Source organism: Streptomyces sp. NPDC004435, from assembly GCF_042873895.1.
In the GTDB taxonomy this organism is placed as follows: Bacteria; Actinomycetota; Actinomycetes; order Streptomycetales; family Streptomycetaceae; genus Streptomyces.
This window is the reverse complement of record NZ_JBIAMB010000021.1, coordinates 112,806-154,456: the sequence shown is the minus strand read 5'-3', so window position 1 is coordinate 154,456 and position 41,651 is coordinate 112,806. Positions and strand designations below refer to the sequence as shown.

Annotated in this window: 34 protein-coding genes (1 of these 34 only partly in view); 24 read left to right on the top strand and 10 right to left on the bottom strand. The window is 73.9% G+C overall.

Features of this window, described 5'->3' with window-relative positions:
* The first annotated feature begins 161 nt into the window (after positions 1-161).
* The 3 genes from ACFYT9_RS31505 to ACFYT9_RS31495 all read left to right on the top strand — a co-directional run bounded on the left by ACFYT9_RS31505 (position 162) and on the right by ACFYT9_RS31495 (position 2,935).
* On the top strand, positions 162-1,025 hold the full coding sequence (locus tag ACFYT9_RS31505) for an NUDIX hydrolase (RefSeq protein ID WP_376605549.1): 864 nt from the start codon (positions 162-164) through the stop codon (positions 1,023-1,025).
* The gene (locus tag ACFYT9_RS31500; protein ID WP_389169164.1) at positions 1,022-1,852 is read left to right on the top strand and encodes an MBL fold metallo-hydrolase; all 831 of its coding nucleotides are present in this window, start codon (positions 1,022-1,024) and stop codon (positions 1,850-1,852) included. The genes ACFYT9_RS31505 and ACFYT9_RS31500 overlap by 4 nt, the downstream gene beginning before the upstream one ends.
* A gap of 195 nt (positions 1,853-2,047) precedes the next feature.
* Positions 2,048-2,935 carry a prohibitin family protein gene (locus tag ACFYT9_RS31495; RefSeq protein ID WP_387278274.1) on the top strand — a complete coding sequence of 296 codons (888 nt, stop codon included), beginning with the start codon at positions 2,048-2,050 and terminating at the stop codon, positions 2,933-2,935.
* A gap of 89 nt (positions 2,936-3,024) precedes the next feature.
* Here ACFYT9_RS31495 and ACFYT9_RS31490 read toward each other — a convergent pair whose 3' ends face one another.
* Positions 3,025-3,699: a Crp/Fnr family transcriptional regulator gene (locus tag ACFYT9_RS31490; protein ID WP_376603019.1), complete on the bottom strand. Its 675-nt coding sequence runs from the start codon at positions 3,697-3,699 to the stop codon at positions 3,025-3,027.
* 185 nt (positions 3,700-3,884) lie between these two features.
* On the opposite strand from ACFYT9_RS31490, the gene nth reads away from it, so the two are divergent.
* The 3 genes from nth (at position 3,885) to ACFYT9_RS31475 (ending at position 7,069) form a co-directional block, all read left to right on the top strand.
* Positions 3,885-5,015, top strand: coding sequence for an endonuclease III (gene nth / locus ACFYT9_RS31485; RefSeq protein ID WP_389169161.1), 1,131 nt, complete (start codon positions 3,885-3,887; stop codon positions 5,013-5,015).
* A gap of 82 nt (positions 5,016-5,097) precedes the next feature.
* Positions 5,098-5,802 carry an NUDIX hydrolase gene (locus tag ACFYT9_RS31480; RefSeq protein WP_376603018.1) on the top strand — a complete coding sequence of 235 codons (705 nt, stop codon included), beginning with the start codon at positions 5,098-5,100 and terminating at the stop codon, positions 5,800-5,802.
* Between the two features lie 67 nt (positions 5,803-5,869).
* Complete coding sequence (locus ACFYT9_RS31475; protein ID WP_376603017.1) at positions 5,870-7,069, top strand: MarP family serine protease; 1,200 nt, start codon at positions 5,870-5,872, stop codon at positions 7,067-7,069.
* A 12-nt stretch (positions 7,070-7,081) separates the two neighbouring features.
* On the opposite strand, the gene ACFYT9_RS31470 is transcribed toward ACFYT9_RS31475, so the two are convergent.
* From ACFYT9_RS31470 to ACFYT9_RS31445, 6 genes are all read right to left on the bottom strand, one after another.
* Complete coding sequence (locus ACFYT9_RS31470; RefSeq protein ID WP_376603016.1) at positions 7,082-7,273, bottom strand: hypothetical protein; 192 nt, start codon at positions 7,271-7,273, stop codon at positions 7,082-7,084.
* Positions 7,274-7,414: 141 nt separating this feature from the next.
* Positions 7,415-8,350 (bottom strand): alpha/beta fold hydrolase, encoded by a 936-nt coding sequence (locus ACFYT9_RS31465; protein ID WP_376603015.1) that lies wholly within the window; start codon positions 8,348-8,350, stop codon positions 7,415-7,417.
* On the bottom strand, positions 8,347-8,844 hold the full coding sequence (locus ACFYT9_RS31460; RefSeq protein ID WP_389169158.1) for a phage holin family protein: 498 nt from the start codon (positions 8,842-8,844) through the stop codon (positions 8,347-8,349). Before ACFYT9_RS31460 ends, ACFYT9_RS31465 begins: the two co-directional genes overlap by 4 nt.
* Positions 8,845-8,897: 53 nt before the next feature.
* On the bottom strand, positions 8,898-10,280 hold the full coding sequence (nhaA, locus tag ACFYT9_RS31455; protein WP_389169157.1) for a Na+/H+ antiporter NhaA: 1,383 nt from the start codon (positions 10,278-10,280) through the stop codon (positions 8,898-8,900).
* Positions 10,281-10,524: 244 nt separating this feature from the next.
* On the bottom strand, positions 10,525-12,537 hold the full coding sequence (gene acs / locus ACFYT9_RS31450) for an acetate--CoA ligase (protein WP_389169155.1): 2,013 nt from the start codon (positions 12,535-12,537) through the stop codon (positions 10,525-10,527).
* 286 nt (positions 12,538-12,823) lie between these two features.
* The gene (locus ACFYT9_RS31445) at positions 12,824-15,307 is read right to left on the bottom strand and encodes a SulP family inorganic anion transporter (RefSeq protein WP_389169153.1); all 2,484 of its coding nucleotides are present in this window, start codon (positions 15,305-15,307) and stop codon (positions 12,824-12,826) included.
* A 218-nt stretch (positions 15,308-15,525) separates the two neighbouring features.
* Here ACFYT9_RS31445 and ACFYT9_RS31440 point away from each other — a divergent pair, with 218 nt between their 5' ends.
* Positions 15,526-16,824 (top strand): hypothetical protein, encoded by a 1,299-nt coding sequence (locus tag ACFYT9_RS31440; RefSeq protein WP_389169151.1) that lies wholly within the window; start codon positions 15,526-15,528, stop codon positions 16,822-16,824.
* A 120-nt stretch (positions 16,825-16,944) separates the two neighbouring features.
* Here the strand turns inward: ACFYT9_RS31440 and ACFYT9_RS31435 are convergent, their stop codons facing one another.
* Positions 16,945-17,925, bottom strand: a complete 981-nt coding sequence (locus ACFYT9_RS31435; RefSeq protein WP_387278285.1) for an ATP-binding protein — start codon at positions 17,923-17,925, stop codon at positions 16,945-16,947.
* A gap of 102 nt (positions 17,926-18,027) precedes the next feature.
* Between ACFYT9_RS31435 and ACFYT9_RS31430 the strand changes: the two genes are divergently transcribed.
* Positions 18,028-18,846 (top strand): oxidoreductase, encoded by an 819-nt coding sequence (locus ACFYT9_RS31430; RefSeq protein ID WP_389169149.1) that lies wholly within the window; start codon positions 18,028-18,030, stop codon positions 18,844-18,846.
* A gap of 331 nt (positions 18,847-19,177) precedes the next feature.
* Here ACFYT9_RS31430 and ACFYT9_RS31425 read toward each other — a convergent pair whose 3' ends face one another.
* Positions 19,178-20,029, bottom strand: coding sequence for an HAD family hydrolase (locus tag ACFYT9_RS31425; RefSeq protein WP_387278288.1), 852 nt, complete (start codon positions 20,027-20,029; stop codon positions 19,178-19,180).
* 539 nt (positions 20,030-20,568) lie between these two features.
* Between ACFYT9_RS31425 and ssd the strand changes: the two genes are divergently transcribed.
* The 7 genes from ssd to ACFYT9_RS31390 are packed head-to-tail and all read left to right on the top strand — an operon-like array spanning position 20,569 to position 25,526.
* Positions 20,569-21,630, top strand: a complete 1,062-nt coding sequence (ssd, locus tag ACFYT9_RS31420; RefSeq protein ID WP_389169147.1) for a septum site-determining protein Ssd — start codon at positions 20,569-20,571, stop codon at positions 21,628-21,630.
* The gene (locus ACFYT9_RS31415; RefSeq protein WP_389169146.1) at positions 21,627-22,847 is read left to right on the top strand and encodes a TadA family conjugal transfer-associated ATPase; all 1,221 of its coding nucleotides are present in this window, start codon (positions 21,627-21,629) and stop codon (positions 22,845-22,847) included. The genes ssd and ACFYT9_RS31415 overlap by 4 nt, the downstream gene beginning before the upstream one ends.
* Complete coding sequence (locus ACFYT9_RS31410) at positions 22,844-23,713, top strand: type II secretion system F family protein (protein ID WP_389169144.1); 870 nt, start codon at positions 22,844-22,846, stop codon at positions 23,711-23,713. The genes ACFYT9_RS31415 and ACFYT9_RS31410 overlap by 4 nt, the downstream gene beginning before the upstream one ends.
* On the top strand, positions 23,703-24,497 hold the full coding sequence (locus tag ACFYT9_RS31405; protein WP_389169143.1) for a type II secretion system F family protein: 795 nt from the start codon (positions 23,703-23,705) through the stop codon (positions 24,495-24,497). The genes ACFYT9_RS31410 and ACFYT9_RS31405 overlap by 11 nt, the downstream gene beginning before the upstream one ends.
* Before the next feature lie 21 nt (positions 24,498-24,518).
* Positions 24,519-24,782: a DUF4244 domain-containing protein gene (locus ACFYT9_RS31400; protein WP_389169142.1), complete on the top strand. Its 264-nt coding sequence runs from the start codon at positions 24,519-24,521 to the stop codon at positions 24,780-24,782.
* A complete protein-coding gene (locus ACFYT9_RS31395; protein WP_389169140.1) occupies positions 24,769-25,158 on the top strand; it encodes a TadE family type IV pilus minor pilin in 390 nt (129 codons plus the stop codon). Before ACFYT9_RS31400 ends, ACFYT9_RS31395 begins: the two co-directional genes overlap by 14 nt.
* On the top strand, positions 25,155-25,526 hold the full coding sequence (locus ACFYT9_RS31390; RefSeq protein WP_389169138.1) for an Rv3654c family TadE-like protein: 372 nt from the start codon (positions 25,155-25,157) through the stop codon (positions 25,524-25,526). Before ACFYT9_RS31395 ends, ACFYT9_RS31390 begins: the two co-directional genes overlap by 4 nt.
* 51 nt (positions 25,527-25,577) lie before the next feature.
* Here the strand turns inward: ACFYT9_RS31390 and ACFYT9_RS31385 are convergent, their stop codons facing one another.
* Positions 25,578-28,181 (bottom strand): DEAD/DEAH box helicase, encoded by a 2,604-nt coding sequence (locus ACFYT9_RS31385; RefSeq protein ID WP_389169137.1) that lies wholly within the window; start codon positions 28,179-28,181, stop codon positions 25,578-25,580.
* Between the two features lie 80 nt (positions 28,182-28,261).
* On the opposite strand from ACFYT9_RS31385, the gene ACFYT9_RS31380 reads away from it, so the two are divergent.
* From ACFYT9_RS31380 to ACFYT9_RS31340, 9 genes are all read left to right on the top strand, one after another.
* Positions 28,262-28,615: an STAS domain-containing protein gene (locus ACFYT9_RS31380; protein ID WP_030749286.1), complete on the top strand. Its 354-nt coding sequence runs from the start codon at positions 28,262-28,264 to the stop codon at positions 28,613-28,615.
* Between the two features lie 12 nt (positions 28,616-28,627).
* Complete coding sequence (locus ACFYT9_RS31375; protein ID WP_389169135.1) at positions 28,628-29,089, top strand: ATP-binding protein; 462 nt, start codon at positions 28,628-28,630, stop codon at positions 29,087-29,089.
* 203 nt (positions 29,090-29,292) lie between these two features.
* Entirely contained in the window at positions 29,293-31,626 is a 2,334-nt protein-coding gene (locus ACFYT9_RS31370) for a sodium-translocating pyrophosphatase (protein WP_389169133.1), read from the top strand.
* A 162-nt stretch (positions 31,627-31,788) separates the two neighbouring features.
* Positions 31,789-32,436 (top strand): small secreted protein, encoded by a 648-nt coding sequence (locus tag ACFYT9_RS31365; RefSeq protein WP_389169131.1) that lies wholly within the window; start codon positions 31,789-31,791, stop codon positions 32,434-32,436.
* Between the two features lie 389 nt (positions 32,437-32,825).
* Entirely contained in the window at positions 32,826-34,388 is a 1,563-nt protein-coding gene (locus ACFYT9_RS31360) for a methyltransferase (protein ID WP_376604276.1), read from the top strand.
* A gap of 163 nt (positions 34,389-34,551) precedes the next feature.
* Complete coding sequence (locus tag ACFYT9_RS31355) at positions 34,552-34,749, top strand: hypothetical protein (protein ID WP_376604274.1); 198 nt, start codon at positions 34,552-34,554, stop codon at positions 34,747-34,749.
* A 237-nt stretch (positions 34,750-34,986) separates the two neighbouring features.
* Positions 34,987-37,809 carry a type I DNA topoisomerase gene (gene topA / locus ACFYT9_RS31350; RefSeq protein ID WP_389169128.1) on the top strand — a complete coding sequence of 941 codons (2,823 nt, stop codon included), beginning with the start codon at positions 34,987-34,989 and terminating at the stop codon, positions 37,807-37,809.
* Between the two features lie 108 nt (positions 37,810-37,917).
* Entirely contained in the window at positions 37,918-41,385 is a 3,468-nt protein-coding gene (gene tmk / locus ACFYT9_RS31345; RefSeq protein ID WP_389169126.1) for a dTMP kinase, read from the top strand.
* A gap of 92 nt (positions 41,386-41,477) precedes the next feature.
* Positions 41,478-41,651 carry the beginning of an ABC transporter ATP-binding protein gene (locus ACFYT9_RS31340; RefSeq protein ID WP_389169124.1) on the top strand. The gene runs 774 nt beyond the window's last position, so 174 of the gene's 948 nt are visible here — the first part of the coding sequence; the start codon lies at positions 41,478-41,480; its stop codon lies beyond the right edge, outside the window.

Here is a 41,651-nt window from a genome sequence, read left to right as displayed (position 1 = left end):
GCGGTGGGCGGCCCCGGCCGGCCGCGCGACCCCCCCGTCGCGGTCGTGGTCCTGGTCGCGCTGCCCGCGGCCTGCCCGGACCCGGCCGCACGAGCGCGGCCCCCCCCCCCGGGGGGCGCCCGGCTCTCGTGCATTCCGTTCGTTGCGCATAGCATCCGCCCATGTCGAATGGTCAGTGGTACCCGCCGGAATGGCCCGACCGGATCCGCGCCCTCGCCGCCGGTGAACTGGTGCCGGTGACGCCCCGGCGCGCCGCCACCGTGCTCCTGCTGCGGGACGCGGCAGCGGGCCCCGAGGTCCACATGCTGCGCCGCCGCACCTCCATGGCCTTCGCCGGCGGCGCGTACGCCTACCCCGGCGGCGGCGTCGACCAGCGGGACGAGCAGCCGGTGCGCTGGGCCGGGCCGGCCCTGGAGGAGTGGGCGGAGCGGCTGGGGCTCGACGACCCCGCGCAGGCCCAGGCCGTGGTCTGCGCGGCCGTCCGGGAGACCTTCGAGGAGGCGGGCGTGCTGCTCGCCGGCGAGACCCCGGACACCGTCGTCGGTGACACCACCGGCGAGGACTGGGAGCGCGACCGGGCGGCCCTGGTCGCCCGCGAGCTGTCCTTCGCGGACTTCCTCGACCGGCGCGGCCTCGCGCTCCGCTCCGACCTGCTCGGCGCGTGGGCCCGCTGGATCACCCCCGAGTTCGAGCAGCGCCGCTACGACACCTGGTTCTTCGTGGCCGTCCTCCCGGCCGGGCAGCGGACCCGGGACGTCTCGGGGGAGGCCGACCGGACCGTCTGGACCCGCCCGGCCGACGCCGCGGACGGCTACGACCGGGGCGAGCTGACGATGATGCCGCCGACGATCGCCACCCTGCGCTCCCTCCAGCCGTGCGCCACGGCCGCCGAGGCCCTGGCGGCGGCGGGGAAGCAGTCCATGACGCCGGTGCTGGCCCACGCGCGCGTGGAGGGTGATCAGGTGGTGCTGACCTGGCCCGGCCACGACGAGTTCACCAAGCGGGTCGGGGGAGGCACCGCATGACCGACGCCGCCGCCCTGCCCGGCCAGCCGCGCGGGCTCGTCACCTCGGGGCCCGCGACCGCGCGGGCCGTGAACGTGCTCGCGCCCAACCCGTCCGCGATGACCCTCGACGGCACCAACACCTGGCTGCTCTCCGAACCGGACTCGGACCTGGCCGTCGTCGTGGACCCGGGCCCGCTCGACGAGGGCCACCTCCGGCACGTGATCGACACCGCGGAGAAGCTGGGCAAGCGGGTCGCGCTGACCCTGCTGACCCACGGGCACCCGGACCACGCCGAGGGCGCGGGACGCTTCGCCGAGCTGACGGGCACGTCCGTCCGCGCGCTCGACCCGGCGCTCCGCCTCGGCGACGAGGGCCTGGGGGAGGGCGAGACGATCACCGTCGGCGGACTGGAGCTGCGGGTGGTGCCGACACCCGGCCACACCTCCGACTCGCTCTCCTTCCACCTGCCCGCCGACCGCGCGGTGCTGACCGGCGACACGATCCTCGGGCGGGGCACGACGATGGTGGCGCACCCGGACGGGAGGCTGGGCGACTACCTGGACTCGCTGCGGCGGCTGCGCTCGCTCACCGTGGACGACGGCGTGCACACGGTGCTGCCGGGCCACGGGCCGGTCCTGGAGGACGCCCAGGGGGCCGTGGACTTCTACCTGGCCCACCGGGCCGGCCGGCTGGCCCAGGTGGAGGCGGCGGTCGAGGCGGGCCGCCGGACGGCCCCGGAGGTCGTCGCGCACGTCTACGCGGACGTGCACCGCTCGCTCTGGCCGGCGGCGGAGCTCTCCGTACGGGCGCAGCTGGAGTACCTGAGGGAGCACGGCCGGAGCTGACCGGCTGGCGATGGGAGAGCCCCGGGCGCCCCGGGGCTCTCCGAAGTGACCGGGCCGGCCGCCCTGGGATCCCGAGCGACCCCCCCGGGTGCCCGGAGCTTCCCGAAGTGACCGGGCCACCCCGGGAACCCGAGAGCTTCCCCTGATGTCTTACGCTCCGCTTACATCAGGCCGTAGCTCTCGGGGGGAATGCCCATGTTCGTCATAGCCATCCTGCTGGTCATCGCCGCGGTGGTGCTCTGGTTCGTCGGCCGGTCGCAGGACTCGACCGGCTGGAAGCTGGGCGCCGCCGGCGCTCTGGTGACCGGCGTCTTCTCGCTGATCGTGAGCATGACGTACGTGATCAGCGCGTACGAGGTCGGCGTGCCGGTCGCCTTCGGCAAGGTCGGGACGCCGATGACCTCCGGCATGCACGTGAAGTCGCCGTTCACCGACGTCACGACCTTCTCCACTCGCCCGGTCGACCTCAACCTCTCCGACAAGGACGTGGTCGAGGTCCGCTCCTCGCAGGGCGGCGTCATGTACGCCGAGGTCACGGTGAAGTGGGCCGTGGTCCCGTCGAAGGCCGTCGAGCTGTACAAGCTCGCGGGCAGCGAGGACGCCATCCAGCAGCGGCTGGTCTACCCGGACAGCCGCGAGATCGTCCGGAACGTCTTCGCCCGCTACAGCAGCGAGCAGGGCTACGCCTCCGACCGCGAGAAGATCAACGCCGAGATCGCCCGGCTCATCACGGAGCGCCTGGAGCCGCGCGGCATCGTCGTCACCACGGTCAACCTGCGCAACGTGAAGCCCTCGGACGCGCTCCAGGGCCAGATCGACCGCAAGATCCAGCAGCAGCAGGCCACCGAGCGGGCCCTTGAGGCGGCTCGTACGGCCAAGGCCGACGCGGACCGCCGCCGGATCGAGGCGGAGGGCATCGCCCGCGCCAACAAGATCCTCAACGACTCGCTGAGCGACAAGGTCCTGGCGAACCAGTGCATCGACGCCTTCAAGGAGGCGGCGGCCAAGAACCCGGTCTACGCGGTCCCCTGCGCCTCCGGCGGCGGCTCGACCCCGGTCATCGTGGACGGCTCCAAGCGCTGACGCTGCCCGTACGGAAGGGGGCCGCCCGGTTCGACCGGGCGGCCCCCTTCTCCGTGCGTACGCGCTTCTCCGTGCGTACGCGCGCGTGGTCAGCGCGAGCGCTTCGCGAGGCGCTCCACGTCCAGCAGGATGACGGCGCGGGCCTCCAGGCGCAGCCAGCCGCGCTGGGCGAAGTCGGCGAGCGCCTTGTTCACGGTCTCGCGGGAGGCACCGACCAGCTGGGCCAGCTCCTCCTGGGTGAGGTCGTGGACGACGTGGATGCCCTCCTCCGACTGCACGCCGAAGCGGCGCGACAGGTCGAGGAGGGCGCGGGCGACCCGGCCCGGCACGTCGGAGAAGACCAGGTCGGACATCTGGTCGTTGGTCTTGCGCAGCCGGCGGGCGACGGCCCGCAGCAGGGCGCCGGCCACCTCGGGGCGGGCGTTCAGCCAGGGCTGGAGGTCGCCGTGGCCGAGGCCGAGCAGCTTGACCTCGGTCAGCGCGGTCGCGGTCGCGGTGCGCGGGCCCGGGTCGAAGAGGGACAGCTCGCCGATGAGCTCGCCGGGGCCGAGGACGGCCAGCATGTTCTCCCGCCCGTCGGGGGAGGTGCGGTGCAGCTTCACCTTGCCCTCGGTGACCACGTACAGGCGGTCGCCGGGGTCGCCCTCGTGGAAGAGCGCGTCGCCACGGGCGAGCGTCACCTCACCCATCGAGGCGCGCAGCTCGGCGGCCTGCTCGTCATCGAGCGCCGCGAAGAGCGGGGCGCGCCGCAGAACGTCGTCCACGAGTTCACTCCTACTGTCGACCTGCTCACGGGACCTGGCTCCCATGATGCCGGACGTGCCAAACAGTGCGATCAATCACAACAAGTTTGACGCACCGGACGCCATTGCCGAACGTCAGGGGCCCGATCGGGGGCCGATCGGCGGCGGGCGGGGCGGATGTCGGCCCCGCCCCCTAGGCTGGCCGGGTGTCCAACTCGCCGGTGAGAACGCAGGCCAAGGGGGCTGGAAGAGTGTCGGCCGAAGGTAATTCCGCCGTGGGCGAACACGGCGTGTCGAAGCGGTCGAAAGGTGCGAATCGGGGTGATTCGCCCCCGAGAAAAACGGCCCCGAAGAAGGCCGCGGTGAAGCAGGCTGCCGCGACGAAGACGGCCGCGAAGAAGACAGCCGCGAAGAAGGCGGCGCCGAAGAAGGCCGCACCCGCCCGAGCGGCGAAGACGGTCAAGGCCGCGAAAGCCTCCGCGCCCGCCTCCGCCCCCGCCTCCGCCTCCGCCCCGACCGCGAGGCCCGCCGCCAAGCCCGAGTCGCGGCTCGCCATGGTCCGGCGCGCCCGCAGGATCAACCGGGAACTCGCGGAGGTGTTCCCGTACGCCCATCCGGAGCTCGACTTCCGCAACCCCTTCGAGCTGCTGGTCGCCACCGTCCTCTCCGCGCAGACCACCGACCTGCGGGTGAACCAGACGACCCCCGCGCTCTTCGCCCAGTACCCGACCCCCGAGGACCTGGCCGCCGCCGTCCCCGAGGAGGTCGAGGAGCTGATCCGCCCGACCGGCTTCTTCCGCGCCAAGACCAAGTCGATCATGGGCCTGGCCGCCGCCCTGAGGGACGACTTCGACGGAGAGGTCCCCGGGCGCCTGGAGGACCTGGTCAAGCTCCCCGGCGTCGGCCGCAAGACCGCCTTCGTCGTCCTCGGCAACGCCTTCGGCGTCCCCGGCATCACCGTCGACACCCACTTCATGCGGCTCGCCCGCCGCTGGCGGTGGACCGCGTCCGACGACCCGGTCAAGATCGAGGCCGAGGTCGCCGAGATCTTCCCGAAGAGCGACTGGACGATGCTCTCCCACCGGGTGATCTTCCACGGCCGCCGCATCTGCCACGCCCGCAAGCCCGCCTGCGGCGCCTGCCCCATCACCGCCCTCTGCCCCGCCTACGGCGAGGGCGAGACGGACCCGGAGAAGGCCGCGAAGCTGCTCAAGTACGAGAAGGGCGGCTACCCCGGCCAGCGGCTCAACCCGCCCGCCGACTACCCCGGCCGCCCCGCCCCGCCCGCGCCCGGCGTGGCCCCGGGCGCCGTCCAGCGGCCCTCCGGGGCCGAATGAGCACGGCAGGGGCCTCCGGCACGTGCGGAGAACTCGGGAACGAAGGGGCACGGCGACGGCGTTGGACGACACGGGGGTGCCCATGACGCGCACGGACGAAGAGATCTACGGCCCCGGCACCGGCGGCCTGCTGGACCGGGACGGACTGCCCGACTGGCTCGCGCCGGTCGACCGGGCCGCGCGCACGGTCGCGCCCGAGCAGCTGAGCCGGTTCCTGCCGCCCGCGAGCGGCGCCGGCCGCCAGTCCGCCGTGCTCGTGCTCTTCGGCGACGGCGAGCGCGGCCCCGAGCTGCTCCTCATGGAGCGGGCCGGCAGCCTCCGTTCGCACGCCGGACAGCCCTCCTTCCCCGGCGGCGCCCTCGACCCCGAGGACGGCGCCCCGGACGACGGCGGACTGCTGCGGGCCGCCCTGCGCGAGGCCCGGGAGGAGACCGGCCTCGACCCGGCCGGCGTCCAGCTCTTCGGCGTCCTGCCCCGGCTCTACATCCCGGTCAGCGGCTTCGTCGTCACCCCCGTCCTCGGCTGGTGGCGCGAGCCCAGCCCGGTCGGGGTCGTGGACCCCGCCGAGACCGCCCGCGTCTTCACGGTGCCCGTGGCGGATCTCACGGATCCGGCCAACCGCGCCACCGCCGTCCACCCGGCCGGCCACGCGGGCCCCGCCTTCCTCGTTGCGTCCGCCCTGGTCTGGGGTTTCACCGCGGGAGTGATCGACCGGCTCCTCCACTTCGCCGGCTGGGAGCTGCCCTGGGACACCTCCCGTAAGGTCCCGCTCGACTGGCGGTCATGACAGGCTGGGCCCCCGGGCGACCGGAGAAGAAGCGGCGACCGGAACCGACACTGCGAGGCTGACGACCGTGAACGTGCTGGACATCCTGCTGCTGCTCGCGGCCGTGTGGTTCGCGATCATCGGCTACCGCCAGGGCTTCGTGGTCGGCATCCTCTCGGTGATCGGCTTCCTCGGCGGCGGGCTCGCCGCCATGTGGCTGCTGCCGATCCTGTGGGACCAGCTCACCGAGCAGAGCGAGGTCACCACCACCGTCACCGTGATCTTCGTGATGGCGGTCATCGTCAGCGCCTCCGTCGGCCAGGCGTTCACGACCCACCTCGGGAACAAGCTCCGCCGCCACATCACCTGGTCCCCGGCCCGCGCCCTCGACGCCACCGGCGGCGCGCTGGTCAACGTCGTCGCCATGCTGCTCGTCGCCTGGCTCATCGGCTCGGCACTGGCCGGCACCTCGCTGCCCACCCTGGGCAAGGAGGTGCGCGGCTCCAAGGTGCTCCAGGGCGTCTCCCGGGTGATGCCCGATCAGGTCAGCGTCTGGTTCGCCGACTTCAGCTCCACCCTGGCCCGCAGCGGCTTCCCCCAGGTCTTCGGCCCCTTCGCCAACGAGCCGATCACCGAGGTGCTCCCCCCGGACCCGGCGCTCGCCGGCAGCCCCGTCGCGACCCTCGCCCAGCGCTCCATCGTCAAGGTCGTGGGTACGGCCCCGAGCTGCGGCAAGGTCCTGGAGGGCACCGGCTTCGTCTTCTCCGACCGCCGGGTGATGACCAACGCGCACGTGGTCGGCGGGGTCGACGAGCCCACCGTGCAGATCGGCGGCGAGGGACGCCTGTACGACGCCAAGGTCGTGCTCTACGACTGGGCCCGCGATATCGCCGTCCTCGACGTGCCGGACCTCGACGCCACCCCGCTCCGCTTCACCGAGCGGGAGGCCCGCAGCGGCGACGACGCCATCGTCGCCGGCTTCCCCGAGAACGGCTCGTACGACGTCCGCTCCGCCCGCGTCCGCGGCCGGATCAGCGCCGACGGCCCCGACATCTACCACCGGGGTCAGGTGCGCAGGGAGGTCTACTCGCTGTACACGACGGTCCGCCAGGGCAACTCCGGCGGACCGCTGCTCACCGAGGACGGCACGGTCTCGGGCGTGATCTTCGCCCGCTCCCGCGACGACGCCGACACCGGCTACGCGCTGACGGTCGAGGAGATCCGCGAGGACATCGAGCTCGGCCGCACCGCCACCCGGCAGGTGGACACCGACGGCTGCGCCCTCTGACCCGAGGCGGGGTCAGGGAGTGTCGCGTGGATGGCGGAGCCGGGCCGAGACCCAGCGGGCCCGCCGCCTGAGGATGCGTGAGATCCCGACCTGTCCACCGGGAGCGCGGCCCTGGTCCGGCGGGCCTCCCCGCTCGCGGGAGCCCGGCCCGGAGGCGGAGCGGCGGTCGCGTGCCGTGTCACCGTAGTCGTGCGTCCAGCCCATACCCGGACGTCTGCCCGGGGTCCGGGCCCGGTAACCGTTCCGGGGCCCGCCAATCGGAGTATGCGCGAGGCACATGGCCGTTCGACGCAAACCCGTGCGGGAGAAGGGCCCCGCAGGGGCCGGAGGGCACCCGTACGGGTCTCAGCGGTCGGGCTCGGGGTCCTTCAGCCAGTTCACGAGCTCCGTCGTGAAGGCGACCGGGTCCTCCTCGTGCGGGAAGTGCCCGAGGCCGTCGAAGAGCCGCCAGCGGTACGGGGCCTCCACGTACTCGCCCGAACCGGCCGCGCTGCGGGTGCGCATCACGGGGTCCAGCGAGCCGTGCAGGTGCAGCGTCGGCACCCGGACCGGCCGCTTCATCCGCCGGTTGAACTGGATGCCGTCGGGGCGGGCCAGCGAGCGGACCAGCCAGCGGTACGGCTCGATCGAGCAGTGCGCGGTCGAGGGGACGAGCATCGCCCGCCGGTACACCTCGACCGCCTCCTCGTCGGCCGGGCGCGGGCCCGACCACTCCTGGATCAGACGGCCCACCAGTTCGGCGTCGTCGGCGACCAGCTGACGCTCCGGCAGCCACGGCCGCTGGAAGCCCCAGACGTGCGAGCCGGCCCGCGACTGGGCGAAGTCGGAGAGCATCGCCGAGCGCCAGCGGCGCGGGTGCGGCATCGAGGAGACCACGAGCCGGCGGACCAGCTTGGGACGCATGACCGCGGCCGTCCACGCCAGGTAGCCGCCCAGGTCGTGGCCGACGAGGGCGGCGTCCGGCTCGCCGAGCGAGCGGACCACGCCGGTGATGTCGAGGGCGAGGTTGGCGGGGTCGTAACCCCGGGGCGTGCGGTCGCTGCCGCCGACCCCGCGCAGGTCCATCGCGACCGCCCGGAAGCCGGCCTCGGCGAGCGCCGGCAGCTGGTGGCGCCAGGTCCACCAGAACTGCGGGAAGCCGTGCAGCAGCAGCACCAGGGGGCCGTCGCCCATCTCGGCGATGTGGAAACGGGCGCCGTTGGCCGCGACGTCACGGTGGGTCCACGGACCGTCGAGGCGTACGGGCCCGCCGCCGGGGGTGCTGCTCTCGGGGAGGGTCATACGGACGAGCGTGCCACAGTCTTGGCCTTCGCCATCGTCACCTCGGCGGCGGGGACACCCTCCGGACGGGGGTGCGGCTTCACGTTCTGCATGACCGCCGCCGTCTGCTTGGCGGAGGAGATGGACTTCTCCGGCGGCTTGACCTTCTTGAGCTGTGCCCGGGCGATCAGCCCGAGCAGGACCGCGACGATCACGTTGAAGGCGAAGGACAGCAGGAAGCACCAGCCGAGGTTCCAGCCGCCTTCCCCATTGTGGCCACCGGTCCAGGCCTGGATGCCGTACGCGAGCGCGAAGCTCAGCATCGGCAGCGAGAACAGCAGCACCACGGCGGCGGCGATGGCCGCGCCGCTGCCGATCGCGCCGCGCTTGACGTCCTGCCGGAGCTCGGCCTTGGCCAGGGCGATCTCGTCGTGCACCAGTGCGGACATCTCGGCGGTCGCCGAGGCGACCAGCTGGCCGAGACTGCGCTCGGTTCCGTCGAACGGGTCGCTCATCGCTCTCCCTCTCCTCTTGTCCGGTCCGAGTCTCTTTGCCGGTCCGACTCAGATCATGCCGGACGGTCGGCCCCGTCGCGCGATGCCCCCGCCAGTCGGGCGCGCTCGCGGTGCTCCGCGGCCTTCCGCTCCAGGATCTCCGCCATCCGGAGGTGGTACGCCTCCGTGCCCTCCTCGTACACGTCCGGGATGCCGTCCTGGTCCTCGTCCCGGTCCTCCTCGGCGACCAGGAGCTGGTACTTCCGGACGCGCAGCTTGAGCAGGAGCGTGGCGCACGCGGCGGCGATGAGCGAGCCCATGAGGACGGCGGCCTTCACCTCGCCGGTGAGGGCCTCGTCCCCCTCGAAGGCGAGTTCGCCGATGAGGAGGGAGACGGTGAACCCGATCCCGGCGAGAGAGGCCACCGCGAAGACGTCCGGCCAGGCCAGCTGGGGGTTGAGCTCCGCCCGCGTGAAGCGGGCGGCGAGCCAGGTGCCGCCGAAGATGCCGAGGGCCTTGCCGACGACCAGGCCGAGGACGACGCCGAGGGTGACGGGCTGGGTGAAGACGTCGCGGAGCGCCTCGCTGGACAGGGACACGCCGGCCGAGAAGAGCGCGAAGAGGGGGACGGCGACGCCGGCGGAGAGCGGGCGGACCAGGTGCTCGATGTGCTCGCCGGGGGAGTGTTCCTCGCCCTCGCGGGTGGTGCAGCGGAGCATCAGGCCCATGGCGACGCCGGCGATGGTGGCATGGACGCCGCTGTTGTACATCAGGCCCCAGACGACCAGGGCGAGCGGCACGTACACGTACCAGCCGCGGACCCCCTTGCGGAGCAGGAACCAGAAGAGGGCGAGTCCGGCGAAGGCGCCGCCGAGGGCGGCGAAGTTCAGGTCGCTGGTGAAGAAGACCGCGATGATCAGGATCGCGAAGAGGTCGTCGACGACGGCGAGGGTGAGGAGGAAGGCGCGGAGGGCCGAGGGCAGCGAGGTGCCGATGACGGCGAGGACGGCGAGCGCGAAGGCGATGTCGGTGGCGGTGGGCACGGCCCAGCCGTCCATGGAGCCGCCGCCGACGGCGTTGACCAGGACGTAGACGAGGGCCGGGACGGCCATGCCGCAGATCGCCGCGATGACGGGGAGTGCGGCCGCCTTGGGATCGCGCAGGTCGCCGGCCACCAGTTCGCGCTTGAGCTCGATGCCGGCGACGAAGAAGAAGATCGCCAGGAGGCCGTCGGCCGCCCAGTGCGCGACGGAGAGGTCGAGGCCGAGGGCGGCGGGGCCTATGTGGAAGTCGGAGACCGACTCGTAGCTGTCATGGGCGACATTGGCCCAGACGAGCGCGGCGACGGCCGCGAGGAGCAGGAGGACACCGCCGACCGTCTCGGTGCGCAAGGCATCGGTGAGGAAGCGGCGCTCCGGGAGGGAGAGCCGGCCGAGGAACTTGCGGTCGGTGGACACGGGGGAGCCTCCGGTCGGGTGGGCAGCACAGAGCACATGCCGACCAGACTTCCCGGCGCACCTAGGTCTTTCTGTCGCGTTCCTGACGCGGTCTTTACTTTACCTAACGAGCCCGAGGTGTGCGAGGACGTGTCCGGTGAGGGTCACTTTAGGGAGATATGGGCCTCTCGTCGCGCCGGAACGAGGACGCGGAAAGGCCCGCCCCGGGTCCTCGGGGCGGGCCCTTCCGTGCCGAACGGTGCTGTCAGTCCTCGCTGGACGCGGCGGGCAGCTGCGTCTGGATGAGCGACATCACGGACGAGTCGGCCAGCGTGGTGACGTCGCCCACCTGGCGGTTCTCCGCCACGTCGCGCAGCAGCCGGCGCATGATCTTGCCGGAGCGGGTCTTCGGCAGCTCGGCCACCGGGAGGATCCGCTTCGGCTTGGCGATCGGGCCGAGGGTGGCGCCCACGTGGTTGCGCAGCTCGGCGACGAGGGTGTCGTCCTGGCTGGCGGTGCCGCGCAGGATGACGAAGGCGACGATCGCCTGGCCGGTGGTCTCGTCGGCGGCGCCGACGACGGCCGCTTCGGCCACCGACGGGTGGGAGACGAGCGCCGACTCGACCTCGGTGGTCGAGATGTTGTGGCCGGAGACGAGCATGACGTCGTCGACGCGGCCGAGCAGCCAGATGTCGCCGTCGTCGTCCTTCTTGGCGCCGTCGCCGGCGAAGTACTTGCCCTCGAAGCGGGACCAGTAGGTGTCGATGAAGCGCTGGTCGTCGCCCCAGATGGTGCGGAGCATCGACGGCCACGGCTCGGTGAGCACCAGGTAGCCGCCGCCGCCGTTCGGCACCTCGCGGGCCTCGTCGTCGACGACGGTGGCGGAGATGCCGGGCAGCGGGCGCTGGGCGGAGCCCGGCTTGGTCTCGGTGACGCCGGGGAGTGGGCTGATCATCATGGCGCCGGTCTCGGTCTGCCACCAGGTGTCCACGATGGGGCACTTGTCCGCGCCGATGTGCTTGCGGTACCAGACCCACGCCTCGGGGTTGATCGGCTCGCCGACCGAGCCCAGCGCGCGCAGGCTGGTCAGGTCGAACTTGGCGGGGATGTCGTCGCCCCACTTCATGAACGTGCGGATGAGCGTCGGCGCCGTGTAGAGGATGGTGACGCCGTACTTCTGCACGATCTCGAAGACCCGGCCCTGGTGCGGGGTGTCCGGGGTGCCCTCGTACATGACCTGCGTGGCGCCGTTGGCCAGCGGGCCGTAGACGATGTACGAGTGGCCGGTGACCCAGCCGATGTCGGCGGTGCACCAGTAGACGTCGGTCTCCGGCTTGAGGTCGAAGACGGCGTGGTGGGTGTACGCGGCCTGGGTGAGGTAGCCGCCGGAGGTGTGCAGGATGCCCTTCGGCTTCCCCGTCGTGCCCGAGGTGTACAGGATGAAGAGCGGCTGCTCGGCCGGGAACGCCTCGGGGGTGTGCTCGGCGGACTGGCGCTCGACGAGCTCGTGCCACCACACGTCGCGGCCCTCGGCGAAGGCGGTGTCCTGGCCGGTGCGGCGGACCACCAGGACGTGCTCGACCGTCGGGCACTTGGCGACGGCCTCGTCGATGGCGGGCTTGAGGGCGGACGGCTTGCCGCGGCGGTAGCCGCCGTCGGCGGTCACGACCACCTTGGCGTCGGCGTCCTGGATGCGCGAGGCCACCGCGTCGGCGGAGAAGCCGCCGAAGACGACCGAGTGGGCGGCGCCGACGCGGGCGCAGGCCAGCATCGTGATCGCGGCCTCGGGGATCATCGGCAGGTAGACGGCGACCCGGTCGCCCTTGCGCACGCCCAGCTCGGTCAGGGCGTTGGCGGCCTTGGAGACCTCGTCCTTGAGCTCGGCGTAGGTGATCGCCCGGCTGTCGCCCGGCTCACCCTCGAAGTGGATGGCGACCCGGTCGCCGTGGCCGGCCTCGACGTGCCGGTCGACGCAGTTGTACGCCACGTTGAGCTCGCCGTCGGCGAACCACTTGGCGAACGGCGGGTTCGACCAGTCGAGGGTCTCGGTCGGCTCGGCCGCCCAGCTCAGCCGCTTGGCCTGCTCGGCCCAGAAGCCCAGCCTGTCCGCCTCGGCCTGCTCGTACGCCTCCGCCGTCACGTTGGCGTGCGCGGCCAGCTCGGCGGGCGGCGCGAAGCGGCGCTCTTCCCGGAGCAGATTGGCCAGGCTCTCGTTGCTCACGACATCTCCCTTTCCCAGGGCGTCCTCTGTGCGTATGTGTCCCGCGTCATACCTCATCAGCCCAATGCCCCGGGTGACAAGAGTCTCCGGGGAATTGGTTTAGACCTGTGAGTGTCTTGACGGACGGTGGCCCCTTCGTCCCGAGCGGAGGGAGAAGGGGCCACACAGTCTCACGGACGGGCGCCGCGGAAGGTTCAGGACGCGCGGGATCCCCGCCCCCGCGGGGCGGGACGGCGCCGGAGGCCGAGGCCCGGCCGTCAGGGAGCCCAGGCCGGAGGACCGCCGGAGGCCGGCCGCCAGGAGGCCGGGGCGGCGAGGACCGCCGGAGGCCGGGGCCCGGCCGTCAGGAGGCCCGGGCCGCGAGGACCGCCGGAGGGACGCTGTCGAAGACGTCGTCGTAGCCGCGCACCTCGTCCCCGGAGAGCAGGTACGCCTGTGCCTCGCCCACGTGGAAGTACATCCCGTGCAGGGTGAGGCTGCCGTCCGCGAGCCGCCGTGCCACCGACTCGTACGCCCGCAGGTGCTCCAGCTGCTGCACGACGTTGGTGAGGCAGAGCTGCTCCACCGCGTCCGCCGGCAGCCGCCCCGAGATCCGCGCCCACGCGTGGCGGCGGCTCGCCATCCGCTCCAGGCTCGGCCGGCCGTGCCGCAGCCAGCGGCGCAACGGGGTCGTCGGCTCGTCGGGACCGGCGCCGAGCAGGGCCTGCATGGCGCCGCAGCCGGAGTGCCCGCAGACGGTGATCGACTGGACCCGCAGCACCTCCACCGCGTACTCGATCGCCGCCGCCACCGAGTCGTCGCGGCTCTCCTCGCCGGGCAGCGGGACCAGATTGCCGACGTTGCGCACGGTGAAGAGGTCGCCCGGGCCGCTGGAGGTGATCATGCTGGTGACAAGCCGTGAGTCGGCGCAGGTGAGGAAGAGCTGCGAGGGGCTCTGGCCCTCCCGCGCCAGCCGGGCCAGCTCGTCCCGGACCAGGGGCGCGGTGTTCCGCTGGAACTTGCCGATGCCGTGCGCCAGCTGGTGGCCCGTCGGCCGCGCCGGCTCCTCCTCGGCGGCGGGCTCGGGCGGCGGTACGGGCCGCTCGGCGCACTGGTGGTTGTGCCACGGGGTCCAGGGGCGGCAGCAGGCGTGCGGTGAGGCGTGGGCGGGAGCCTCCTGCGCGGAGAGCGGTCCGGCGAGCGGCTTGGAGTGCGTCTTCGGGTCCGGCGCGGAGCCCGTACCGGGGGCGGACGGGGAATCGGCCGCCGGATCGGCCAGGGGGTCCGCCCCGGGGACGCGGGTGCCGGGGGAGCCGGTGATACGGCCTCCGGTCGGGCCCCGCATCTCGACCGTGCCGCCGTGTGCCAGGTGGCCGGCCGTCCAGTCGCTCAGCGTCTCGTACGCGGCGTGGTCCATGAAGGAGCCGTCCAGCACCACCGTCACCGCCGAGCCCGCGGGGATCTGGTGCAGCGCCCGGCTCAGCCTCGGCACCGCGAGGAAGGTCAACTGACCGCGCACGCGCAGCAGCTGGCGCCCCTCGCGGTCCTCCCGGGTGATCCGGGTCCTGGCCAGCCGCTGCATCGCGACCGCGACCGCGACGGCGATACCGAGGGCGACGCCCTCCAGGACGCCGACCAGGACGACCCCGGTCACGGTCACGGCGTACACCACGACCTCGCGGTGACGGGTGACCGTGCGGATGTGGGTGATGCTCACCATCTGGATGCCGACGACCATGACGAGCGCGGCGAGCGCGGCGAGCGGGATCAGGTCGATGGCGGGCACCAGCAGCAGCGCGGCCAGCACGATCCACAGCCCGTGCAGCATGGTCGAGGCGCGGCTGACCGCGCCCGCCGAGACGTTGGCGACGCTGCGGACCGCGACCCCGGCGACCGGGAGGCCGCCGAGCGCCCCGGACACCATGTTGGCCGCACCCTGCCCGGCCAGTTCGCGGTCGAGGGCGGCGCGCGGGACGCCCCGGCCCCGGTCGGGGCGGGCGGCGACGAGCTTGTCGACGGCGACGGCCGAGAGCAGCGACTGCACGCTGGTGACCAGGGTGATGGTGAGGACGCCGGCGGCGATGCCGAGCACCGGCCCGTCGGGCAGCCCCGGCAGCGCGTGGCTGCTCCAGGACGGGAGGTCGACGCGGGGCACGCCGATCCCGGCGGCCACCGCGAGCAGGGTCGCGCCGCCGACACCGACCAGCGCGGCGGGGGCCTTGCGCGCCCACGCGCCCGCGCGTCCCGGCAGTCGGGGCCAGCCGAGCAGTACGGCGACGGTCAGCCCGCTGATGACCAGCGAGGCGAGCCCGGCGTCCGCCAACTGGGCGGGCAGACCGAGGACGTTGGCCACGGCGGAGCTCTGCGGGGTCCCGCCGAGGACGATGTGGAGCTGGGCCAGGGCGATGGTGACGCCGATGCCGGCCACCATGCCGTGCACGATGGCGGGCGAGACCATGAGCGCCGAGCGGGCCACCCGCAGCGCGGACAGGGCGAGTTGGGCGAGTCCGGCGAGGACCGTGATGGCGCAGGTGGTGCGCCAGCCGTACCGCTGGATCAGCTCGGCGGTGACGACGGTGAGGCCGGCGGCGGGTCCGCTCACCTGGAGCGGGGAGCCGCCGAGGCGGCCGGCCACCAGGCCGCCGACGGCGGCGGCGACCAGTCCGGCCTGGAGCGGGGCTCCGGTGGCGAGGGCGATGCCCAGCGAGAGCGGCAGGGCGATCAGGAAGACGGCGATCGACGCGGAGACGTCCGCGCCGGCGGGGCGGAAGCGGCCGCCGCCGGGTGGGCTGTGGGGCCGCTGGACGCGGGGGCGGTTGGTGGTGCGGGCAGGGGTGCAGAGGGTCATCCGGTCTCCTCCGGGGCCGAACGGGTACCTCAACTCTGAGTAAATGAATCGTAACGAAGAGTAAAGTCTCCGGCATTATTTTCGGGGCAAACAGGTCAACAGTTCACCTATTTCGGTGATGCGGAGGCGAATGACCGCTTGTCGTTTCATCACTCCGGCGGGTGCGGTGCGACGTTGACGGCGCTCGTAGGCCGTCGACGGAGGAGAGAGGTGGGCGGATGTCAGCCGCCGCGCGAGGAAGTACGTTCCGCAGGAAGGCGCTGGCCGCCGGCGCCCTGGCCGTCGCCCTGATCGGCGGTCTCGCCGGCTGCTCGGAGCCGGCCGGCCCGCCGGCCAAGGGCGCCCCCGGGGCGGGCCAGGTGAAGAAGGGCCCCGCCGCCGCGCCGGAGAACCCGGTCCGGCTGATCGGTGACGGCTCCACCGCCTACACCGGCGCCCAGCCGCACCAGCCGGCGTGGAAGAAGCTGAAGCCGGGCGAGGCGCCGCCGCAGTTCGTGGTCTTCTCCTGGGACGGAGCGGGAGAGGACAGCCAGAAGCTCTTCTCCCACTTCCGGAACGTCGGCAAGAAGTACGACGCCACCATGACGTACTTCCTCAGCGGCGTGTACCTCCTGCCGGAGGAGAAGCGGGCCCTGTACGACCCGCCGCAGCACTCCGCGGGCCGCTCCGACATCGGCTTCAACGACACCGAGGGCATCCGCGCCACCGTCCGCGAACTCCGCGGCGCGTGGCTGGAGGGCAACGAGATCGGCACCCACTTCAACGGGCACTTCTGCGGCGCCGAGGGCGGCGTGGGCACCTGGTCCGTGGAGGAGTGGAAGAGCGAGATCCGGCAGGCCAAGTCCTTCGTCAAGAACTGGAAGACCCACTCGGGGCTGCGCGCCGAGCAACCGCTCCCCTTCGACTACGACAAGGAGCTCGTCGGCGCCCGCACACCCTGCCTGGAGGGGCGCGAGAACTTCGTGAAGGCCGCCGCCGAGCTGGGCTTCCGCTATGACACCAGCGGTGTCAACGACCAGATCTGGCCGGAGAAGGACGGCGGCATCTGGGACCTGTCCATGCACCTCGTGCCGGTTCCGGGCCGCGCCTTCCAGACCCTGTCCATGGACTACAACTTCATGGTCAACCAGTCGCCGGGAACGACCCAGGGCGACCCGGGCATGCACCGCTACTGGGGCGACCAGATGCGCGACGGCCTCGTCCAGGCGTTCCAGCGCTCCTACCAGGGGAACCGGGCACCGGTCGTCATCGGCAACCACTTCGAGTCCTGGAACGGCGGCACCTACATGCGCGCCATCGAGGAGACCATCGCCACGGTCTGCGTGCAGAAGGACGTCGAGTGCGTCTCCTTCCGTCAGCTCGCGGACTGGCTCGACGCCCAGGACCCGTCCGTCATCGCCAAGATGCGCACCCTGAAGGTGGGCGAGGCCCCGCCCGGCGGCTGGTCCGCCTTCCTCGCCCACCAGCCCCCGGCGACCGCGGCCGCCCCCGCGGCGAAGCCGGCCCCGAAGGCGTGAGGTCCCGACGAGGGTGAGGCCGGGACGGTCCTGCACTGTCAGGCCGGCCCCGGCCCCGGTCCCCGCCTGACACACACACCGCCGGACTCCGCCCGGCGGTGTGTGTGGGTGCGGGGGTGGTCAGCGGGCGGCGGCGGCCGGTTCGCCGAGGGTGAAGTCGGGGTCGACCTGCGCCGCGAGATCCGCCCCCGTTTTGGCGTTGCCCCAGCTTTCCGCGTTGCGGAGGTGGAAGTGGACCATCTGGCTCGTGTAGCGGCGCCAGTCGCGCCGGGCGTACGAGTCGTCCGCCGCCTCCCGCAGGGTGCCCAGCGCGCGCTGGTTCTCCGGCTCCAGCTGGTCGAAGCGCGGCGGCCGGCCCTTCTCCATGGCGCGCACCCAGTCCGAGTGGCCGACCGTGACGAGCAGGTCCTCGCCGACCTCCTGGCGCAGGAAGTCCAGGTCGTCCGGGCCCTGCACCTTGTTCCCGACGACCTTCAGCGCGACGCCGAAGTCCCGCGCGTACTCCTTGTACTGGCGGTACACCGACACCCCCTTGCGCGTCGGCTCGGCGACCAGGAAGGTCATGTCGAAGCGGGTGAACATGCCGGACGCGAACGAGTCCGAGCCCGCCGTCATGTCGACGACCACGTACTCGCCGGCCCCGTCCACCAGATGGTTCAGGCACAGCTCCACCGCACCGACCTTCGAGTGGTAGCAGGCCACCCCGAGGTCGGCCTCGGTGAACGGCCCCGTCGCCATGAGCCGCACCTCGCCGGGGTCCAGCCGGACCGGCCGGGCGCAGGCCTCGTACACCGGGTTCTCCTCGCGGACCCGCAGCAACTTCGAGCCCTCCCCGGGCGGCGTCGTCTTGATCATCGTCTCGGCGGAGACGATCCGCGGGTTGCTGCCGCGCAGGTACTCCTTGATGAGCGGCAGATGCGCCCCCATCGCGGGCAGCGCGGCCGCCTCCTGCTCGGAGAGGCCGAGCGCGGCCCCCAGGTGCTGGTTGATGTCCGCGTCGACGGCGACGACGGGGGACTCGGTGGCGGCGAGGTGGCGGACGAAGAGCGAGGACAGCGTCGTCTTGCCGCTGCCGCCCTTCCCGACGAAAGCGATCTTCATGTTCACCTAGCGTAGTGGTATGAACGCGCTCGGTGGTCAAGGTCTATGAAGAAGACCACTCCTTCGTGGGGCTGCCTCCTGGGGCGCGTAGCCTCCTTACCTATGAGTACGAACGCCTCTGACCCCTTGGCCGCCCTCGGTACCCTGCCGGGCGTCGCCGATGCGGTGGACTCCGTACGCAAGGCCGTCGACCGGGTCTACGGCCACCGTGTGATGCGCCGCCGCAGCAACGAGATCGCCCACGAGGCCGCGCTCCGTGGCGCCCGCGGCTCGGCCGCGCTGGCCGGGGCCGACTGGGCCCTGGAAGAGGTCCGCCGCCGGACCGACTTCAGCGCCGACCCCGAGGCCCGCACCGTCGGCGCCGCCCTCCGGCTGAGCGCCGAGGCGGGCGAACTGCTCTCCATCTGGCGCCAGTCGCCGCTCCGGGTGCTGGCCCGGCTGCACCTGGTCGCCGCAGGCGAGCACGAGGACTCGACGGGCCGCCCCCGCCGGGCCGGCGAGACCGTCACCGAGCCGCTGATCGAGGCTCCCCTGCCGGGCCCCGACGAGGTCGCCGCCCGGCTGGACGGACTCGCCGAACTCGTCGTGGCCGGCAGCGAGGCCCCCGCACTCGTCGTCTCCGCGGTGGTCCACGGCGAGCTGCTCGCCCTGCGCCCCTTCACCTCCCACAACGGCCTGGTCGCCCGGACCGCGGAGCGGATCGTCCTGGAGGGCAGCGGCCTCGACCCGAAGGGTGTCTGTCCCGCCGAGGTCGGCCACGCCGAACAGGGCCGGGCCGCCTATGTGGCCGCCTTCGAGGGGTATCTGACCGGCACCCCGCAGGGCGTCGGCGCGTGGATCGCGCACTGCGGTCGCGCGGTGGAACTCGGTGTCCGGGAATCGACCGCGGTCTGCGAGGCGCTTCAGCGCGGCGCGGCCTGAGGACCCCGGACATGGGTTGCGGCGGTACCGAGAATCAGTACCGCCGCTGGCACGTCCACCCAGTTACCAAGCGTCCTCGATATGTGCCCATCAGGCGGGGTTGCTTTGCCCTTCGCCTGGTGCGGCTGGCCCGTAATCGACGGGTCGACGTCGCGTGGGTGCCAGGTTTTCGTGCGTCAGGTCCGTGGGGCCTTGATGCTCAACAGGTGATCCTCTCGGATGTCCCAGGTCTCGCGGGCCTGATTCCTTTCTACTCCTGTCCGTCGATAAGCGAAAGTGGTGGCTCCGCTTCTTTGCCCTCTTTCCGGGCCGTACGGAGGCGGGGGAGCGGTCAGCGCCCCGCGAGGGCCGTGGCGGCCCGGTGCCGCCGGCGGGTGGCGTACCAGACCAGCCCCGCCGTGGCCGCCGCCGCGCCCACCGCCGCCGCTGCCATCAGCGCCGGACGAGGTGGCATCCGGAACTCCGGCAGCCGCTGCTTCAGCGGCACCGGCCGGTTGAACACCAGCACCGGCCACTCCCGGGCCACCGCCTCGCGGCGCAGCGTCCGGTCCGGGTTGACCGCGTACGGGTGTCCGACGGCCTCCAGCATCGGCAGGTCGGTCGCCGAGTCGCTGTAGGCGTAGCAGCGGGAGAGGTCGTACCCCTCCGACTCGGCCAGCTCGCGGACCGCCTCGGCCTTCGTCGGGCCGTAGGCGTAGTACTCCACCTCCCCGGTGAAGCACCCGTCGTCGCCGACCACCATTCGGGTGGCGACGACCCGGTCAGCCCCGAGCATCTCCCCGATCGGCTCGACCACCTCGGCACCGGAGGTGGACACGATCACGACGTCGCGGCCGGCGGCGTGGTGCTCCTCGATGAGCGAGGCGGCCTCGTCGTAGATGATCGGGTCGATCAGGTCGTGCAGGGTCTCGGCGACGAGTTCCCTGACCTGGGCCACGTTCCAGCCTTTGCAGAGCGCGGAAAGGTATTCGCGCATCCGCTCCATCTGGTCGTGGTCGGCCCCGCCGACCAGGAACACGAACTGGATGTAGGCCGTCCGCAGGGCGGCGCGGCGGCTGATCAGTCCGCCTCGGTAGAAGGACTTGCTGAAGGTCAGAGTCGATGACTTCGCAATGACCGTCTTGTCCAGGTCGAAGAAGGCAGCTGCGCGCGGCAAGGAGTGGTTTTCCACAACGCTGAGCATAGGTGCCCGCCATTCGGCGTACGCTGTGGCGCGTGGGTTTGCCTGAGAAGGCTCTCGGGTACACCATGGAAGTCACGGATCGTTCGCGACCGTGCTAACCCGGTCCGGCTCCTCCCCCCCCCGAGTCGGCCGGAGAGACGACCCCCGCTCTCCCCCCCGGCGGGGGTCGTCGCATGTCCGGACCCGTTTTCACCCGCTGAGCCATCGCTCGCTCCCTCTCTCTCGTGCCGCCGTACGTCCGGCCGCCCCCGGCACGGCGATCTCTCGATTCGTCACTCAGCGTAACCGGCGGGCTGCGTTCCGGGCAGTCCTCGGACGGGTGGTCGAGATATTCACAGGCGGTGGATTGTCCACAGTTTTTCGGTGGGCTCCGCACGATTTCCCCGGCGGCCTCACCGTGATTCCCGTCGCGAAGTTCGCGGCCGGCAGGAATCACGAGAGGGGTGGGCGCGATGCAGGAGCCGACGGCTTCCCGCACGGGCGGAGCGGAGCACGAGGACACGAGGCGGAGTCCGCACGGAGCGCGGGACGGGGAAGGCATGCGCGGGGCCGGCCCGCTGATCGTCACCGAGGACGTCGTCCTCCTCGACGACCTGCTGCGGCTGTGCGCCGCGGCCGGCGTCGAGCCCGAGGTCCACCACCGGGTGCCCGAGCGACGGGCGAGCTGGACCGATCCCCCGCTCGTGCTGGTCGGTGAGGACGTGGCGGCCCACTGTCGGGGCGCCACCCGCAGGCCCGGGGTCGTCCTCGTCGGCCGCGCCCAGGACGACCCGGCGGTGTGGCGGCTCGCCGTCGAGCTCGGCGCCGACAGCGTCCTGCGGCTCCCCGGGGCCGAGTCCCTGCTCGTCGACCGGATCGCCGACGCCGCCGAGGACGTCGGCAGGACCGCGCTGACCGTCGGCGTCGTCGGCGGGCGGGGCGGGGCCGGTGCCTCCACCCTCGCCTGCGGGCTCGCGCTCGCCGCCGCCCGCACCGGCAGGCCGACCCTGCTCGTCGACGGCGACCCGCTCGGCGGAGGGCTCGACGTGCTCCTCGGCGCCGAGCGGGAGAAGGGCAGGCGCTGGGGCGACTTCGCCGCCTCGAAGGGACGCCTGGCCGGCGGCGCCCTGGCGGAGTCGCTGCCCGCCGCCCGCGGAGTGCGGGTGCTCAGCTGGGGCCGGGAGCCCACCGCCGCCGTACCGCCCGAAGCGGTCCGGTCGGTGCTCGCGGCGGCCCGCCGGCGGGGCGGGGTCGTCGTGGTGGACCTGCCGCGCGCCGTCGACGAGGCCGGGGCCGAGGCCCTGGCCCAGCTCGACCTCGGCCTCCTCGTCGTCCCCGGCGAGCTGCGGGCGGTCGCCGCCGCCCACCAGATCACCGACACCCTCTCCCTGCTCGTGCGCGACCTGCGGGCCGTGGTCCGGGGCCCGTACGCGGCGGGCCTCGACGACCGCTGGGTCGCCGACGCGCTGCGGCTGCCGCTCGCCGGCGAACTCCCCTACGACCCCGGCATCGTGACCGACCAGGACGCGGGCGCCCCGCCGGGCGCCGAGCCCCGGGGACCGCTCGGCCGCTTCTGCGCCGCGTTCTGGGAGCGCGCGCTGCCCACCGGAGGTGCGGCATGACGGGGACGGGCGCGGGGGACACCGGCACCGTGACCACTGCGCGCGGTGGCCACCCGGCCGCGCGGGCGGGCGGCGCCGGACTGCTCGACGCCGTGCGCCAGCGGCTCGCGGCGAGCGGCGCCGAACCGACCCCGGCCCGGGTGGCCGCCGCGCTGCGCGCCCAGGGCCGGCTGCTCGGGCACGCCGAGGTGCTGGGCGCCGCCGAGGAGCTCCGCTGCGAACTGACCGGCGCGGGACCGCTGGAGGCCCTGCTGGCCGACCCCGACGTGACCGATGTGCTCGTCTCGGCGCCGGACCGGGTCTGGGTCGACCGGGGCGCCGGCCTGGAGCGGGCGCCCGTCGCCTTCCCCGACGCCGCCGCCGTCCGCAGGCTCGCCCAGCGGCTCGCCGCCGTGGCCGGCCGCCGTCTCGACGACGCCAGGCCGTGGGTGGACGCGCGGCTGCCCGACGGCACCCGCATGCACGCGGTCCTCCCGCCGGTCGCCGTCGGCTCCACCTGCCTCTCGCTGCGGGTGGTGCGCCCGCGGGCCTTCACCCTGGACGAGCTGACCGTCGCCGGCACCGTGCCGCCCGGCGGCGACCGGGTCCTGCGCGCGTTGATCGACGCCAGGGTGTCGTATCTGGTCAGCGGCGGCACCGGCACCGGCAAGACGACGCTCCTGGCGGCCCTGCTCGGTCTGGTGGGCGAGCGGGAGCGGATCGTCCTGGCCGAGGACTCGGCCGAGCTGCGCCCGGACCACCCCCATGTGGTGCGTCTGGAAGCCCGGCCGCCGAACCAGGAGGGCGCCGGACTGGTCACCCTCAGGGATCTGGTCCGGCAGGCCCTGCGGATGCGGCCCGACCGGCTGGTGGTCGGCGAGGTCCGGGGCGGCGAGGCCGTCGACCTCCTGGCGGCCCTCAACACGGGCCACGAGGGCGGCTCGGGGACTCTGCACGCCAACACCGCCGCCGACGTGCCCGCCCGGCTCGAAGCGCTCGGCACGGCCGCCGGGCTCGACCGGGCCGCCCTGCACAGCCAGCTGGACGCCGGACTGTCCGCCGTGCTGCATCTGGTGCGGAACCGCGACGGGCGGCGCCGGATCGCCGAGGTCCATGTGCTGGAGCGGGACCGGGCCGGCCTGGTGCGGACGGTGCCCGCGCTCCGCTGGGACCCGGCTGGCTTCGAGCGGGAGCGGGGCTGGCCCCGGCTGCGCGCGCTCGTCGGAGGTGCCTTGTGACGGCCGTCGGGTTCTCCGTGATCGGCGTCTGGGCCTGCGCCCTCCTCGCCTGCCGGCAGGCGGCGGCCGGCCGCCGTCGGGCGGTCCGGCGGGCGGCGGTCCTGTGGGGCCCCGGCACGGCGTTCGGGGGCGGTGCCCCCGGCCGGGCGGCCGCGGAGCGCTGGTGGGCGGCCGTCCGGGCGCGGCCCGAGTTGCTGTGCCTGCCCGCCGGCGCGCTGATCGCGCTCGCGGGGGAGTCGCCGCTGCCGCTGGCCGCCGGAGCCCTGGCGGTCCCGCTGGTGCGGCGCAGGCTGCGGGCGGCCTCCCGGCGCAAGGAGCGCGAGGCGCTGGCCGGGAGCGTGGTGGCCCTGTGCGAGGCCGTCGGCGGCGAACTGAGGGCCGGGCGGCAGCCCGGACCCGCCCTCGCCCACGCGGCTCGCCGCACCGGCGCCCTCGGCCCGGAGGAGGCGCGGGTGCTGGCCGCGGTCGGCTTCGGCGGCGACGTGCCGGAGGCCCTGCGGGCCGCGGCCCGCAGGGAAGGGGCCGAGGGCCTCGCCGGGCTGGCTGCCTGCTGGCAGGTGGCCGTCGACAGCGGCGCGGGGCTCGCGGCCGGGCTCGACCGGCTGGAGGCCGCCCTCCGCGAGCGGCACGAGCGGCGTGAGGGCCTGCGGGCCGAACTGGCCGGGGCCTGGGCCACGGTCGCCGTGCTCGCGGCACTCCCTGTGGCCGGGATCGGCTTGGGCGCGACCATGGGCGCCGATCCGCTGCGGGTTCTGCTCCACACTCCCGCCGGATGGATCTGCCTCCTCGTCGGCTGTGGGCTGGAGGCGGTCGGGCTGTGGTGGGCCGCGCGGATCGTGCGGGGAGGCTGCGCCGATGCGGAGTGAACTGACGCGAGCCGCACCGCTGCTGCTCCTGTTCTGCTGGCTCCTCGGCCGCGCCTGGCTGCGGCTGGGGCGGGCAGGGCGGGAGCGGGGCACCCGACGGCGCCTCGCCGACCTGGCGGCGCTTCCCGGGAAGCGGCCCGCCGCACGTGGGGCCCCGGCCCGTCTGGCGGCCGGGCTGCGGCAGGTGCCGACGCCGGTGCGGGCCGCGGTCGCCGGGGGCGTCCTGGGCGCCTGGATGTTCCTCGGATGGCCCGCGGCGCTCGTGGCGGGTGCTGGCGGGGCCCTCGGCGCCCGGTGGTGGACGCGTCGGGCCGGAGCCTCCCGGGTGCCGGCGGTCGACCTGGAGGCGGTACGGCAGCTTCCCCAGGCGGCCGATCTGCTGGCGGCCTGCGCCTCGGCCGGGGCCGGGCCGGGGGAGGCGGCGGAGGCCGTGGGGCGGTCGATGGGCGGGCCGCTCGGCGAGCGGCTGCTGCGGACCTCCGCCGAACTGCGGCTGGGCGGTGAACCGGCCGAGGTGTGGGGGAGGTTCGGCGCGATACCGGGCGCCGAGGGGCTCGCCCGCTGCATGGAGCGGGCCGGTGCCTCCGGTGCCCCCGCCGCGGACGCCGTCGCCCGGCACGCGGCCGGACTGCGGGCGGCGAGCGCCCGCACCGCCACCGCACGGGCCCGCAGGGCCCAGGTGCTGATCAGCGCTCCCGTGGGGCTGTGCTTCCTGCCCGCGTTCCTCGTGGTCGGGGTGGCCCCGGTGGTGATCGGCCTGGCATCGGGCCTGCTCGGCCCCTGAGATCGGCCCCTGAGTACGGACATGACGACGAACAAGCGCGACGAGGACGGAAGGAAGATCGAGATGGGAAAGACGTACACGTGGGCGCGGAAGGCGCTGGGGGGCTTCTGGGAGACCCGGCGGGCGGCGCTGCGGACCGATACCGGTATGAGCACCGTCGAGTACGCGCTCGGCCTGCTCACGGCGGCGGGTGTGGCCGTGATGTTCTCCAAGGTCGTCACGGGCACGAGCGTCGCCGGCGCTCTGGAGTCGATGGTCATGAAGGCCCTCGATGCGCCGTTCTGAGGGCGACCGGGGCTCGGTGACGGTGGAGGCGGCGATCGTGCTGCCGGTGCTGGCGCTCTTCGCGATGGCCCTGCTGTGGGCGCTGGCGGCGTCCGCCGCGCAGATCCGGTGCGTGGACGCGGCCAGGGCCGGGGCACGGGCGGCGGCCCGGTCGGAGCCCGCGGAGGCGGTGACCGCCGCCGCCCGGTCCGCCGCGCCCGACGGAGCCCGGGTGGCGGTGGTGCGGGACGGGGAGCTGTGGCGGGTGACGGTGGAGGCGGCCGCGCCGGGACCGGGCGGCCTGGGCGTGACCCTGCGCGCCGGGGCCGCGGCGCTCGCCGAGGACGCGGTCGGTGTCGGTGTCGGGACCGGGGCCGGAGGAGGTGGTGCGGTGTGAGGCGCGTTGCCGGCGACCGGGGTGCGGCGACCGTGTGGACGGCCTTCGCGGCCTGCGCGCTCTGTGTGGTCTTCGGGGCGGTGCTGGCGCTCGGGCAGGCGGTGGCCGTACGGCACCGGGCGGGCGGCGCGGCCGATCTCGCGGCCCTGGCCGCGGCGGACCGGGCCCTGTGGGGCGGGCCGCAGGCGTGCGCGGCGGCCGCCCGGGTCGCCGCCGCACAGGGCGCCGAGCTGGTGCGGTGCGCCGTGGCCGGGGAGGAGGCGGAGGTGACGGCGCGGGTGGTCCGAGGGCCCTGGGCTCCGACGGTCAGGGCGCGGGCGGGCCCTGCCCAGCCACCGCCTCTCCCGTCGGAGCCCAGGGCTCCGTAGGCGCCGCCGCCTCGCCTGCCGCGACCTGCGCCCCGGCTCCCGCCTCTCCCGTCACGACCTGCGCCCCGGCTCCCTCGCCGCGACCTCTGCTCCGGTTCCCGCTTCTCCCGCCGCGACCTCCGCTCCGGTTCCCGCTTCTCCGGCCGCGATCTCCGCTGCGGCTCCCGGCTCGCCCGCTTCTCCTGCCTCTCTCGTCCCTGCCTCCTCCGCCGGAGCTTCGCGGAGGAGTTCGGTGAGGAGGCGGACGGCGCCTCGTTTATGGAGGGGGTCGTTGCCGTTGCCGCACTTGGGGGACTGGATGCAGGAGGGGCAGCCCGCCTCGCACTCGCAGGAGGCGATCGCCTCGCGGGTGGCGGCGAGCCAGGACCGGGCGGTGTGGAAGGCGCGTTCGGCGAACCCGGCGCCGCCCGGGTGCCCGTCGTACACGAAGACGGTCGGCAGCAGGGTGTCCGGGTGGAGCGGGACGGAGACGCCGCCGATGTCCCAGCGGTCGCAGGTGGCGAAGAGCGGCAGCATGCCGATGGAGGCGTGCTCGGCGGCGTGCAGGGCGCCGCCGAGGATCTCCGGGGTGATCCGGGCGGCGTCGAGCTGGTCCTCGGTGACCGTCCACCACACAGCCCGGGTGCGCAGGGTGCGGGGCGGCAGGTCGAGCTTGGTCTCGCCCAGCACCTCGCCGGTGATCAGCCGGCGGCGCAGGAAGGAGACGACCTGGTTGGTGACCTCGACGGAGCCGTAGCAGAGGCGGCCCGAACCCCAGGGGATCTCGGTGTCGGTCTCCAGGACGCGGATGGAGGTGGTGTCGCGGGCGACGGTCGAGTACGGCGGGACGGCCTCCTCGACGAGGGCGACCGAGTCCTCCAGGTCCAGCTTCCGGACCAGGTAGGTGCGGCCCTGGTGGAGGTGGACGGCGCCCTCGTGGACGGCGGTGTGGGAGGCGGCCTCGTCGACCGTGCCGAGGAGCCGGCCGGTGCCCTCCTCGACGATCCGGACCGGGCTGCCGCCGCCGCCCCGGATGTCGGCGAGGTCGGCGGCCCGCTCGCGGCGGGTCCAGTACCAGCCTCCGGCGCGGCGGCGGAGCAGCCCGGCGGCCTCCAGCTGGGGCATGAGGCCGGGCGCGGCGGGGCCGAACAGGGCCAGGTCGGTCTCGGTGAGCGGGAGCTCGGAGGCGGCGGCGCAGAGATGGGGGGCGAGGACGTAGGGGTTGTCGGGGTCCAGGACGGTCGACTCGACCGGCTGGTCGAAGATCGCCTCGGGGTGGTGGACGAGGAAGGTGTCCAGCGGGTCGTCGCGGGCGATCATGACGGCGAGGGCGCCCTCGCCGGAGCGGCCCGCCCGGCCGGCCTGCTGCCACAGCGAGGCCCGGGTGCCGGGGTAGCCGGCGATGAGGACGGCGTCGAGGCCGGAGACGTCCACACCCAGCTCCAGGGCGGTGGTGGCGGCGAGGCCGAGGAGTTCCCCGGAGTGCAGGGCCCGCTCCAGGGCGCGCCGCTCCTCGGGCAGGTAGCCGCCCCGGTAGGCGGCGACACGCCGGGCTAGCACCCGGTCGGTCTCGGCGAGCCGCTCCTGGGCGATCACCGAGATCAGCTCGGCGCCGCGCCGGGAGCGGACGAAGGCGACCGAGCGGACGCCCTGCCGGGTGAGGTCGGTGAGCAGGTCGGCGGTCTCGGCGGTGGCGGTGCGGCGGACCGGGGCGCCGCGCTCGCCCTGGAGTTCGGTGAGCGGCGGCTCCCACAGGGCGAAGACCAGTTCCCCGCGCGGGGAGGCGTCGTCGGAGACCTCGGTGACGGGCAGGCCGGTGAGGCGTCCGGCGGCGCGGGCCGGGTCGGCGGAGGTGGCGGAGGCAAGGAGGAAGACCGGCTCGGAGCCGTAACGGGCGCAGACCCGGCGCAGCCGGCGCAGGACCTGGGCGACGTGCGAGCCGAAGACGCCCCGGTAGGTGTGGCACTCGTCGATGACGACATAGCGCAGGGAGCGCAGGAAGGAGGACCACCTGGGGTGGGAGGGGAGGATGCCCCGGTGCAGCATGTCGGGGTTGGTGAGCACGTAGTTCGCGTACTGGCGGACCCACTCGCGTTCCTCGACCGGGGTGTCGCCGTCGTAGACGGCGGGCCGGACGCGGTTGCCGAGCGGGGCGGCGAGCTCCCGGACGGCGCGGCGCTGGTCGGCGGCGAGGGCCTTGGTGGGGGAGAGGTAGAGGGCGGTCGCGCCGCGCCCGTTCGCCGCCTCCGCGCCGTCGAGGAGGGTGGAGAGGACGGGTGCGAGGTAGGCGAGCGACTTGCCCGAGGCGGTTCCCGTGGCGATCACCACGGACTCGCCGTCGAGGGCGTGCTCGGCGGCCTCGGCCTGGTGGGCCCAGGGGTGCTCGATCCCGGCGTCCTGGATCGCGGCGATCACCTCGGCGCGGATGCGGTCCGGCCAGACGGCATGGCGGCCCGTCCGGGCGGGCATGTGCTCCATATGAGTGATGCGCGCGGCCCGGCTCTCGCCGGAGGTGAGCCGTTCGAGGACCCGGTGCGGGGAGGGGCGGCTGCCCGTGTCTCCGGCGGGTCGAGCGGTGCGCTGATTCTTGGCCATCGGCACCGAGTGTGTCACCGGCGTGACGGACAATGCTTCCAAGGCGTCGTGCATGGCTGCTGGTAAGTGATTGAATGCCATGGCGGCTGGCGATTCGTTCTCCGACTCCGTCCGGGAGATCCGAGGGGGCGAACGCCCGATAGCAAGGTGCTGGAGGATCCGTGGACCTGTCCCTGTCGACTCGCACTGTGCCCGGAGCTGGCGGCGACCGTACGGTCGTCGAGGTCGGTGGCGAGATTGATGTGTATACCGCGCCCAAGCTGCGCGAGCAGTTGGTCGAGTTGGTGAACGACGGCAGTTACCACCTGGTCGTCGACATGGAGGGAGTGGACTTCCTCGACTCCACCGGCCTCGGCGTGCTCGTGGGTGGCCTGAAGCGCGTGCGTGCCCACGAGGGCTCGCTGCGTCTGGTCTGCAACCAGGAGCGCATTCTCAAGATCTTCCGGATCACGGGCCTCACCAAGGTCTTCCCGATCCACACGTCGGTCGACGAGGCCGTCAACGCGGTCGACTGACCGGGGGACCTCATGGCCACCGTTGAACTCCGCTTCAGTGCCCAGCCCGAGCACGTCCGTACGGCCCGCCTGGTGGCGGCCGCGGTCGCCCGCCGGGCCGGGGTGGACGAGGCGGTCCTCGACGAGGTGCGCCTCGCCGTCGGCGAGGCGTGTTCCCGTGCGGTCGGGCTGCACCGCAGCAACGGCGTCACCACGCCCATCCGGGTCGTGCTGATCGAGGCGGAGAAGACGTTCTCCATCGAGGTCGGCGACGAGGTGCCCGGTGCCGGTGCGGCCGCCGGCGGTGTGCCCGGCGCGCGTGCCGGTGACCCGGGGGAGGCCGCCGACGAGGCGGACGCCGACGGGGAGGACGAGATGGGTCTCGCGGTGATCCGCGGGCTCGTCGACGACGTCGAGGTGACCGCCGGCGAGGACGGCGGCACCATCCGGATGAGCTGGCCCACCACCCCGGCGGACGCGGACATCCTGTCCTGACCCCGCCCCGGGGCCGAGGCGGGGTACGTGCGTTCAGCCCTGGCCCCGTCACGCCTCTGTGGTGGAGGCGCACGAGCAGAGGCCCCGCCCCCGCGGCGGGGCCTCTTCGCGTGCCTGCGCGGCCGGGGCAATCGATGGATTCCGGCGGGGTGCCGCCTCCGTGAGGCGGTTTGTCCCGCTTCGGCTGCCTATGATCCGTGCCCATGCACCCGGAACCGGAAATGGCCCAGGCCCCCGCCGTCCTCGCCGCAGCGGTGCTCACCAGCGGGAACCGGACGATCGTCTACGTCGTCGCCGGAGTCGCCCTCGCCGCACTGGTCACCGCCCGGCTCTTCGGCCGCCAGGTGCTCAGGGCCGACCAGGGCACCCCCGCGATGCGGCGGATCGCCGCCGCCGTGCAGGAGGGCGCCAACGCCTACCTCGCCCGCCAGCTGCGCACCATCGGCCTCTTCGCCGTCGTCGTCTTCCTCCTCCTCATGGCGCTCCCCGCCGACTCCTGGTCGCAGCGGGCCGGCCGTTCGCTGTTCTTCCTGGTCGGGGCGTTGTTCTCGGCGCTCACCGGGTACATCGGGATGCGGCTCGCCGTCCGCGCCAACGTCCGGGTCGCCGCAGCCGCCCGGGAAGCCGCCCCCGCCCCCGGCGAACCCGGCCGCGACCCCGCAGAGGCCGCTCACCGGGCCATGCGGATCGCCTTCCGCACCGGCGGCGTGGTGGGCATGTGCACGGTCGGGCTCGGGCTGCTCGGCGCCGCCTGCGTCGTCCTCGTCTACGCCGCCGACGCGCCCAAGGTCCTGGAGGGCTTCGGCCTCGGCGCCGCCCTCATCGCCATGTTCATGAGGGTCGGCGGCGGCATCTTCACCAAGGCCGCCGACGTCGGCGCCGACCTGGTCGGCAAGGTCGAGCAGGGCATCCCCGAGGACGACCCGCGCAACGCCGCCACCATCGCCGACAACGTGGGCGACAACGTCGGCGACTGCGCGGGCATGGCCGCCGACCTCTTCGAGTCGTACGCCGTCACCCTGGTCGCCGCCCTCATCCTCGGCAAGGCCGCCTTCGGCGACCACGGCCTGGTCTTCCCCCTGATCGTGCCCGCGATCGGCGTGCTCACCGCCGTCGTCGGCATCCTCGCCGTCGCGCCCCGCCGCTCCGACCGGGGCGGGATGCGCGCCGTCGACCGCGGCTTCTTCGTCTCCGCGGTCGTCTCCCTCGCCCTTGTCGCCGTCGCCGCCTTCGTCTACCTGCCGTCGTCCTACGCCGAGCTGGCCGGCGTCACCGAACCGGGGCTGAGCGGGCACGACGGCGACCCCCGGGTCCTCGCCCTCGTCGCCGTCGCCATCGGCGTCGTGCTCGCCGCGCTCATCCAGCGGCTCACCGGCTACTTCACCGAGACCGGCCGCAGGCCCGTCCAGGACATCGGCCGCTCGGCGCTCACCGGCCCCGCCACCGTCGTCCTCGCCGGGGTCGCCATCGGCCTGGAGTCCGCCGTCTACGCGGCGCTGCTCATCGCCCTCTCCGTCTACGGCGCCTTCCTGCTCGGCGGCACCTCCGTGATGCTGGCGCTCTTCGCGGTCGCACTCGCCGGGACCGGGCTGCTCACCACCGTCGGCGTGATCGTCGCCATGGACACCTTCGGCCCGGTCGCCGACAACGCGCAGGGCATCGCCGAGATGTCCGGGGACGTGCGGGGTGCCGGCGCGCAGGTCCTCACCGAGCTGGACGCCGTCGGCAACACCACGAAGGCGATCACCAAGGGCATCGCGATCGCGACCGCCGTGCTCGCCGCCGCCGCGCTCTTCGGCTCGTACCGGGACGCCATCGCCGGCTCGGTCGCCGAGGTCGGCGCCCGGGTCGGCGAGCTGACACTCTCCATGGACATCTCCCAGCCCAACAACCTCGTCGGGCTGATCCTCGGCGCCGCCGTCGTCTTCCTCTTCTCCGGACTGGCCGTCAGCGCGGTCTCCCGGTCGGCCGGTTCGGTGGTGTTCGAGGTGCGGAGGCAGTTCCGCGAGCATCCCGGGATCATGGACGGCAGTGAGACGCCCGAGTACGGGCGGGTCGTCGACATCTGCACCAAGGACGCGCTGCGCGAACTCGCCACGCCCGGGCTGCTCGCCGTCCTCGCCCCGGTCGCCGTCGGCTTCGCGCTCGGAGTCGGCCCGCTCGGCGCGTACCTCGCCGGGGCGATCGGCACCGGCGCGCTGATGGCGGTCTTCCTCGCCAACTCCGGCGGCGCCTGGGACAACGCGAAGAAGCTGGTCGAGGACGGCAACCACGGCGGCAAGGGCAGCCCGGCGCACGAGGCGACGGTGATCGGCGACACCGTGGGCGACCCGTTCAAGGACACCGCGGGGCCGTCGATCAACCCGCTCCTGAAGGTGATGAACCTGGTGGCGCTGCTGATCGCCCCCGCGGTGGTCCGCCTCGGGTACGGGGAGGACGCGAACCCCTGGGCGCGGGCCGGGATCGCGGTCCTCGCGCTGCTCGTGGTGGGAGTCGCCGTGCTGGTCTCCAAGCGGCGTCCGGTGACCGTCGCCTGACGTGGCGTCCGTCTCATTTCCGCGCCACCGGGGGTGCCCGGAGGCCCGGCGCCGCTTGGTTCAAACGGATTCAACACGGGAGGAATCCATCGTACGAAAGGTGGAAGTCGTCCGCGCGGCGTGTATGTTCCGGGGCCGAGAGTCTTGGAAGGGACCGATCCGGTGAACAAGAAGCTTGCGGCAGCGCTGTCCGGCGGTGCGGTACTGGTACTCGTGCTGTCCGGCTGCAGCGACGACGGCGACAAGGTCAACGACTGGGCCAAGTCGTTCTGCGACCAGGCGAAGCCGCAGATCCAGAAGCGGGCCGACGCCCACCAGATCATCATCTCGACCGCGGCCGACAGCCGTCCGGCGGAGATCCAGGCGGCCGACTCCAAGGCGTTCAAGGACATCGCGGACGCCGACCGGGCGCTGGCCAAGGCCGTGGAGACCGCGGGCGTCCCGCCGGTCGAGAACGGTGAGCAGACCCAGAAGGACGTCATCGCGGAGCTCAACGCGACCGCCGTCGCCTACGACGCGCTGAAGAAGCAGGTCGACGCGCTCGACCCGTCGAACCAGCAGAAGTTCGCCGAGGGGCTGAAGGACGTCGCCGACGGCCTCACCAAGATCGAGAAGATGGACCAGAACGCGCTGGCCACCCTGGAGAACGGCGAGCTGGGCCAGGCCATGGCCAAGCAGCCGGGCTGCCAGAAGCCGACCCCGTCGGTTCCGAAGACGCCGACCGGCTCCGCCTCCCCGAAGGCGGGCGCCACGGCCACACCCACCACCTCCGCCACGCCGAAGGCGAAGCCCTCCGCCTCCGCCGAGTAGCCGGAGCGGAGGGTACGAGGCGGGGCGGGGCGCGACGCAGGTCGGCGGCGCGGCACAGGTCGGCACGGCGAGGCACGGCGAGGCACGGCACAGGTCGGCACGGCGAGGCGAACGGCCGGCCGCCGGGCGATCCGGTGGCCGGCCACCGTGCTGTCCGGGCCGGGGCCGTCGGCGCCGACCGTCGGGTCCCGGGCGCCAGTTGTCGGCCTGCCGGCGCCCAGCCACCGGTGGCGTGTCGCCGGTCCGTCGGTCCCGGCCGCCGGTGCCGGCCGCCGGTCCGCCGGTGCCGGTCGCCGGTGCCCGCCCGTCGGTGGCCCCGCGCCGGTCCCACCCCTCGGTGCCCCCGCGTCGGGCTGTCGGTGCCTCGGTTGTCGGCGGGGGCCGTCACAATGGAGCCCGTGAGTACGCCCAGCCTGACCACCAGCCTTCCGGTGCCCGCGCACGCCGACCGACTGCGCGAGGCCCTGCTCGCCGCGGACTTCACCGCCGACGGTCTGCTCGACCTGCTCGGCGCCCCCGCCTACGCGGCGCTCGCCCGCAGCGAGACCGTGCCCGCCCTGCGCGCCACCCGCGGCGGCTCCCCGCTGGAGACCCTCGTCCGGCTCTTCCTGCTCCAGCAGGCCGTCGAGCCCGGCCGGGCCGCCGCCGCGCTCCCGCTGGCGGAGGCCCTGGCGAGCGGCTGGGTGGCCGAGGAGGCCGGCGCCGTACGCGCGACCGTCGACGTCCGGCCGTACGGCGGCCCGGACGGCGAGGACTGGTTCATCGTCTCCGACCTGGGCTGCGCCGTCGGCGGCGCCGGCGGCATCGGCAGCAAGGAGGAGGGGGTCGTCCTCGGCGTCGGCGGAGCCTCCACCACGCTCGCCGGACTCACCGTCCGCACCCCGGTCGCCGCCGCGCTCGACCTCGGCACCGGCTCCGGCATCCAGGCCCTGCACGCCGCCCGGCACAGCACCCTGGTCACCGCCACCGACCTCAACCCGCGGGCCCTGGACTTCACCCGGCTGACGCTCGCCCTCTCCGGGGCCCGTGAGGCCGAGCTCCTGGAAGGCTCGCTGTACGAGCCGGTCGACGGCGACACGTACGACCTGATCGTCTCCAACCCGCCGTTCGTGATCTCGCCCGGCGCCGGACTCACCTACCGGGACGGCGGGATGAGCGGCGACGACCTGTGCCGCACCCTCGTCCAGCAGGCCGGCGAGCGGCTGAACGACGGCGGGTACGCCCAGTTCCTCGCCAACTGGCAGCACGTCGAGGGCGAGGAGTGGCAGGACCGGCTCCGCTCCTGGGTGCCGCGCGGCTGCGACGCCTGGATCGTCCAGCGCGAGGTGCAGGACGTCACGCAGTACACCGAGCTGTGGCTGCGCGACAGCGGCGACCACCGCGGCGACCCGGAGGCGTACCGGGCGGCGTACGACCGCTGGATGGACGCCTTCGACGCGAGCGGGACCCGCTCGATCGGCTTCGGCTGGATCACCCTGCGCCGCGACCCGGAGGTGGCGGCCGGGAAGGCCGAGCCGTCGATCGTCATCGAGGAGTGGCCGCACCCGGTGGAGCAGCCGCTCGGCCCGGCGGTCCGCGCCCACTTCGAGCGCCAGGAGTACCTCCGCACCCGCGACGACGCCGCCCTCCTCGCCGACAGCTTCACCCTCGCCCCCGAGGTGGTGCAGGAACAGGTCGGGCTGCCCGGCGCGGAGGACCCCGAGCACGTCGTGCTGCGGCAGAACCGGGGCATGCGCCGCGCCACCCGGGTCGACCACGTCGGCGCCGGCTTCGCGGGCGTCTGCGACGGCACCCTCAGCGCCGGCCGGATCCTCGACGCGATCGCCCAGCTCATGGGCGAGGACCCCGTGCTGCTGCGGGACCGCACACCGCAGGCCATCCGCCTCCTGGTCGAGGAGGGCTTCCTCACTCCGGAATCCCTTCTTCCGGCGGAGGAGCGCACCGCGGAGTAGTGGGGCACTACCGGCCATCTTCGTGAAACCGGCCGACCCGGCCCGCGTCGTTCACCCGGAATTCGCGTCCCTGACGCCGGAAGCTGTCAGCCTCCCTTCCAGGACACCCCGGGGGAGACATCGACCCGCGGGTACGGCGCCGGGACGGGAAGCGGGTACGGGCATGGAGAGCGGGCCGGCGATCTTCGCGGGAGCGGCGTTCGCGCTGTTCGGGGGCGCTCTGCTGCTGTGGACCACGGTCCGCGTCCGGCAGGGCGAGCCCGTCGCGCTCGGCGTCGCCCCCCGGGCCGCGGCCTTCGTCGCGGGCCTCGCCGGGGCGCTCTCCCTGGCCCTCGGCATCTGGTGCTTCGGCCGCCTCTGAGCCGCGCCCGCGCCACCCGCTGAGACGCGCTCCACACCCGGTCGCCCCGCCGGTCCGGCAGTCCGGGCGGCAGGAAGGGCAGGAGTCGGGTTACCGTTCGAGTGGCCGTTGCGGGCTTTCCCTGTTTGACACGGGGGCGGGTTGTACCGTCACACTCCGCAGCGACGCCAGCGTCACCGAGGGTGCCGCTGACGTGCGTGCCAGCGCAGACCGCGTCGACCGGAGAGAAGAGCCAAGTTGTCCCCGACCAGCGAGACCGCACACGGCGGCCGCCGACTCGTCATCGTCGAGTCGCCTGCCAAGGCGAAGACGATCAAGGGCTACCTCGGCCCCGGCTACGTCGTCGAGGCGAGCGTCGGGCACATCCGTGACCTCCCCAGCGGCGCCGCCGAGGTGCCGGAGAAGTACACCGGCGAGGTGCGTCGCCTCGGCGTGGACGTCGAGCACGACTTCCAGCCCATCTACGTCGTCAACGCGGACAAGAGGGCGCAGGTCAAGAAGCTCAAGGAGCTGCTGGCCGAGTCCGACGAGCTCTTCCTCGCCACCGATGAGGACCGCGAGGGCGAGGCCATCGCGTGGCACCTCCAGGAAGTCCTCAAGCCCAAGGTCCCCGTCCACCGGATGGTCTTCCACGAGATCACCAAGGACGCGATCCGCGAGGCCGTCGCCAACCCGCGCGAGCTCAACCAGCGGATGGTCGACGCCCAGGAGACCCGCCGCATCCTCGACCGCCTCTACGGCTACGAGGTCTCGCCGGTCCTGTGGAAGAAGGTCATGCCGAAGCTGTCGGCGGGCCGCGTGCAGTCCGTCGCCACCCGGCTCGTCGTCGAGCGCGAGCGCGAGCGCATCGCCTTCCGCTCCGCCGAGTACTGGGACCTCACCGGCACCTTCTCCACCGGCCGCGCCGGTGACGCCTCCGACCCGTCCACGCTGGTCGCGCGCCTCGCGGCGGTCGACGGCAAGCGCGTCGCCCAGGGCCGTGACTTCGGCGCCGACGGCCGGCTGAAGAGCGAGACGGTGCTCCACCTCGACGAGGCGAACGCCCGCGCGCTCGCCGCCGCCCTCGCCGACACCCGCTTCGCGGTCCGCTCGGTCGAGTCGAAGCCGTACCGCCGCTCCCCGTACGCGCCCTTCCGCACCACCACCCTCCAGCAGGAGGCCAGCCGCAAGCTCGGCTTCGGTGCCAAGGCGACCATGCAGGTGGCGCAGAAGCTGTACGAGAACGGCTTCATCACCTACATGCGTACGGACTCCACCGTGCTCTCCGACACCGCCGTCGCCGCGGCCCGCGCCCAGGTGACGCAGCTGTACGGCGCCGACTACCTGCCGGAGAAGCCCCGCGTCTACGCCGGCAAGGTCAAGAACGCGCAGGAGGCGCACGAGGCGATCCGGCCTTCGGGTGATCGTTTCCGCACCCCGGCCGAGACCGGTCTGACCGGCGACCAGTTCAAGCTGTACGAGCTCATCTGGAAGCGGACCGTCGCCTCCCAGATGAAGGACGCCACCGGAAACTCGGTCACCGTGAAGATCGGCGGCACCTCCGCCGACGGCCGCGACGCCGAGTTCTCGGCCTCCGGCAAGACCATCACCTTCCACGGCTTCATGAAGGCGTACGTCGAGGGCGCCGACGACCCGAACGCGGAGCTCGACGACCGCGAGCGGCGCCTGCCGCAGGTCGCCGAGGGCGACGCGCTCGCCGCCGAGGAGATCACCGCCGACGGCCACGCCACCAAGCCGCCCGCCCGCTACACCGAGGCCACCCTGGTCAAGGAGCTGGAAGAGCGCGAGATCGGCCGCCCGTCGACGTACGCCTCGATCATCGGCACCATCCTCGATCGCGGCTACGTCTTCAAGAAGGGCACGGCCCTCGTGCCGTCCTTCCTCTCCTTCGCCGTGGTCAACCTGCTGGAGAAGCACTTCGGCCGGCTCGTCGACTACGACTTCACCGCCCGGATGGAGGACGACCTCGACCGCATCGCCCGCGGCGAGGCCCAGTCCGTGCCGTGGCTGAAGCGTTTCTACTTCGGCGAGGGCGAGGCCCCGATGGGCGGCGCCGCCGACGCCGGCAACGGCGACGGCGACCACCTCGGCGGCCTCAAGGAACTCGTCACCGACCTCGGCGCCATCGACGCCCGGGAGATCTCCTCCTTCCCCGTCGGCGACGGCATCGTGCTCCGTGTCGGCCGCTACGGCCCCTACGTCGAGCGCGGCGAGAAGGACGAGGAGGGCCACCAGCGGGCCGACGTCCCCGAGGACCTCGCCCCCGACGAGCTGACCGTCGCCCACGCGGAGGAACTGCTCGCCAAGCCCAGCGGCGACTTCGAGCTCGGCACCGACCCCGTCAGCGGCAACCCGATCATCGCGCGCGACGGTCGCTACGGCCCGTACGTCACCGAGGTCCTGCCCGACGGCACCCCGAAGACCGGCAAGAACGCGGTCAAGCCGCGCACCGCCTCCCTCTTCAAGACGATGTCCCTGGACACCGTCACCCTGGAGGACGCGCTCAAGCTGATGTCGCTGCCGCGCGTCGTCGGCGCCGACGACGAGGGCGTCGAGATCACCGCGCAGAACGGCCGGTACGGCCCGTACCTGAAGAAGGGCACCGACTCGCGGTCGCTGACCAGCGAGGACCAGCTCTTCACCATCACGCTGGAGGAGGCGCTGGCGATCTACGCCCAGCCCAAGCAGCGTGGCCGGGCCGCCGCCAAGCCCCCGCTGAAGGAGCTCGGCACCGACCCCGTCAGCGAGAAGCCCGTCGTCGTCAAGGACGGCCGCTTCGGCCCGTACGTCACCGACGGCGAGACCAACGCGACCCTGCGCACCGGCGACAGCGTCGAGACGATCACGCCCGAGCGCGGCTACGAGCTCCTCGCCGAGAAGCGCGCCAAGGGACCGGCCAAGAAGACCGCCAAGAAGGCCCCGGCGAAGAAGACCGCGGCCAAGAAGACGGCCGCGAAGAAGACCACCGCGGCCAAGAAGACGGCGGCGAAGAAGACCACGACGGCCGCCAAGAAGACCACCACCGCCGCGAAGAAGACGGCGGCGGCGAAGCCGGAGTAGTCCCGGCCGCACGGGTCAGGAGGGAAGGGCGGGAGCGATGCTCCCGCCCTTCCTACGTTTGTTCGGCTGGGGACCCGGTGACCAAGGGGGTCCGGATAGGGTGGACGGATGACGCGAGCAGAGCAGCCAGAGCTTCTGGGCGACTCCGAAGCCGCACCCGCCCCCGGCGCCGCCCCCGTCTTCGACGCGGCCCTCGTCGCGGACTCCCGGGAGCGGGCCGTACGGGCCCTCGTACGCCATCAGCCACTGCGCAGGTTGTGGAGCGCCCAGGTCGCCGGCGGGATCGGCGACGCCCTCGCCCTCCTCGTCCTCGTCCTCCTCGGCCTCCAGGCCGCGGTGACCGAGGGCGCCCTCGGCGGCGGCGACCGGGGCGCGGCCTTCGCCGTCGCCGCCGTCGTCGGCACCCGGCTGCTCGCCACCGTGCTCTTCGGCGCCGTGCTGCTCGGCCCGCTCACCGCCCTGACCGCGCCCGGCGGCGCCCTCGACCGGCGGTGGACCATGATCGGCGCCGACGGGCTGCGGATCGCGCTGCTCGTCATCGCGCCCCTGTGGATCGACTGGACCCCCGGCAGCGCCCTGTGGTTCCTGCTCGGCACCGTCTTCCTCACCGGCGCCGCCGAGCGCCTGTGGGCCGTCTGCCGGGACGGCGCCGCCCCCGCGCTGCTGCCCGCCGCGCCCGTCGAGGGCGACGCCGTCCGGCCGCTCCCCGACCACCTCGGCGCCCTGCGCACCCTCACCCAGCGCACCTCCTTCCTCACCGTCCCGGCCGCCGCCGCCGTCCTGCTCGCCGCCACCCTCGTCGGCAACCTGCTCGGCTCCGGCATCGACTGGTTCTCGCTCCACCAGGCCGCCCTCGGCGGCTACGTCGCCGCCGGCCTCTTCGCCGCCTCCGTCAGCGTCCTCGCGGCGATGACCCTGCCCGGCGGACAGACCCCGCGCCCCCGCTCGCCGCTGGAGGGGCTGCGCCGCCCCGCCGCCGAGAAGGGCCGCACCGGAGCCGTACCGCTGCTCGTCCTGGCCTGCGCCACCGTCGCCGGAGCCATCGGCGCCGCCGCCTCGCTCGCCGCGCTCCACGCCTACGACCTCGACGGCGGCCCCGTCACCTACGCCCTGCTCGTGCTCGCGCTGAGCGGCGCCACCGCCGTCGGCATCCGCACCGCCCGCTCCGTGCTGCCGGCGCTCTCCCGCCGCCGGCTGCTCGCCCTCGCCGTCACCGTCACCGGCGTCGCCCTGATCGCCGTCGGCCTCGTGCCCGACACCGCGACCGTGCTCCTCCTGGCCGTCCTCGCCGGATACGCCGCCGGGGTCGCCGCCAACACCGGGCACACCCTCATCGACCAGGAGACCGAGGAGCCGCGCCGGGAGCGCACCACCGCGCACCTCCAGGCCACCGCGCGCGTGGGCATCGCCCTCGGCGCCCTCGCCGCGCCGCTGCTGGCCGCCGCGATCGGCCCGCACCGCTTCGTCTCCGACTCCGGGAAGTTCGTCTTCGACCACGGCGGCGCCGCCTTCACCCTCGCCCTCGTCGGCGCACTGCTGCTGCCCGTCGCCGCGCTCGTCCTCGCGAAGACCGACGACCGCGCGGGCGTGCCGCTCCGCCGCGACCTGCGCGACGCGCTGCGCGGCGCCGACCCCGCCCAGGCGCCGGCCGCCACCGGCTTCTTCATCGCCCTGGAGGGCGGCGACGGCGCCGGCAAGTCCACCCAGGTCCAGGCGCTCGCCGACTGGATCCGCGCCAAGGGCCACGAGGTCGTCGTCACCCGCGAGCCCGGTGCCACCCCCATCGGCAAGCGGCTCCGCACGATCCTGCTCGACGTCTCCTCCGCCGGCCTGTCCCACCGCGCCGAGGCGCTGCTGTACGCCGCCGACCGCGCCGAGCATGTCGACTCCCTGGTCCGGCCCGCCCTGGAGCGGGGCGCCATCGTCCTCTCCGACCGGTACACCGACTCGTCCGTCGCCTACCAGGGCGCGGGCCGGGACCTCGCGCCGACCGAGATCGCCCGTATCTCCCGCTGGGCGACCGGCGGCCTCGTACCGAACCTGACCGTCCTGCTCGACGTCTCGCCGGAGACCGCCCGGGAGCGGTTCACCGAGGCGCCGGACCGGCTGGAGTCGGAGCCGCCCGAGTTCCACGCGCGCGTGCGGGCCGGTTTCCTCGCCCTCGCCGCCGCCGACCCGAGCCGCTACCTCGTCGTCGACGCAGGGCAGGAGCCCGAGGCCGTCACCACCGTCGTACGCCACCGGCTCGACCGGATGCTGCCCCTCTCCGAGGCCGAGGTGAAGGCCGCGGAGGAGGCCCGCCGCAAGGCCGAGGAGGAGGCACGGCGCAAGGCCGAGGAAGAGGCCGCCCGCAAGGCCGAGGAGGAGCGCCTGGAGCGCGAGCGCCAGGAGCAGCTCGCGAAGCTGCGCGCCGAGGAGGAGGAGCGCAAGCGGCGCGAGGAGGAAGAGGCGCGCCGCCTGGAGGCCGAACGCCAGGCGGAGGAGGCGAGGCGCAAGGCCGAGGAGGCCCGGCTCGCCGCCGAGGAGGAGGCCCGCCGGCTCGCCGCCGAGGAGAAGGCCCGCCGCGAGGAGGCGGAACGGCTCCGCAAGCAGGCCGAGGAGGAGGCCCGGCTTCGCGCCGAGGCCGAGGCGCTCCGCCAGGAGAAGCAGCGCAAGGCGGAGGAGGCCCTGCTCCGCGCGGAGGAGGCCCGCCGCCTCGCGGCCGCCGCCGCCGCGGTCAAGGCCGCCGAGGAGGCCACCGCCGCGGCGCAGCGGCTCGCCGCCGAGCAGGCCGCGAAGGCCGCCGCCGAGAAGGCGGCGGCGGAGGCCGCGTCGAGGGAGGCCGCCGAACGCGCGGCGGCCGAGCGTGCCGCCAAGGAGAAGGCGGCCCGGGAGCGGGCCGAGGCCGAGCGTGTCGCGGCGGAGAAGGCCGCCGCGGAGAAGGCCGCCCGTGAGCGCGCGGCGGCGGAGCGCGCCACCGAGGTCACCGTCCAGACGCCCATCGTGAAGCTGGGCGAGGAAGCCCCCGCGGCCTCCGGCAAGGCTCCCGGCGCGGGCAAGGCTCCCGGCGCGGCCTCCGGTACGGCCTCCGGTACGGCCCGGGCGGCGGGCTCCGGAGCCGGGGACGTCTCGCCGGAGGAGGTCACGGTGGAGACCCCGGTCGTCCGACCGGGCGACCGGCGCCCCGAGGCCGAGACCGCCGTCCTGCCCCAGGTGACCGACCGCGCGGCGGACGAGACCGCGGTGCTGCGCCCCGTGCGGGACGCGGCCCCGGACGAGACGGCCGCGCTGCCGCGGGTGCGGGACACCGCCCCCGACGAGACGGCCGTGCTGCCGACGGTCAGGGACGAGCGGCGGGCCGACCCGGTGGACCGGGTGCCCAGCGACTTCTTCCGGGAGGAGCCGGAGGCCCGCGGGGCGGCGTCGAACGACGTCACCCGCGAACTGCCGCAGCTCGACGAACAGGGACGGCCGCGCCGCCGCTCGGACTGGGCCGAGGAGACCCCGCTGGACGACCTGCCGACCCTCGCGGACGAACTGTTCGGCGAGTACGAGGACGGGGACGACGAGACGGGCGGCCGGGGCCGCCGCAGGTGACCCGGGCCGGGACGGTGGTGGAGCCCGCTCCACCACCGTCCCGGCAGCCCGCTCCCTCCCCTCGCGCCACGCGGCTGCCTAGCGTGATCGGCATGAAGACGACAGCAGCGGCGGACGGCGGGAACGCGCTCGTCCTGGACCGGGTGGGCAGGACGTACGGACGCGGCGACGGGGCACGGCCCGCGCTCGACGACGTGAGTCTCACCGTGCCGCCGGGCCGGTTCGTGGCCGTGATGGGCCGCTCCGGCTCCGGCAAGTCCACCCTG

Excerpts from the sequence above, each read along its gene's own strand:
- ACFYT9_RS31370 (WP_389169133.1), top strand. The coding sequence starts at position 29,293 with ATGCACCCGGAACCGGAAATGGCCCAGGCCCCCGCCGTCCTCGCCGCA.
- ACFYT9_RS31425 (WP_387278288.1), bottom strand. The coding sequence starts at position 20,029 with ATGCTCAGCGTTGTGGAAAACCACTCCTTGCCGCGCGCAGCTGCCTTC.
- ACFYT9_RS31375 (WP_389169135.1), top strand. The coding sequence starts at position 28,628 with ATGGCCACCGTTGAACTCCGCTTCAGTGCCCAGCCCGAGCACGTCCGT.
- ACFYT9_RS31415 (WP_389169146.1), top strand. The coding sequence starts at position 21,627 with ATGACGGGGACGGGCGCGGGGGACACCGGCACCGTGACCACTGCGCGC.
- ACFYT9_RS31430 (WP_389169149.1), top strand. The coding sequence starts at position 18,028 with ATGAGTACGAACGCCTCTGACCCCTTGGCCGCCCTCGGTACCCTGCCG.
- ACFYT9_RS31470 (WP_376603016.1), bottom strand. The coding sequence starts at position 7,273 with ATGGGCTGGACGCACGACTACGGTGACACGGCACGCGACCGCCGCTCC.
- ACFYT9_RS31445 (WP_389169153.1), bottom strand. The coding sequence starts at position 15,307 with ATGACCCTCTGCACCCCTGCCCGCACCACCAACCGCCCCCGCGTCCAG.
- ACFYT9_RS31435 (WP_387278285.1), bottom strand. The coding sequence starts at position 17,925 with ATGAAGATCGCTTTCGTCGGGAAGGGCGGCAGCGGCAAGACGACGCTG.
- ACFYT9_RS31400 (WP_389169142.1), top strand. The coding sequence starts at position 24,519 with ATGACGACGAACAAGCGCGACGAGGACGGAAGGAAGATCGAGATGGGA.
- ssd (WP_389169147.1), top strand. The coding sequence starts at position 20,569 with ATGCGCGGGGCCGGCCCGCTGATCGTCACCGAGGACGTCGTCCTCCTC.
- ACFYT9_RS31440 (WP_389169151.1), top strand. The coding sequence starts at position 15,526 with ATGTCAGCCGCCGCGCGAGGAAGTACGTTCCGCAGGAAGGCGCTGGCC.
- ACFYT9_RS31500 (WP_389169164.1), top strand. The coding sequence starts at position 1,022 with ATGACCGACGCCGCCGCCCTGCCCGGCCAGCCGCGCGGGCTCGTCACC.
- ACFYT9_RS31395 (WP_389169140.1), top strand. The coding sequence starts at position 24,769 with ATGCGCCGTTCTGAGGGCGACCGGGGCTCGGTGACGGTGGAGGCGGCG.
- ACFYT9_RS31505 (WP_376605549.1), top strand. The coding sequence starts at position 162 with ATGTCGAATGGTCAGTGGTACCCGCCGGAATGGCCCGACCGGATCCGC.
- tmk (WP_389169126.1), top strand. The coding sequence starts at position 37,918 with ATGACGCGAGCAGAGCAGCCAGAGCTTCTGGGCGACTCCGAAGCCGCA.
- ACFYT9_RS31355 (WP_376604274.1), top strand. The coding sequence starts at position 34,552 with ATGGAGAGCGGGCCGGCGATCTTCGCGGGAGCGGCGTTCGCGCTGTTC.
- ACFYT9_RS31360 (WP_376604276.1), top strand. The coding sequence starts at position 32,826 with ATGGAGCCCGTGAGTACGCCCAGCCTGACCACCAGCCTTCCGGTGCCC.
- ACFYT9_RS31465 (WP_376603015.1), bottom strand. The coding sequence starts at position 8,350 with ATGACCCTCCCCGAGAGCAGCACCCCCGGCGGCGGGCCCGTACGCCTC.
- ACFYT9_RS31480 (WP_376603018.1), top strand. The coding sequence starts at position 5,098 with ATGACGCGCACGGACGAAGAGATCTACGGCCCCGGCACCGGCGGCCTG.
- ACFYT9_RS31495 (WP_387278274.1), top strand. The coding sequence starts at position 2,048 with ATGTTCGTCATAGCCATCCTGCTGGTCATCGCCGCGGTGGTGCTCTGG.
- ACFYT9_RS31405 (WP_389169143.1), top strand. The coding sequence starts at position 23,703 with ATGCGGAGTGAACTGACGCGAGCCGCACCGCTGCTGCTCCTGTTCTGC.
- ACFYT9_RS31460 (WP_389169158.1), bottom strand. The coding sequence starts at position 8,844 with ATGAGCGACCCGTTCGACGGAACCGAGCGCAGTCTCGGCCAGCTGGTC.
- ACFYT9_RS31385 (WP_389169137.1), bottom strand. The coding sequence starts at position 28,181 with ATGGCATTCAATCACTTACCAGCAGCCATGCACGACGCCTTGGAAGCA.
- acs (WP_389169155.1), bottom strand. The coding sequence starts at position 12,537 with ATGAGGTATGACGCGGGACACATACGCACAGAGGACGCCCTGGGAAAG.